At 72.3% G+C, this 56269-nt stretch carries 47 protein-coding genes, 4 tRNA genes and 1 pseudogene (2 of these 52 cut by a window edge); 17 read left to right on the forward strand and 35 right to left on the reverse strand.

Features of this window, described 5'->3' with window-relative positions; genetic code table 11:
• The 3 genes from glxA to ACLHRZ_RS16995 form a co-directional block, all read right to left on the reverse strand.
• Positions 1 to 154 carry the start of a radical copper oxidase GlxA gene (gene glxA / locus ACLHRZ_RS16985; protein WP_490419270.1) on the reverse strand. Its footprint begins 1790 nt before the window's first position, so 154 of the gene's 1944 nt are visible here — the first part of the coding sequence; it begins with the start codon at positions 152 to 154; the stop codon falls past the left edge of the window.
• Positions 151 to 2016 carry a glycosyltransferase family 2 protein gene (locus tag ACLHRZ_RS16990; protein ID WP_490419271.1) on the reverse strand — a complete coding sequence of 622 codons (1866 nt, stop codon included), beginning with the start codon at positions 2014 to 2016 and terminating at the stop codon, positions 151 to 153. The genes glxA and ACLHRZ_RS16990 overlap by 4 nt, the downstream gene beginning before the upstream one ends.
• Before the next feature lie 328 nt (positions 2017 to 2344).
• Positions 2345 to 2418 (reverse strand) — tRNA-Lys (locus tag ACLHRZ_RS16995).
• Positions 2419 to 2613: 195 nt separating this feature from the next.
• On the opposite strand from ACLHRZ_RS16995, the gene ACLHRZ_RS17000 reads away from it, so the two are divergent.
• Positions 2614 to 3114, forward strand: a complete 501-nt coding sequence (locus ACLHRZ_RS17000; protein WP_490419272.1) for a C40 family peptidase — start codon at positions 2614 to 2616, stop codon at positions 3112 to 3114.
• A 109-nt stretch (positions 3115 to 3223) separates the two neighbouring features.
• Positions 3224 to 3814 carry a lytic polysaccharide monooxygenase auxiliary activity family 9 protein gene (locus ACLHRZ_RS17005; protein ID WP_490419273.1) on the forward strand — a complete coding sequence of 197 codons (591 nt, stop codon included), beginning with the start codon at positions 3224 to 3226 and terminating at the stop codon, positions 3812 to 3814.
• A gap of 45 nt (positions 3815 to 3859) precedes the next feature.
• Here ACLHRZ_RS17005 and ACLHRZ_RS17010 read toward each other — a convergent pair whose 3' ends face one another.
• From ACLHRZ_RS17010 to ACLHRZ_RS17030, 5 genes are all read right to left on the reverse strand, one after another.
• The gene (locus tag ACLHRZ_RS17010) at positions 3860 to 4684 is read right to left on the reverse strand and encodes a cytochrome c biogenesis CcdA family protein (protein ID WP_490419274.1); all 825 of its coding nucleotides are present in this window, start codon (positions 4682 to 4684) and stop codon (positions 3860 to 3862) included.
• Positions 4681 to 5508 carry a DsbA family protein gene (locus tag ACLHRZ_RS17015; protein ID WP_490419275.1) on the reverse strand — a complete coding sequence of 276 codons (828 nt, stop codon included), beginning with the start codon at positions 5506 to 5508 and terminating at the stop codon, positions 4681 to 4683. Before ACLHRZ_RS17015 ends, ACLHRZ_RS17010 begins: the two co-directional genes overlap by 4 nt.
• Before the next feature lie 89 nt (positions 5509 to 5597).
• Positions 5598 to 5957 carry a hypothetical protein gene (locus tag ACLHRZ_RS17020; protein ID WP_490419276.1) on the reverse strand — a complete coding sequence of 120 codons (360 nt, stop codon included), beginning with the start codon at positions 5955 to 5957 and terminating at the stop codon, positions 5598 to 5600.
• A gap of 75 nt (positions 5958 to 6032) precedes the next feature.
• Positions 6033 to 6106, reverse strand: a tRNA-Lys gene (locus tag ACLHRZ_RS17025).
• Between the two features lie 76 nt (positions 6107 to 6182).
• On the reverse strand, positions 6183 to 6941 hold the full coding sequence (locus tag ACLHRZ_RS17030) for an IclR family transcriptional regulator (RefSeq protein WP_490419277.1): 759 nt from the start codon (positions 6939 to 6941) through the stop codon (positions 6183 to 6185).
• A gap of 290 nt (positions 6942 to 7231) precedes the next feature.
• On the opposite strand from ACLHRZ_RS17030, the gene ACLHRZ_RS17035 reads away from it, so the two are divergent.
• Entirely contained in the window at positions 7232 to 8362 is a 1131-nt protein-coding gene (locus ACLHRZ_RS17035) for an LLM class flavin-dependent oxidoreductase (protein WP_490419278.1), read from the forward strand.
• Between the two features lie 57 nt (positions 8363 to 8419).
• On the opposite strand, the gene ACLHRZ_RS17040 is transcribed toward ACLHRZ_RS17035, so the two are convergent.
• Complete coding sequence (locus ACLHRZ_RS17040; RefSeq protein WP_490419279.1) at positions 8420 to 10153, reverse strand: putative bifunctional diguanylate cyclase/phosphodiesterase; 1734 nt, start codon at positions 10151 to 10153, stop codon at positions 8420 to 8422.
• 431 nt (positions 10154 to 10584) lie between these two features.
• Between ACLHRZ_RS17040 and ACLHRZ_RS17045 the strand changes: the two genes are divergently transcribed.
• Positions 10585 to 11805 (forward strand): M6 family metalloprotease domain-containing protein, encoded by a 1221-nt coding sequence (locus ACLHRZ_RS17045; protein ID WP_490419353.1) that lies wholly within the window; start codon positions 10585 to 10587, stop codon positions 11803 to 11805.
• A gap of 65 nt (positions 11806 to 11870) precedes the next feature.
• Here ACLHRZ_RS17045 and ACLHRZ_RS17050 read toward each other — a convergent pair.
• The 7 genes from ACLHRZ_RS17050 to ACLHRZ_RS17080 form a co-directional block, all read right to left on the reverse strand.
• Positions 11871 to 11944, reverse strand: a tRNA-Lys gene (locus tag ACLHRZ_RS17050).
• Between the two features lie 55 nt (positions 11945 to 11999).
• A complete protein-coding gene (locus ACLHRZ_RS17055; protein WP_490419280.1) occupies positions 12000 to 12545 on the reverse strand; it encodes a bifunctional DNA primase/polymerase in 546 nt (181 codons plus the stop codon).
• Between the two features lie 159 nt (positions 12546 to 12704).
• Positions 12705 to 13073: a DUF8844 domain-containing protein gene (locus tag ACLHRZ_RS17060; protein WP_490419281.1), complete on the reverse strand. Its 369-nt coding sequence runs from the start codon at positions 13071 to 13073 to the stop codon at positions 12705 to 12707.
• A gap of 423 nt (positions 13074 to 13496) precedes the next feature.
• Complete coding sequence (locus ACLHRZ_RS17065) at positions 13497 to 14846, reverse strand: AAA family ATPase (protein ID WP_490419354.1); 1350 nt, start codon at positions 14844 to 14846, stop codon at positions 13497 to 13499.
• Positions 14847 to 14854: 8 nt separating this feature from the next.
• The gene (locus tag ACLHRZ_RS17070) at positions 14855 to 16360 is read right to left on the reverse strand and encodes a hypothetical protein (protein WP_490419282.1); all 1506 of its coding nucleotides are present in this window, start codon (positions 16358 to 16360) and stop codon (positions 14855 to 14857) included.
• A 112-nt stretch (positions 16361 to 16472) separates the two neighbouring features.
• Positions 16473 to 17606 (reverse strand): hypothetical protein, encoded by a 1134-nt coding sequence (locus ACLHRZ_RS17075; RefSeq protein WP_490419283.1) that lies wholly within the window; start codon positions 17604 to 17606, stop codon positions 16473 to 16475.
• Positions 17527 to 18483, reverse strand: coding sequence for a phosphatase PAP2 family protein (locus tag ACLHRZ_RS17080; protein WP_490419284.1), 957 nt, complete (start codon positions 18481 to 18483; stop codon positions 17527 to 17529). The genes ACLHRZ_RS17075 and ACLHRZ_RS17080 overlap by 80 nt, the downstream gene beginning before the upstream one ends.
• Before the next feature lie 177 nt (positions 18484 to 18660).
• Between ACLHRZ_RS17080 and ACLHRZ_RS17085 the strand changes: the two genes are divergently transcribed.
• On the forward strand, positions 18661 to 19254 hold the full coding sequence (locus ACLHRZ_RS17085) for a histidine phosphatase family protein (RefSeq protein WP_490419285.1): 594 nt from the start codon (positions 18661 to 18663) through the stop codon (positions 19252 to 19254).
• A 59-nt stretch (positions 19255 to 19313) separates the two neighbouring features.
• Here ACLHRZ_RS17085 and ACLHRZ_RS17090 read toward each other — a convergent pair whose 3' ends face one another.
• On the reverse strand, positions 19314 to 20705 hold the full coding sequence (locus tag ACLHRZ_RS17090) for an NsdA family TPR-like regulatory protein (RefSeq protein WP_490419286.1): 1392 nt from the start codon (positions 20703 to 20705) through the stop codon (positions 19314 to 19316).
• 307 nt (positions 20706 to 21012) lie between these two features.
• Here ACLHRZ_RS17090 and ACLHRZ_RS17095 point away from each other — a divergent pair, with 307 nt between their 5' ends.
• Both ACLHRZ_RS17095 and ACLHRZ_RS17100 read left to right on the forward strand, forming a co-directional pair.
• Entirely contained in the window at positions 21013 to 21477 is a 465-nt protein-coding gene (locus ACLHRZ_RS17095) for a hypothetical protein (RefSeq protein WP_490419355.1), read from the forward strand.
• 31 nt (positions 21478 to 21508) lie between these two features.
• The gene (locus tag ACLHRZ_RS17100) at positions 21509 to 22378 is read left to right on the forward strand and encodes a spermidine synthase (RefSeq protein ID WP_490419287.1); all 870 of its coding nucleotides are present in this window, start codon (positions 21509 to 21511) and stop codon (positions 22376 to 22378) included.
• Positions 22379 to 22430: 52 nt separating this feature from the next.
• On the opposite strand, the gene ACLHRZ_RS17105 is transcribed toward ACLHRZ_RS17100, so the two are convergent.
• From ACLHRZ_RS17105 to ACLHRZ_RS17120, 4 genes and pseudogenes are all read right to left on the reverse strand, one after another.
• Positions 22431 to 23828, reverse strand: coding sequence for a GH1 family beta-glucosidase (locus ACLHRZ_RS17105; RefSeq protein ID WP_490419288.1), 1398 nt, complete (start codon positions 23826 to 23828; stop codon positions 22431 to 22433).
• 71 nt (positions 23829 to 23899) lie between these two features.
• Complete coding sequence (locus ACLHRZ_RS17110) at positions 23900 to 24778, reverse strand: carbohydrate ABC transporter permease (protein ID WP_490419356.1); 879 nt, start codon at positions 24776 to 24778, stop codon at positions 23900 to 23902.
• A pseudogene (locus tag ACLHRZ_RS17115) lies at positions 24767 to 25768 on the reverse strand (carbohydrate ABC transporter permease); the annotation flags it as partial. The pseudogene ACLHRZ_RS17115 and the gene ACLHRZ_RS17110, both read right to left, overlap by 12 nt.
• The gene (locus ACLHRZ_RS17120) at positions 25765 to 27066 is read right to left on the reverse strand and encodes an ABC transporter substrate-binding protein (protein WP_490419289.1); all 1302 of its coding nucleotides are present in this window, start codon (positions 27064 to 27066) and stop codon (positions 25765 to 25767) included. The gene ACLHRZ_RS17120 and the pseudogene ACLHRZ_RS17115, both read right to left, overlap by 4 nt.
• 158 nt (positions 27067 to 27224) lie before the next feature.
• Here ACLHRZ_RS17120 and ACLHRZ_RS17125 point away from each other — a divergent pair, with 158 nt between their 5' ends.
• Positions 27225 to 28262: a LacI family DNA-binding transcriptional regulator gene (locus ACLHRZ_RS17125; RefSeq protein WP_490419290.1), complete on the forward strand. Its 1038-nt coding sequence runs from the start codon at positions 27225 to 27227 to the stop codon at positions 28260 to 28262.
• An 85-nt stretch (positions 28263 to 28347) separates the two neighbouring features.
• Positions 28348 to 28908 carry a CAP domain-containing protein gene (locus ACLHRZ_RS17130; RefSeq protein WP_490419291.1) on the forward strand — a complete coding sequence of 187 codons (561 nt, stop codon included), beginning with the start codon at positions 28348 to 28350 and terminating at the stop codon, positions 28906 to 28908.
• Between the two features lie 85 nt (positions 28909 to 28993).
• Here the strand turns inward: ACLHRZ_RS17130 and ACLHRZ_RS17135 are convergent.
• From ACLHRZ_RS17135 to ACLHRZ_RS17150, 4 genes are all read right to left on the reverse strand, one after another.
• Positions 28994 to 29066: transfer RNA gene (locus ACLHRZ_RS17135), tRNA-His, on the reverse strand.
• 119 nt (positions 29067 to 29185) lie between these two features.
• On the reverse strand, positions 29186 to 29791 hold the full coding sequence (gene orn, locus ACLHRZ_RS17140) for an oligoribonuclease (RefSeq protein ID WP_490419292.1): 606 nt from the start codon (positions 29789 to 29791) through the stop codon (positions 29186 to 29188).
• A 5-nt stretch (positions 29792 to 29796) separates the two neighbouring features.
• The gene (locus ACLHRZ_RS17145) at positions 29797 to 31158 is read right to left on the reverse strand and encodes a helix-turn-helix domain-containing protein (protein ID WP_490419293.1); all 1362 of its coding nucleotides are present in this window, start codon (positions 31156 to 31158) and stop codon (positions 29797 to 29799) included.
• A gap of 368 nt (positions 31159 to 31526) precedes the next feature.
• Positions 31527 to 31859 carry a hypothetical protein gene (locus tag ACLHRZ_RS17150; RefSeq protein ID WP_490419294.1) on the reverse strand — a complete coding sequence of 111 codons (333 nt, stop codon included), beginning with the start codon at positions 31857 to 31859 and terminating at the stop codon, positions 31527 to 31529.
• A 408-nt stretch (positions 31860 to 32267) separates the two neighbouring features.
• Here ACLHRZ_RS17150 and ACLHRZ_RS17155 point away from each other — a divergent pair, with 408 nt between their 5' ends.
• Positions 32268 to 32789, forward strand: coding sequence for a universal stress protein (locus ACLHRZ_RS17155; protein ID WP_490419357.1), 522 nt, complete (start codon positions 32268 to 32270; stop codon positions 32787 to 32789).
• 344 nt (positions 32790 to 33133) lie between these two features.
• On the opposite strand, the gene glmS is transcribed toward ACLHRZ_RS17155, so the two are convergent.
• From glmS to ACLHRZ_RS17190, 7 genes are all read right to left on the reverse strand, one after another.
• Complete coding sequence (gene glmS, locus ACLHRZ_RS17160; RefSeq protein ID WP_490419295.1) at positions 33134 to 34954, reverse strand: glutamine--fructose-6-phosphate transaminase (isomerizing); 1821 nt, start codon at positions 34952 to 34954, stop codon at positions 33134 to 33136.
• A 104-nt stretch (positions 34955 to 35058) separates the two neighbouring features.
• Positions 35059 to 35334 carry a hypothetical protein gene (locus tag ACLHRZ_RS17165; protein ID WP_490419296.1) on the reverse strand — a complete coding sequence of 92 codons (276 nt, stop codon included), beginning with the start codon at positions 35332 to 35334 and terminating at the stop codon, positions 35059 to 35061.
• A gap of 97 nt (positions 35335 to 35431) precedes the next feature.
• Positions 35432 to 36334 carry a DUF4429 domain-containing protein gene (locus ACLHRZ_RS17170; RefSeq protein ID WP_490419297.1) on the reverse strand — a complete coding sequence of 301 codons (903 nt, stop codon included), beginning with the start codon at positions 36332 to 36334 and terminating at the stop codon, positions 35432 to 35434.
• Between the two features lie 50 nt (positions 36335 to 36384).
• Positions 36385 to 37545 (reverse strand): acyl-CoA dehydrogenase family protein, encoded by a 1161-nt coding sequence (locus tag ACLHRZ_RS17175; RefSeq protein WP_490419358.1) that lies wholly within the window; start codon positions 37543 to 37545, stop codon positions 36385 to 36387.
• A 9-nt stretch (positions 37546 to 37554) separates the two neighbouring features.
• The gene (locus tag ACLHRZ_RS17180) at positions 37555 to 38493 is read right to left on the reverse strand and encodes a hydroxymethylglutaryl-CoA lyase (protein WP_490419298.1); all 939 of its coding nucleotides are present in this window, start codon (positions 38491 to 38493) and stop codon (positions 37555 to 37557) included.
• 2 nt (positions 38494 to 38495) lie between these two features.
• Complete coding sequence (locus tag ACLHRZ_RS17185) at positions 38496 to 40508, reverse strand: acetyl/propionyl/methylcrotonyl-CoA carboxylase subunit alpha (RefSeq protein WP_490419299.1); 2013 nt, start codon at positions 40506 to 40508, stop codon at positions 38496 to 38498.
• A 17-nt stretch (positions 40509 to 40525) separates the two neighbouring features.
• The gene (locus ACLHRZ_RS17190) at positions 40526 to 42157 is read right to left on the reverse strand and encodes a carboxyl transferase domain-containing protein (RefSeq protein WP_490419300.1); all 1632 of its coding nucleotides are present in this window, start codon (positions 42155 to 42157) and stop codon (positions 40526 to 40528) included.
• Between the two features lie 91 nt (positions 42158 to 42248).
• Here ACLHRZ_RS17190 and ACLHRZ_RS17195 point away from each other — a divergent pair, with 91 nt between their 5' ends.
• The 3 genes from ACLHRZ_RS17195 (at position 42249) to tesB (ending at position 45137) form a co-directional block, all read left to right on the forward strand.
• Positions 42249 to 42863 (forward strand): SACE_7040 family transcriptional regulator, encoded by a 615-nt coding sequence (locus tag ACLHRZ_RS17195; RefSeq protein ID WP_490419301.1) that lies wholly within the window; start codon positions 42249 to 42251, stop codon positions 42861 to 42863.
• 205 nt (positions 42864 to 43068) lie between these two features.
• A complete protein-coding gene (locus tag ACLHRZ_RS17200; RefSeq protein WP_490419302.1) occupies positions 43069 to 44226 on the forward strand; it encodes an acyl-CoA dehydrogenase family protein in 1158 nt (385 codons plus the stop codon).
• A gap of 23 nt (positions 44227 to 44249) precedes the next feature.
• Entirely contained in the window at positions 44250 to 45137 is an 888-nt protein-coding gene (gene tesB, locus ACLHRZ_RS17205) for an acyl-CoA thioesterase II (protein ID WP_490419303.1), read from the forward strand.
• A gap of 22 nt (positions 45138 to 45159) precedes the next feature.
• On the opposite strand, the gene ACLHRZ_RS17210 is transcribed toward tesB, so the two are convergent.
• Positions 45160 to 45939 (reverse strand): phosphatase, encoded by a 780-nt coding sequence (locus ACLHRZ_RS17210; RefSeq protein ID WP_490419359.1) that lies wholly within the window; start codon positions 45937 to 45939, stop codon positions 45160 to 45162.
• A gap of 210 nt (positions 45940 to 46149) precedes the next feature.
• Between ACLHRZ_RS17210 and speB the strand changes: the two genes are divergently transcribed.
• From speB to ACLHRZ_RS17230, 4 genes are all read left to right on the forward strand, one after another.
• Positions 46150 to 47127, forward strand: coding sequence for an agmatinase (speB, locus tag ACLHRZ_RS17215; RefSeq protein ID WP_490419304.1), 978 nt, complete (start codon positions 46150 to 46152; stop codon positions 47125 to 47127).
• A gap of 164 nt (positions 47128 to 47291) precedes the next feature.
• A complete protein-coding gene (kdpB, locus tag ACLHRZ_RS17220; protein ID WP_490419305.1) occupies positions 47292 to 49439 on the forward strand; it encodes a potassium-transporting ATPase subunit KdpB in 2148 nt (715 codons plus the stop codon).
• Positions 49440 to 49580: 141 nt separating this feature from the next.
• Complete coding sequence (locus tag ACLHRZ_RS17225; RefSeq protein ID WP_490419306.1) at positions 49581 to 53375, forward strand: ABC transporter ATP-binding protein; 3795 nt, start codon at positions 49581 to 49583, stop codon at positions 53373 to 53375.
• 96 nt (positions 53376 to 53471) lie between these two features.
• The gene (locus ACLHRZ_RS17230) at positions 53472 to 54932 is read left to right on the forward strand and encodes a S28 family serine protease (protein ID WP_490419307.1); all 1461 of its coding nucleotides are present in this window, start codon (positions 53472 to 53474) and stop codon (positions 54930 to 54932) included.
• A gap of 16 nt (positions 54933 to 54948) precedes the next feature.
• Here ACLHRZ_RS17230 and ACLHRZ_RS17235 read toward each other — a convergent pair whose 3' ends face one another.
• Both ACLHRZ_RS17235 and ACLHRZ_RS17240 read right to left on the reverse strand, forming a co-directional pair.
• Positions 54949 to 55575 carry a hypothetical protein gene (locus ACLHRZ_RS17235; RefSeq protein WP_490419308.1) on the reverse strand — a complete coding sequence of 209 codons (627 nt, stop codon included), beginning with the start codon at positions 55573 to 55575 and terminating at the stop codon, positions 54949 to 54951.
• 293 nt (positions 55576 to 55868) lie between these two features.
• Positions 55869 to 56269, reverse strand: the 3' portion of a protein-coding gene (locus ACLHRZ_RS17240; protein WP_490419309.1) for a TetR/AcrR family transcriptional regulator. The gene runs 226 nt beyond the window's last position; 401 of the gene's 627 nt are visible here — the last part of the coding sequence; its start codon lies beyond the right edge, outside the window; its stop codon occupies positions 55869 to 55871.

Genomic DNA, 56269 nt, shown 5'->3' on the forward strand with positions numbered 1-56269 from the left:
TCTTCGCCTTGTACTCGGGCTTGTTGATTTTGTAGGCGTAGTACTGGTCGGACGCGTATCCCCAGATCGCCGGGCCGTTCATGCCCGCCAGGGCACAGACGACCACCGCGCCGATCGCCGTGCGGCGGGTGCGGCGGCTGAACCGGTATCTCATGACTGCTGCGCCCCCTCGGGCTGCTCGGGCGTGCGGCGCAGGGTCCAGGCCCAGGCGGCGATCGGTGCCACGGTGATCAGTACGGCGAGGGCGGCCCAGGTGCGCATGGCCACATGGGTGTGGCCGAGGAAGAAGGAGGCCACCAGCGAACCGCCGAAGATCGCCAGGAAGAACAGGTGGATGCGGAAGGTGCCGAAGAGGGTGTCGGGGCTGGCCGAGTCGCCCTTCGGGGTGACCACGAACCGGCTCTTGCGGCGCAGCACCGCATCGGTCAGCGAGCGTGCGTAGATCGGGGCGGAGAGCGCGGACATCGCCATCCCGGCCAGCCCGCCGGAGCCCTCGGGCTCGTGCGGGGAGACGTTGTGTCGGCGGTTCCAGATGTAGAGGCCGATCTGCAGGGCGGCCGCATCGCTGTAGAGCATCATCCAGACCTCGGAATCGATCTGGATGCCGGATGCACCGAGCCCGAGGAAGAGGGCGCAACTCAGGGCGCCGAGCATCCAGTTGATCGCGGTCATCGGATAGTAGATAACCATCAGCGTGTAGTTCAGGAACGGGCCGGGGGGCAGCGTGAAGGGCCCCTTCCAGTACTGCTTGAGGATGGTCTCGTAGGTGCCCCGGGACCAGCGCAGCTGCTGGGTGAAGAAATCCGTCCAGGCGTTCGGCCCCTCTCCCACGGCGAGGACGTCGGGGGTGTAGACCGAGCGCCACTTTCTGCCCGTGGCGGGATTGCGGTGGCGGTGCAGCTCGAATCCCGTGGCCATGTCCTCGGTGATCGAGTCGTAGAGCCCGCCGATCCCCTTGAGCGCGCTGATGCGTACGACGTTGTTGGTGCCGACGAACATGGGGGTGCCGTAGCGGTTGCCCGCGCGCTGGATGAGGGCGTGGAAGAGGAACTGCTGGCTTTCCGCGGCCTTGGTGACGGCCGCGTCGTAGTTCCCGTACACCTGCGGTCCAACGACAAAGGCGACATCCGGGTCACGGAAATAACCGAGCATGCGCTCCAGGAAGTTGGGCAGCGGCACGTGGTCGGTGTCCACGGAGGCGAAGAAGTCGTAATGCTCCCCGTGGGCGTCCAGCCAGGCGTTGTAGTTCCCGTGTTTGGTTCTTGCGCGGTGCGGGCCCTTCGGCCGGTTCCACCTCTCCACGCCCTTGCGCGTGAAGTGGTGCACTCCGAGGCGTTTGCAGACGTCCTTCACCTCGGGGTCGTCGCCCTCGTCCAGCAGCCAGACGTCGAGCGGGCCGCGGTGGCGCACCCGGACCGCCGCCTCCAGGGTGCGCGTCACCATCGCGATCGGCTCCTTGCCGGGCACGAACGAGGTGAGGAAGGCGACCTTGGTGCCGGTCTGCGGCACTACGGGTATCGGATCGCGGGCCACCAGGGTGGCGTGCGCGTTGGACGTGACGTTCAGGGTGCGGAACAGCTCGATCAGGCCGATCGACACCAGCATCACCGTGTCCAGCGTCCGCATGAGCGGGGTGGGGTGGTCCCGCTGGGTCCAGTGCGCGGGCTGCATCAGCCACACCAGGAGGGCCAGCGAGACGACCGGGGCGGCGCCCAGCAGCAGCGCTGCCTTGATCCGGTGCGGCTCGTCGGCCAGCAGGCTGCGGTAGCGGACCCGGTACGGGACGCCCTCGGGGGGCTGGGTCAGCGGGCCGGCGAGGCGGCTGTAGTGCTCGTAGTCGTAGCGCGGGCGGGTCCGTCCCGGGTGGCGGCGGGCCGGCGCCGGGACGACCGCTCCGGTGGTGGGCCGCCGGGCGTCGGGCGCGGTGGCCGGAGTGGTCGGAACGGGGACCCGCACGCGCGGGATCGCTTTCGGCGGTGTCTCCTGGTGCCTGGAGTCGGCAGGCGTAGATGTCATGAATCGTCCCCCCGCACGCATGCTGACTGCGTGTGCGCTGCAGTTCACGGGCCCGGCCGGCCCCCCTTGACCGAGCGCGGGCGTGCGTCGGTGCCGGCTCCCTCCGGCACCACCCAACTCACTGGTCAGACAGTGATATTGGGGGTGTTGCTGTGAGGTCAGGATCTCGGACCGTCAGTCATGATCGCAAGGGTGAAACAAGGTGGTTACCGGGCAAAGCGGTACGGTCGAACAGAGAAACGCACGAACATGCAGAAGCGTGGCACGCACAGATGGCCGGAAACGACTCGGGGCTCCTCACCGATGGTGAGGAGCCCCGAGTCTCGCGTGCGCCGCCAGGGACTCGAACCCCGGACCCGCTGATTAAGAGTCAGCTGCTCTAACCAACTGAGCTAGCGGCGCCTGCTGACAGAGAAAACTTTACAGGACGCCGGAGGATGCTTCCGACCACTCCGGCAGGCCGTATTCAGCTATTTGTGTCGTAATAGCTATTGATCTGCGGTTTGTCGCAGGAAAGGCAGCGAGGAGATGCCCGACGGGATACCTGACGACGATCACCCTGCCCACCAGGGGCGATGCGCCCTGCGGGGAGCCCTGGTGGCGGTTGTCGGGGCCGCGGTGATCGTCGGTACGGCCGCTGCGGTCCCGGGGGCCCTGGCGGATCCCCCCGACCCCGCGGCGAACGAGGACGCCGCGGCGGAGTCGGGCGCGGAGGCGGGCGCGGGAGCGCGCGGGCTGGAGCCCGCGGTGGCCTTCGCGATGAGTCATGTGGGCGACGCCTACGCCCTCGGGGGCGACGGCCCGCACCGCTGGGACTGCTCGGGGCTGGTCCAGCAGGCCTACCGCCGGGCGGGCGTCCGGCTGCCGCGGGTCGCGGCCGACCAGTACCGGGCGTCGGCGCGGATCTCGCGCAAGGCGCTGCGCCGCGGCGACCTGGTCTTCTGGTCCTCCGACGGCCGGGCGTCCGGCATCCATCACGTCGGGGTCTACCTGGGCGGGGGCCGCTACATCGAGGCGGCCCGGCCGGGCACGAATGTGCGGATCTCGGCCTTCTCCCGCTACAGCCCGAACCTCTACGGCCGTCCGGTGGCCAGGTGAGCCTGTGCTTGGCCTGGACATGACTATTGGCTGGTACTAGCCTCCGTATTGGTCTGGACCGCTCATCCCACACGACTCACGAACCCCCCACGTTCGAGGAGTGCTCAGCATGCGCAAAAAGATCAGTGCGGTGATCATCGGCTTAGGCATCGCCTGCGTCTCCGCCCTCTCCACCGGCAGCGCCGTCGGCCACGGCTACACCGACGCGCCCACCAGCCGCCAGGCGTTCTGCGCCGACGGCACCGTCCAGAACTGCGGCGCGATCCAGTGGGAGCCGCAGAGCGTCGAGGGCCCCAAGGGCTTCCCGGACGCCGGACCGGCCGACGGCACGATCTGTGCCGGCGGCAACAGCCGCTTCGCCGAGCTCGACGACCCGCGCGGCGGGAACTGGCCGGCCACCCCGGTCACCGCGGGCCAGAGCTTCACCTTCAGGTGGCGGCTCACCGCCCGCCACGCCACCACCGACTTCCGCTACTACCTCACCAACAGCAGCTACGACCCCACCAAACCGCTCACCCGGGACGAGCTCGACCCCGAGCCCTTCCTCACGGTGCCCTACGACGGCCGGGTCCCGGACGCCACCGTCACGCACGACGGCGTCATCCCCGCGGGGAGGACCGGCAAGCAGCTCATCCTCGCCGTCTGGACGATCGCGGACACCGGCAACGCGTTCTACGCGTGTTCGGACGTCCAGTTCTGAACGGGCACCGGGGGCGGGCGGAACGGACCGTCCGCCCCCGGCGCCTCACTCGTCCGGGTCGCGCTTCAGCGCGATCCGCGCCAGGATGCCCGCGACCACCAGCGCGACCACCGCCAGCAGGGCGTAGTCGGGCACGGCGTTGCCCACCTTCGAGGCGAACTCCTCCAGCCCGAACTCCTGATCGGCGTCCAGAATGCCGGGCAGCCCGGTCGTCCCGTCGTATACAAGGAACAGGACGCCGATGCCGATGAAGAACAGCCCCGACACCAGCGACGTCGTGTGCAGCCGCAGCCGTCCCACGCGGAACTCCCGCCCGCGCAGCCACCGTCGGCTGCCGAGCCGGTAGCGGTCCCAGAAGAGGGCCAGGACGAACAGCGGCAGCGCCATGCCCAGGGCGTAGACGGCGAGCATCGACGCCCCGTACACCGGGTTGCCGTGCACGGCCGTCACGGTCAGCACCGCGCCCAGGATCGGCCCGGCGCAGAAGCCGGCCAGTCCGTAGACGCAGCCGAGCAGGAACGTCGACGCCGCCGAGCGCGGCGTGATCCTCCCGGCCGCCTCCTGGGCCTTCTTCGAGGCGAAGCCAAGGCCCAGGATCTGGGCGGCGCCCAGGGCCACGACGATCCAGCCGCCGGCCGTGATCAGCACGTCGCGGTGCCCGTTGAAGAGCCGGCTCGCGGCGGTGGAGGCCGCGCCGAGCGGCACGAGCGTGGTGGCCAGCCCCAGGTAGAAGACGCCGGTACGGGCCAGCAGCCGGCCGGGGGTGGCGAGCGAGTAGGCGAAGAACGCGGGCAGCAGCAGGGCGCTGCACGGGCTCAGCAGGGCGAGGGCGCCGCCGAGGAACGCGGCGAGGTAGCCGATGTCGTTCACTTGCCCGGCTTCCCGTCGCCGGCCTGTGCCTCCTTGGCCGCCTTGGCCTGCGCGATGGCGTCCTCGAAGGCCGACATCGGCTGCGCGCCCGCGAGCGGACGGCCGTTGACCAGGAAGGACGGGGTGCTCTGCACGCCGATGGCGTAGCCCTGCTCCTGGTCCTTCTTGACCGAGGCCTCGGCGGCGGAGCCGTTCATGTCCGTGCGGAACTTGTCGAGGTCGGCGACGCCGGCCGTGCGGGCCATGTCGACGAGCTTGTCCTCGGCGAGCGCATCGCCCTTGCGGAGCTTGGCGAAGACCTCGTCGTGGAAGGCGTGGAACTTCCCCTGCTGCCCGGCGGCCCAGGAGGCGCGGGCGGCGCGCATGGAGGGGTCACCGAAGATCGGGAAGTTGCGGAACTCGATGCGCAGGACGCCGCTGTCCACATACTTCTTGATCAGCTCGGGCTGGGTCTCCCGGGTGAAGCGGCCGCAGAAGGAGCACTGGTAGTCGGCGTACTCGACGAGCACGACCGGGGCGTCCGCCTTGCCGAGCGCGAGCGGGTCGCCGTCCTGGCGGCGGGCCGTGGCCTTGTCGTACTGGTCGTAGGCCTTCTGCTGCGGGTCGTTCGCCCCGGCGGAGGCGGCGGAGGGCTCGCGGGTGCCGGAGCCGCCCGTGCTCTTGCCGATCGCGATGCCGGCGGCGGCGACCGCGACGACCAGGGCGACGATCGCGCCGATGGCGGCGATGCGACGGGAGGGCTTGGCAGGCTTGCCGGGCTTGGTGTTTCTGGCGTTTTTGGTGTTCTTCGTGTTCTGGGTGTTCTTGGGCGGGCGTGCGGACATGAGCGGGGCTCCCTGGGACGTATGGAATCTGGGCATGCCGGAGCACGGCCGGGCGCTCGCGCGGGGGAGCGGGCCGTGGCGGGGCGGACCTAGATCCGTAGGACGGGGAGCAGCTCGGAGCAGCCTGCGACCGGCGCGGGCGGGGCGCGGGGCGCGGTGGCCTTGGGCGCACGCGCCTGGGGGAGGGGCGTGCGCGCGGTGCCGGAGGCGGTGAGCGGGTCGGCCGAGGCGTGGGCGACGGCGACCTCGGCGCCCTTGACCGGCATGTGCTGCTGACGGCAGCTGCCGTTGCCGGAGCCGGCCGTCGTGGCGGACGCCACCTGTGCGCCGGTCCTCGTCTCCGTGGACGGGACGGGCGCGCCCGTCGCTCCGCAGAGGGCCGGACCGAAGACGACGGCGAGGAGGAGGACGAGCACGGAGACCGCCGACGTGCGGTACCGGTGCGGCATCTGCCTCCTCCTCTCGTGTCGTTCCGCCTGAACGAAGAAGGCCCCTCGCCGGAACGAGGGGCCTTCTTCAGTCTGTGCGCCGCCAGGGACTCGAACCCCGGACCCGCTGATTAAGAGTCAGCTGCTCTAACCAACTGAGCTAGCGGCGCCTGCTGACGAGATAAATACTACCCGGTCCGAACGGGTGCTCTGAACCACCCGTTCCGCAGCCCCTCCGGACCCCGCTCAGAGGGCCATCGACAGCAGCATCGGCGCCGCGTGCCGGTTGAGCGCCTCGGCCGCCTGGCGCAGCCGGTGCGCATGCTCCAGCGGGAGCGAGAGCGCCAGGGACCCCACCGCGCGCCCTGCCGTTATCGGCACGGCGGCGCAGACGGTGCCGAGCGCGTACTCCTGGAGGTCGAGCACGGGGACGCTGGCGGGCTGGGCGTCGAGCCTGCGGAAGAGCAGCTTCTCGCTGGTGATCGTCCGGGAGGTGAGCCGGGCGGTGCGGTGCCGCGCGAGGTGGTCGCGCCGGTCGTCGTGGTCGAGCTGGGTGAGCAGGCACTTTCCGGCCGCCATGGCGTGGGCGGCGGAGCGGAAGTCGACCCACTCGTTGACCTTGGGGGTGCGCGGGCCGTCCGCGTACTGGGTGATCTTGATTTCACCGTCGACGTAGCTGCTCAGGTAGACGGCGGCGCCGAGCGTGTCGCGGAGCACGGTCAGCGACCGCTGGAGTCTGGCCTCCAGGGCCTTGGTGCGGTCGCGGCCGGCGGTGAGCAGGGGCACCGCGTCGCCCGTGACGTAGCCGCCGTCGGCCGTGCGCTCCACGTACTCCTCGTGGCGCAGCATCTGCAGGAGATGCGCGAGGTGTCCGCGGGGCAGCCCGGTCTCGCGGGAGATCTGTGCCTCGCTCACGCCTCCGGTGTATTTGGCGACGGTCTCCAGCACGCGCAGCGCGTACTGCACCGAGTGGAACGGTGCGGTCGGGTCGGGCCTGAGCGCCACGGTCTCCCCCTTGCGGTTTTTCCTGTGGGTGTCCCCGGTTGTCGCCCTCCCCACGATAAGGGCGAAAGGGCCTGCACGGAGAGGGTGTTGAGCAGAATCCCGGCTTGGTCCGTACCCCTGTCCCGGGCCGTCGGACCTTGGCATATGCCGCAGTCGTAGGCGGCCGCGCGGGAATAACCGGAGAACGGCTCCGGTTGGTTGCGGCGACGGCGCACATGCGCGCGGAGACGACCGCAGGGAGGCGGGCCACCGTGGCCGAGGCACAGGAGAACGTTCAGGGTGTTACGGGCGTGACGGACGAAACCATCCGGGCGCGGCCCCGCGGCAGCGCTCCCGTCCCCCTGTCCGTACTGGACCTGGCGACCGTCGGCAGCGGCCGCACCGCCCGGCAGGCGCTCGGCACCACGGTCGAACTGGCCCGCCTCGCCGAGCGCCGCGGCTACCACCGCTTCTGGGTCGCGGAGCACCACTCCATGCCGGGGGTGGCCAGCTCCTCGCCGGCCGTCATCCTGGCCCACCTCGCCGCCCACACCGACCGCATCCGCCTCGGCTCCGGCGGGGTGATGCTGCCCAACCACGCGCCGCTGGTGATCGCCGAACAGTTCGGCACCCTCCAGGCCCTCGCCCCCGGCCGCATCGACCTCGGTCTCGGCCGCGCCCCCGGCACGGACGGCGCGACCGCGGCCGCCCTGCGCCGCACGGTCCCCCGTAGCCTGGACGGCACGGGAGGTGCCCCCACGTTGCACGAGGGCGCCGACGACTTTCCCCAGCAGCTCTCCGAGCTCACCCGTTTCCTGGACGACGACTTCCCCGACGGCCACCGCTACGCCCGCATCCACGCCGTGCCGGGCCCGGTCCAGGGCCGGGTGCCCGGCGGGGTGCAGCGCGCCGACCGCCCGTCCGTCTGGCTGCTGGGCTCCTCGGGCTTCAGCGCCCGCCTGGCCGGACTGCTCGGCCTGCCGTTCTCCTTCGCACACCACTTCTCCGCCGCGAACACGGTTCCGGCGCTGGAGCTGTACCGCGAGTCCTTCCGCCCGTCCGAGGTCCTGGACCGCCCGTACGCCAAGATCGGCGTCCAGGCCTTCGCCGCGGACGACGCCCGCGAGGCGCACCGCCAGGTCATGACCGGCGCTCTGGCCATGCTCCGCCTGCGCAGGGGCCGCCCCGGCCTGGTCCCCACGCCGGAGGAGGCGGAGACGTACGCCTACGCCCCGGCGGAGAAGGAGTTCGTGTCGGACTGGCTGCGAAATGTGGTGTACGGAACGGCGGATGAGGTCAAGGAGGGCCTGAACGCACTGGTACGGAGGACGGGCGCGGACGAGTTGATGCTCACGTCGAACGTGCACAGCGCGGAGGCGCGGGTGCAGAGCCTCGAACTGATCGCGAATACGTACGGAATGCCGGGTTTCCCCGCCCCGTAAGGGGCGCGGGGAACTGCGCGAGCAGCCACGGACGGCCCGCAGTCGCGCATCGACCGCTCAGGCCCCGAGCAACGCAGAGATCCTCTCGGCCGGCACCGGCCGGGAGTAGAACCACCCCTGCCCGGTGTCACACCCCATCCTCCCCAGGCGTTCGGCCTGCTCGGCACTCTCCACACACTCCGCCGTCACCGTCAGCCCCAACCGGTGCGCCAGCTGCACCAACGCCTCCACGATCGCCTCGTCCGCGGGATTGCGGCCGTGCACGAACGTGCCGTCCAGCTTGAGCGCGGACACCGGCAGCCGGCTGAGGTAGGCGAGGTTGGAGTACCCCGTCCCGAAGTCGTCGATGGCGATGGCGACGCCCATGTCGCTCAGCTCCCGCAGCTGTTGCAGCGGCCGCCCGGTCGTGCCCATCACGGCCGATTCGGTGAGCTCCAGCTGCAGCAGGTGCGGCGGCAGCCCGGTCTCGGCGAGGGCCGCGGCCACGTCCGCGACCAGGTCGGAGTCCCACACCTGACGCACCGCCACGTTGACGCTGACGACCAGCGGCGGTCCGTCCGGCCGTTCCAGCTGCCAGCGCCGGGCCTGCCGGCAGGCGGTGGCCAGCACCCAGCGGCCCAGGGGGACGATGGCGCCGGTCTCCTCCGCGAGCGCGATGAACCGGTTCGGTCCGAGCGTGCCGAACTGCGGGTGGCACCAGCGCACCAGGGCCTCCACCCCCCGTACGGCGCCGTCGGCCAGCCCCACCAGCGGCTGGTACTGCAGCGCGAACTCGCCTCGCTCGACCGCGGGGCGCAGCGTGCGGGAGAGCGCCTGCCGGTTCATCCGGTGGGCGTTGCGCTCGGGGTCGAAGAGGGTCCAGCGGGCCTTGCCGTCCGCCTTGGCCCAGTACAGCGTGGTGTCGGCGGCCTGCATCAGCTCGGTGGCGTGCGTCCCGTCGGCCGGCCGCTCGACCACACCGATGCTCGCCGACACCGACAGCTGCTGTCCGGCCGCCTCGAACGGCCGCTGCAGCGCGGTCTGTACGGTCACGGCGAGGTCGATCAGCTGCTGGGTGCCCGCGGACTGCTCGACCAGGAGGGCGAATTCGTCGCCGCCGAGGCGGGCCACGAGGTGCCCGCCGGGTGCCGCGCAGGCTGCGAGCCGTCCGGCCACGGCGGTCAGCAGCCGGTCGCCGGCGTCGTGGCCGAGGGTGTCGTTGACGGCCTTGAAGCCGTCCAGGTCGAGGTAGCACAGCCCGATCCGGCCCGTCCCGCCCGGCAGGGTCGCGGCGGTGGCCAGCGCACCGGCCAGCCGCTCGAAGAACAGGCTCCGGTTGGGCAGACCGGTCACCGGGTCGTGCATCCGGACGTGCCGCAGCCGGGCCCGCAGGTCGCGCCGGTCGCTCACGTCCGCGACCGACAGCAGCGCGTCGTGGCTCTCGGGCAGCGGGGTGACGGTCACCTCGGCCCACAGCCCCCGTCCGCCGGACTGTCTCAACCGCCGGGTGCAGTGCAGGCGGTCGCGGCGGCCGAGCAGCACCTCGCGGTACTTCAGCCAGGTCCGGGTGTCGTCGCGGAGGCCGGTGAACTCGGCGGCGGGGGAGTCCTGGAGCCGGGCGGGGTCGGTGCCCAGCAGGACGCCGAGCGCGTCGTTGGCGGTGCGTACGAGGCCGTCGCGGCCGACGACGGCCATGCCGAGGTGCGCGGCCCGGAAGGCAGCCCGGAACTCCTGTGGGGTCAGATTACGTTGCGTGACGACTGGCGGCATGGTGCCGGAGGTGCCGCCCTGGCCGTCGAGGGGTCCGCTCACCGCTCGCTCCCGCGTGGCATCGGGGTCCGCACTGCTGGAGTGCAGGGGTCTTCGGATCGTGTGCGTGGGTCGTACGAGTGGTCGAAATAGGGCTGAATGGCCGTCTGTAGGGGGGTTTCCGTGCTGGAAATGTGGCGATCATAGGGCCCGCGCAGGGCCCGTTCCAGCGGTCCGTCCGCGAGGGGCGGAGCCGCCGGCCGCGAGGTGACCGATTCCGTTCGTCCATGCCCGTCCATGCGCACTCATGTCTGCGGCTGTGCGACAGCGGCCTCCCGATTGACTGACCGTGACTGAGTGTGATGTACCCAGAAGTCGGCTTAGTCACTCGACTGGGGTAGTGAAACGGGGCATAACACCGCAAATAACAAGAGGGTGGTGGAGGTCTCCCGAATCCGTCCCCGGAGGTCGACGTGGTGCGTCCGCAGACACCCATGGGAGTGGACCGGCCCCGGCTGCGTCGCGCCGGGGCCGTGATCACTTCCCTGTGTGCGATCGCCACGACGATCGCGACCGGGCCCGCGCACGCCGTGGGGCCCGGCGGCCCGTGCGCGCTGCCGCGCAGCGAGGCCCATCACTCCGAGGGGCTCGACACCTGGAACCCGGCCTTCCCTCGCCCGGTCGGCCGGCTCGACGCCGTGATGGTCTTCCTGTCCTTCCCGGACTCCCGCCCCTACGTCACCCCGGAGCGGCTCGCGGCGGACCACTTCCCCGGCACCTCACGCTTCTTCGAGCGGGCCTCCTACGGGCAGTTCTCGCTGCGCGTCCACCCGCTGAAGAAGTGGATCCGCATGCCCCGGCCCTCCGTCGACTACCGCATACAGCGCGACTGGGACGGCGACCTGCGCTCCGCCTACCTCAAGGACGCCATCGCCGCGGCCGACGGCGAGGTGGACTTCAGCCGCTACGGGCTGGTCTATCTGGTGGCCGATCCGGACGCCCCCGGCGTGGACTCCGATGCCACCAAGGTGGTCAATCTTGACCAGCCGATCCATGTCGACAACACCGACCTGCGCCGCGTCGTCACCGTCTTCGAGCACCACCCGCCCGACCGCAACGTCCTCGCCCACGAGACCGGCCATGCCCTGGATCTCCCCGACCTCTACCACCGGCCGGAGGACGGCAAGGGCGACTGGGACACCCACGTCGGCGACTGGGACCTCATGGGCAGCCAGTTCGGGCTCGCCTCCGACCCCTTCGGCTGGCACAAGTGGAAGCTCGGCTGGCTCGGCACCCGGCAGGTCGACTGCGTCCTCGGCCGGGGCAGCACGCTGCACACCCTCCAGCCGGTCGAGGCCCCGATGGTGCCGGGCACGGACCCCCGCACCCGGCTGGTGGTGGTGCGTACGGGCCTGAACAGCGCGATCGTCGTCGAGGCGCGGAGCGCCTCCGGCAACGACTCCTCCACCTGCACCGAGGGCGTGCTGGTCTACCGGGTGCGCAGTGACGTTCCTTCGGGCAGCGGTCCGATCCAGGTGCTGGACGGCCACCCGGGGCGGCAGGCCTGCTGGGGCGAGTCCGTCAATCCGCAGTTGGCGGATGCGCCGCTCGGCGTGGGCGAGACGCTGGCGGCCGAGCGCGCGGACGGCGTGGAGGTGAGCGTCCGGGCGCGTACGGCGGGCGGGGCCTGGACCGTGCGGGTGCGGCGGGAGTGACGCGGGGGGCCGGAGGGAAAGGAAGAAGGCCCCCGCACCGGAGTGCGAGGGCCTTCTTCTGTCTGTGCGCCGCCAGGGACTCGAACCCCGGACCCGCTGATTAAGAGTCAGCTGCTCTAACCAACTGAGCTAGCGGCGCCTGCTGACGTGGAAGACTTTAGCACCCTGATCCGGTGGAAAGAAAATCCGGATGTTTAAACGGCTGCGCGAGCGGCTCGGACGCAGGCCCAGAGCAGCACGTCGGGCCCCGGGAGCCAGGGGGCCCGGGTCTCCGGGGCGACCAGCCAGCGGGAGGCGGCGGGCACGGGCTCGGTCTCGTCCGCCGGGAACAGCGGCGGGACGGCCACCGTGTCGCCCGTGCCGTGGCACAGCAGCGGGGGCACCCGGCGGTCGCGGCCTCCCCACTCCTCCCAGTTCAGCAGTGCGGGCAGCCGCTGGGCGGTGCCGGGGGCGACGAAGAGCAGCAGCCGGCTGCGCTGGGCGGCGACCGGCCCGGAGCCCGGCCCCGCCGCCCACAGCCGGTCCAGCACCCGGCGCCCGAAGAGCGCGGGGACGCCGATCACGTCGAACGCGGTGCCGCAGGGGAGCACGACCGAGGCCCCCGGGCTGTCGGCCCACAGGGCGTGGACGCTGCGCGGGAACTTGCTGGCGGAGGCGAGCCAGTCGGCACCGGCCAGGGTGACCCGGGCGGCGACCTGTGCGGCGTACGGGGGGCGCGGCGAGTGCTCTCGGGAGGTCATGGGCCCCATGATCTGCGTCACAGGACCGGGCCCCCGGGGGCTTGCCCGAATCCGGGACAGGGCTGCGGGCGGTGCGCTACCTTGTGCGCCGCATATGCCAGCGGCCCATGGTCGCCGGACCGCGGGCCGCACCCGTTCCGCCGGGCTGCGGCTCGGCCGCTACTCGACCACGCTGCCGTCGCGCAGCAGGCCGCGGCCGAATTCCACCATCTTCCTGGTGTAGTCCTCGCTCCATTCGGCCCGCTCCGCGATCACGGCTGTCGGCAGCCGGTCGAAGCGCCGGGGGTCGGCGAGCTGTGCGGCCGCCAACGCCTGGTACTCGGTCGCGCGGTCGGCCGCCGCGCGGAAGGCCAGCGCCAGCTCGGTGGAGCGGGCCAGCAGTTCGCGCGGGTCCTCGATCGATTCGAGGTCGAAGAAGTGTTCGGGATCGGCGACGGACTCGGGCGGCTCGAAGAGCAGCTGGGCGGGCTTCAGGCGACGCGGTCCACTGTCGTCACGCGCGCCGGGAGCCTGCTTCGGCTCGCACATGTACATACCTCCAGGATCGTCTGCACCGCCATCCATTCTCCTGCGCACCGCAAGGGGGCCGCCGACCGGAGGGGACCGGCGCGCCTTTCACGGCGCCCACCGCACCCGGTGTTCGCCGAGGTGCGCCGGCACCGCGTGGTCGGCCTCCCAGCCGTCGGGGCTGCATCCCCTGGCCGCCTCCGGCGGCGTGCCGGGCTCCGCCCGGCGTCACCGGGGTGCTGCCCGCCGCGAGGGAAGCTCCCGACGGGGCCGGTCTCAAGGGCGCCATTGCACGCGGTGCTCGGACCAGTGCTGCCACGTGGAGAACATGGCCTCCCAGCCGTCGGGGCTGCATCCCCTGGCCGCCTCCGGCGGCGTGCCGGGCTCCGCCCGGCGTCACCGGGCTGCTGCCCGCCGCGAGGGAAGCTCCCGACGGGGCCGGTCTCAAGGGCGCCATTGCACGCGGTGCTCGGACCAGTGCTGCCACGTGGAGAACATGGCCTCCCATCCGTCGGGGAACTTCACGGTGACGCCCAGCTGCACCGGCTCCGTCGACGGGTGGTCGTCCAGCAGACGGTCGACGCCCGACCGGCACACCACCACGCACGCGTGCCGGTGCCGCGAGGCCAGGACGCACAGGCGGCCCGTCTCCAGGTGGAAGGCCGTGGTGTCCGGGCGGCCCGACAGCGGGTGCAGCACGACCGTCACGTCGAACTCCCGGCCCTGGAGCCGGTTGGCGGTGTCCACGGTGACGCCGTGGACCCCGAGCTCCGCCAGTGCCGCGCGCACGGCCGCCGCCTGGTCGCGGTGGGCCGTGCCCACTGCGATCCGCTCCGCCGTCAGCGGCACCGGGTCCGGCGAGCGCTCGCTGGTCGTCGCCCCGCCCCGGTCCAGCAGCCGCCGGACCACCAGCGCCACTGCGCCCACCGCCTCCGGATCCGTCCGCGGCGTGTGGCGCGCGGGCAGCTCCAGGAGGCCCCAGCCCGACTCCGCCGCCTCGTCCAGCACCCGGTCCGGGCCCGAGCCGTCGGACGGCACCCCGAACGCCAGCCGCCGGTCCCCGTGGTCCGTGCCGCTGCGGAAGGGCGTGTACGGGTAGAAGGCGTCCGACACCAGCGGCGCGGCCGAGGCGGGCAGCCGCCAGGACACCGGCAGCCGGTGCTGCGGCAGGCCCGGGTTGTGGGCCAGCAGCGTCGTCACCGCGCTCGCCGACGGGTCGTACGACAGCCCCGCCCACTGGGCCGAGCCCTCGGGCCCGACCACGCTGAACGGGTCCAGCTGGCCCGGGTCGCCGACGAACAGCGCCCGCTCGAAGAGGCCCGCCACGGCCAGCAGCGCGTCCGAGCGCATCTGGTACGCCTCGTCGACGATCGCGTGGCCCCAGGGCTCCGCGGTCTTGGTGTGCGCCCACTTCGCGGCCGTGGAGACCACGACGTCCAGCCCGGCCAGGTCGGCGGCCTTCGCGGACGTCACCACCGAGTCCAGACCGGCGATCGCCGGGTCGTACGGACGGCGCTCGTTGCTGTGCAGCCGGCCGACCGGCAGCCCGGGCTCCGCCTCGGCCAGGCGCAGCACCAGGTCGTCGACCTGGGCGTTGGTCTGCGCAATGATCATCAACGGGCGTCCGGCCGCGGCCAGTTCGCGGGCCGCCCGGACGACGAGCGTGGACTTGCCCGCGCCGGGCGGGGAGTCCACGACGACGCCGCGGTGCGGACTGTGCAGGGTGTCGTGCAGGATCGCCCCGGTGGCCTCGGCCGCCGCCTTGGCCGGGTCGAAGGCGCGTCCGCGCGCCATGCGTACGCTCACAGCCGGTCCTCCGCGGTCACGGGGTCGGGGGCGCCGGGCGGCGCCGCCGGGTCCGGCGGGCCGCCGTGGGTCCAGGGCGTGCGCTCGGGATCGGGCAGCTCGGGGCCGCCCCGGGGCGCGTGCTCGAAGAGGGTCCAGCAGACCCGGTCGCCCTTCTCCGGCACCGAACCCGGCTCGGGGACCTTGCCCCGGCCCATCCCGCCGGTCAGCCGCACGGTCGGCGCGCCGTCCGGCCCGTACGACACGAACTCCCCTGTCTGGGCACGGCCGTCGGGCAGCGCCCGGTACACCTTCACGCCCTCGGCGAGGTGCGGGGCGTCCTCCGTGCGCACCGTGACCAGGGGGCGCGGGCGCGGGACCTTCGCCTCCGAGTACGCCATCACCACCTCCGTGACCTCTCCCGCGAAGGCCTCGCCGGCCAGCCGCCGCCCGGCCATCACCAGCGGATCGTCCAGCGCCTCCTGGGCGTCCAGCAGCGCCAGCGCGCTCTCTCGCGCGGCGAGCTTGCGGGCCGCCGTCACCGCGTCGTCCCGCCGGGGCTGCGGGGGTTCGCCCGCGCGGATGCGGTCGCGGTGCGCGGTGTACGACCAGCGGTCCCGCTTCCAGCGGTCGGCGACGCGGGCGCCCTCCGGCAGGGCGCGCAGGAGGTCGACGCCGCGCCACATGGCGTCCCACGTGGGGCGCAGCTGGGAGGCGAGGAGCGCGCGGATCTCCTCCTCGGCGGCAGACCGCTGCGCCGCGGTGCGTGCGAGGTCGTGGCGCGAAGTGGCGGGAGCCAGGCGCTTGTTGTCGAAGACCGGATCCGTGGCGGGGCCGGCCGGAGGGTGGCGGAGGAGCCCGTCGGGGCCGCGCTCCGTCTCCGCGCGCAGGGCCGCCGTGACGCCCGTCGACCCGGGCGGGGGGTCGATCCAGGCGAGCAGCGCGCCGAGGTGCTGGTCCTCCAGGCGGCTCTGGCCCGTCGCCCAGTGCCGGCCCAGCAGGTGCGTCATCGGCAGCAGCAGGGACGCCCCCGGCACCCGGGCCCGTTCCCCGACGTGCGTGAGCCACCGGCCCAGCAGCGGGACGCGCGGGGGCGCGGGATACGGGGCCTCCGGGTCCTGCTCGGCGGTGCGGCGGAAGCGCATGGAACGGCCGAGCAGGCGGACGAACTCCACGCCGGGCGCGTTGGGCACGAGGATCTGCGGCGCGTCGGAGCTGGGCTCGGTGTCGTCCTCCTCTTCCTCGCCGTACTGCTCGATGTACGGCAGCATCACGTCGGCCAGTTCGGCGAGGAACGCGAACCGCAGGTCCCTGTCACGCGGTTGGGGCACGGCCAGCAGCCGCGGGGCGTCCCGCTCGGTCCCGACCAGCGCGCCGAGCGGCGCACCCGCCTCACCGGCGGTGGTGAGCAGCACGAGCACGAGCGGCTGCGAGGAAAGATGCCGATGCCGCACGGTGGCGAGGGGCTGGGCCTTGCCGGCCTGAACGGCTTCGATGCGGGCGAGGGTGGTGAGGAGGCTCATACCGTCACCTGCAGAAGGTTGTGGGCAGGCGTTCCGCAGGACTGGGGGTACCCCCGGCGGTAGCCGGGGGAAGGTGGGCACAACCGGACCACCGGACAGCAACCGCCCCGCCTCACCGCGCACCCCCAGCCAAGGCCTCGGCCCTGAGCCCGGCGGCCCGCCGAAGCGCAGCAACGACCGGATCCCCCGCATCCCCCACCCCGCCCAGCGCAGCGCACCGCACCGCCTCGACGCTCGTCAGATCCCCCAACTCCGCCCGCAGCCCCCGCCCGAGCACCGCCACGGCCCCCTCCTCCCGCGCCCGCTCCCGGCAGTGGAAGGCGAGCTCGCAGGCCGCCAGGCACTCCGGTGCGTACGCCGCCTCGACCGTGCCCAGCGCGTCGGTCAGCTCGGCGGCAGGCCGGTCCGTCGCGAACGAGAGGCCGGGCGGCAGTGCGGCGGCGATGTCCGCCACCTGTTCCAGCCGGGTCAGCTGGCGCCGGGTGGCGGCCAGTTGACGGCGTACGTCGACGAGCGCCGCGGCCGGCAGGTTGGAGAAGTCCTTGGGGCAGATCAGCAGCACGTCCGGGCGGACGCGCCCGCCGAGGGCCTCCAGCGCGAGCGCGTACACCGCCGCCTGCCGTGCCGCCGCGCCCACCTTGGCGGAGTCCGCCGCCCCGTCGACCATGGCGAAGGATTTGATCTCCACGACCGTCCGGTCCCCGTCGGGATGGACGATCACCGCATCCGGCTCCAGGAAGGCGGGCGTCCCGGCGACGGTCAGGCTCAGCATCGGGTGGTCCAGCAGCGCCCAGCGCCCCGCCTCCGTGGCCTCGCGGAGGGCCAGGGCCGTCCGCGCCGTGCGGCCCTCGGGGCCGGCGGCCGACAGGTCGGGCACGTCCACGGCGTCCGCCTCCGGCGGCTCTGCCCCGGGCAGCTGCCCGCACAGCAGCCGCACCAGCTCCGCACCGCCGTCCCCCTTCACCCGGGCTTCGAAGGCGTGGCCGCGCACGAACGCGAACTGCGACTGCCCGAACGTGACCTGCGCGCCCAGAGCCCGGGCCAGTGCCGCCTTGTCCACCCCGGCACCGTCGAGCAGGGCCCGGCGGCGGCAGCCGGGATTTGCGGCCAGGGCCGCCAGTGCGCGGGCGTCCAGGGGATGCGGCGCGGCCTCCGGGCCGCGCAGCTCAGCGAGCTGCTGTCGCAGCGCCGTCGGTGCGGCTGTCCCCGGCCCCGTCCCGGGCCGGCTGTCGAGGGATCTGGTCACTGGCGTCCGCCTCGCGAAGTCGGTGCGCTGTATCCGCCGTACGCGCCGCAGTCTCGCATCCGCCACTGACAACTGCGGGCACCCCACGGGTTTCCGCGCCTTCCGGGCCGGTGAAGCGGGCCCGGAGGCGGTCGGCGAGGCGCAGCGCGGGCCGGGACAGGAGGTAGCCGACGCCCATGACGGCCGCGCCGGCGAGCGCGTCCAGGAGGTAGTGGTTGGCGGTGCCCATCACCACGAGGGCGATGCCGAGCGGGTAGACCGCACCCGCGGCCTTCGCCCAGACGCTGCGCGCGTGCCGCCAGAGCACGGCCCCGCACCACAGGGCCCAGCCGACGTGCAGGCTCGGCATGGCCGCGTACTGGTTGGTGAACCCGCCGAGCCCGCGCGGGGCGCTCGCGTCGCCGCCCCACCAGCCGTACGAGCCGTACTGGGCCATGGTGTCGACGAACCCGTAGCCCGCCTCCAGCAGCCGGGGCGGGCAGGTGGGCAGCAGGGTGAAACCGATGAGGCCGATGAGGGTGGAGATCATCAGCCAGGTCCGCAGCCGGCGGTAGTGCTCCGTCCTGCGCCTGAACAGCCAGATCAGGATGGCGGGGGTGAGCAGGTAGTGCAGGGACGCGTAGGCGAAGTCGGCGGGTATGCCGAGCGCGGGGTGATCGGTGAACAGCTTGTTGAGCGGGGGCTCGATGTTTATTCGGAACGTTTTTTCAAGATCGAGTATCGACAGGCCGTGGTCGACCGCCGTCTGCACGTCCCCCCGCACCAGCAGTCGGCCGGCCGAATAGAGGCCGTAGACGACGGCTATCAAGGGCAGCTCGGTCCACCAGCGCGGCCGCTTCCCGAGTGGTGCGGTGCGGTACATCCGGACGCTCTCCATGTGTTCAGGCGGCCAACAACAAGCGGACATGCAACCGTACGGTGTACGCCACATTGGCTGCACACCGCCCCTTTGCGCGGGAAAGGAGACGTCCCAAGCGCCCCAAGGGTTGCCTGGTACGGGAGTGAGTGATGATGGAGAGGAACGTCACCGCACACTTGTGAAGGGGCTCACTCCATGGCACCGCGCATCCTGCTGGCCCGGCACGGACAGACGGAATGGTCGCTCTCCGGCAAGCACACCGGCCGCACGGACATCCCGCTCCTCGACGAGGGGCGGCGCGGTGCCAAGCTGCTCGGCGAGCGCCTGCACCGCGCCCCGTGGGACGGCCTGCCGGACGTCGAGATCCGCACCAGCCCGCTCGTGCGCGCCAAGGAGACCTGCGAGCTGGCCGGCTTCGGGGACCGGGCGGCCGACTGGGACGTGCTGATGGAGTGGGACTACGGCGCGTACGAGGGCATGACCCCGGCCGAGATCAAGTCCGGCCGCCCGGACTGGTTCATCTGGCGCGACGGCGTGCCGGAGGGCGAGGCGCTGGCCGAGGTGTCGGCGCGTGCGGACGAGGTCGTCCGGTGGGCGAAGTCGGCGGACCGCGACGTCATGATCTTCGCGCACGGCCACATCCTCCGCGTGATCGGTTCCCGCTGGCTGGGCCTGGACGCGTCGTTCGCCGCACGCATCCGCCTGGACCCGACATCGCTGTCGATCCTTGGCTGGGCGTACGACGAACCGGCCATCGAGCGCTGGAACGACACGGGGCACCTGGGCTGACGGCGGGGGATACCGACGTCCGGAGCCTCACACGTTTCGCGTCCGGAGCCTCAGACGCTTCACACGGCCTGTGCGTCGTGCCGCGTCAGGAACGCGCCGACCGCAGGCACCCCCGTGTGGGAGCGCAGCACCCGCGCCGTGGAGGCCAGCATCCCCCGGATCCGCGCCGACTGGACCTGTGCCTGCAGGTCCAGGACCCGCTCCCCGGCCACCGCCGCCTCCGCCACCGCGCCCCCGTGCGCCAGGTCTCCGGCCAGCTGCGCCGTGTAGAGCGCGATGTTCCGCGCGAAGTGCGGATCGGCCAGCTCCACGGCCCGCCCGCCGTGTTCCGCCGCCCTGCGCCAGTCGCCGAGGGCGGACCAGCACTGCGCCTCCAGCAGTTCCAGCTCGGCCTCGCCGAAGAACGTCATCCACTCCGGATCGTCCTCGCTCCGCCCGCGCTCGAAGAGCGTCCGCGCGCGCAACAGCGTCTCCTCACAGGCCGCCCGGTCGCCCAGCTGGGCCCAGCCGCCGGCCTCCCGCAGGGTCAGCAGGGACATCAGCCGTGCCGAGGCCAGCTGCCGGCCGGCCTGCTGTGCGGCCTGCGCGGCGCGGACGGCCTCCCGCGGCCGTCCGGCGTCGCGTGCGAGGAAGGCGGTGTTGCAGAAGGCGTGCGCCTCCAGCGCCGCGTCCCCGGTGACCCGTGCGGTCGCGAGGGCCTCCGCGTAGTGGGAGCGGGCGTCGCCGAAGCGCCCGGAGTCGTGGGCCAGCCAGCCGACGGAGATGGCGAGTTCGCCCGCGCCCGCGTGCAGCCGGTCCGCCACCGACTGCCGTCGGGTCTCCGCGTCGAGCAGTTCGTACGCCGCCCGCAGCGGCTGTGCGGCGCGCCGGTAGAGGTGGTCGGCGCCGTGCCGGTCGTCGAGCAGCCGGATCTGCCGGACCGCCTGCTCGAGGGCACAGGCCTCGGCCTCCCCCGCACGCCGGGGCGTGCGGGCGCCCGGCACTCCGCCCAGGGAGACGGTGGCCACGGCGGCCGGGCCGGAGGTGATGAACGCGCGACGCAACACGTCGCTCTCCTTGCTGCTGTCGAAGCGGTCGAGGGGACCGCCCCCGGAACCCGGGATGCGGCCGCCCGAGGGGCTCTCGGTGGAAGCGGACGGCGCACCGCCCTTGTCGCGCGCCCCCCGTCCACGCACTGCCTCTCGTGGCGCGAACCCCATGTCCGCCGGTTCGCAGCCGGGGAACATATGGCGGAACACCCGCTCGTAGGCGTAGTTGGGACAGCGGATCTCGCCGGACTCGACGCGCCCGATGTAGCGCGCGTCGCAGGAGACGTGTTCGCCGATCTCACGCGCCGCCCGCCGCACTTCCGCCGCGAACTCCCCTGGTGAGCGCGGCCCCCGGAGCCGGCGGAAGGCTGTGTTCGGGCGGCGCGGCGAGGACGCGGAGGAAGACGTGCGAGACGACGCCATGGCCGGACCCTCTCCCTGGCGAGCCGCCCCGCGAGGTGCCTGCGGAACGGGTGGCTGTGCTGCCGTATGGCGTGATGACCGTACCGGCTGCCGCGGGCCCACTACGCCTGGTTTCTCTACAAAACGGATATCCCACCTGCCATCCGCCATGAACTGCCATCCTTTGCGGCGGCGCGGCGCCGTAGCCGTTGACACCGCACGGGCGTTGAACCGGGTGAACGGACTGGAGCAGGCTCGTTGACCGGGGCCCGCGGACGGTCCGTTCACTGCGGAGCGGACTTGTGCGGCGGAGGAGGGGTTTCCCGTGGTGGAGGCCGGAGTGGACATCGGCAGCTCGCGAACGACGGCACTGCACCAGCCGCGTCAGGACCGCAGCGCTTCCCCGTACCCGCCGCCGGTGACGGCCGCGGAGAGCGGTCCGTGCGATCTTGTCACCGTCCCCGCCCGGCAGGGCCTGGAGGCGGTCGACATCCTGCGGCTGCGCGACGGCGTGGGGCCCGTGCTGCACGACGGCGGCTGCGACACCCTCGGCTTCCTCGTCCCGCCCGGCACCGCCGCGGCCTGGGACCTGCCGGGCAGCGCCTGCACCCAGACCTACGGGCGCGGCCTGCGCACGGGCGCGCCCGGCGGCGTCGCCGAGCCGCCGGTCACGGGCACCGGCTGGCTCGTCGCCCCGGACGTGGCCTTCACCTCCGCCACGGACCCCGCCGTGCTGCGCGCGGCGCTCGGCGAGGCGGCCCGCACGATCGAGGCCGTCGACCGCTGCAGATAGCGGCCGGAGCGGCCCGCGGGATACTTGCCGTGTGGCAAAAGGCAAGCAGAAGCAGGGCCGCGGGCGCGCGGCGGAACCGATATCGGCGCAGGTGGCGGGTGGTCTCGCGGAGCTCGTGCCCGATCGCGACCGCCCCCGCGGCCGGACCCTGCTGATCGACAGGGCGCCGCAGTCCCATGTGGACCTCGACGACCCCGCGTACCTCGAATTCGCCTACCAGCGCCGGATCGGGCACATCGCCGACCTCGTGGCGCCGCCCGGCAAACCCGTCCAGGCGCTCCACCTCGGCGGCGGCGCCTTCACGCTCGCGCGCTACATAGCCGCGACGCGGCCCCGGTCGACGCAGCAGATAGTCGAGATCGACGCCCCGCTCGTGCAGTTCGTCCGCACCGAACTGCCGCTGGACAGCGGGTGGCGGATCCGGGTCCGCGGCGGCGACGCCCGCGAGGGGCTCGCCAAGGTGCCGGACGGCTGGGCGGACCTGATCATCGCCGACGTCTTCGGCGGCGCCCGCACCCCGGCACACCTGACCAGCACCGAGTTCGCGGCCGAGGTGCGCCGCGCACTGCGACCCGGCGGCTTCTACGTCGCCAACCTCGCCGACGGCCCGCCGCTCGCCCACCTCAAGGCGCAGATCGCGACGGTACGGACGGTCTTCCCCGAACTGTGCCTGACCGCCGACCCGGCGGTGCTGCGCGGCAAGCGCTTCGGCAACGCCGTACTGCTGGCCTCGGACCGGGAACTGCCGGTCGCGGAACTCACCCGGCGCGCCGCGACGGATCCGCACCAGGGACGCGTGGAACACGGCAGGGGGCTGGCCGACTTCACCGGCGGCGCGGCTCCGGTGACGGACGCGACGGCCCGCCCGTCCCCGGAACCGCCGCCGTCGGTGTTCGAGTAGGGGGCGCCCCGAAGGGGGCACGACCGGCCGACCACGACCCGCAGGGACAAGATCACCCGAGCTGCCCCGAACGCACGACATCCGCATACCACCGCGCACTCGACTTGGGCGTACGCACCTGCGTCGCGTAATCCACGTACACCACCCCGAACCGCTTGCTGTACCCGTACGCCCACTCGAAGTTGTCGAGCAACGACCACACGAAGTACCCGCGCACGTCCGCGCCGTCGGCGCGGGCACGCAGCACCGCGTCCAGGTGCGCCCGCAGATACGCAATGCGCTCCGGGTCGTGCACCGCACCCCCCGCGTCCGGCTCGTCGTCGTAGGCCGCCCCGTTCTCGGTGACGAGCAGAGGCAGGCCGGGCAGTTCGCGGGTGAAACGCATCAGCAGCTCGTGGAGGCCGGTCGCGTCCACGCTCCAGTCCATCGCGGTGCGCCTGCCGGGCGGTTGGTGGAAGGTGACGTGACGGTCGGCGCCGGGCCAGGCGGAGTGCTCGCCTCCGCCGTGGCCGTCGGCGCGCGAGGGGCCGTTGTCAGTGCCCGCTGATACCACTGTGGGTGCGTAGTAGTTGATGCCGAGCGCGTCCAGGGGGTGCTTGACGATGTCCGGGTCGCCGTCGCGGACGAACGACCAGTCCGTGATCCGTGCCGTGTCCGCCAACAGGTCGGCGGGGTATGCGCCGTTGAGCATGGGCTCGGTGAAGATACGGGTGGACAGGGCGTCGATGCGCCGCTGAGCGTCCAGGTCCTGGGGGGAGGGCGTGAGGGCCCTGACGGCGGCGGTGTTGAGGGCCACCGTCAGCAGCGCCTCGCCGGGGAGCACGGAGCGCAGCGCCTGCGCCCCGAGGCCGTGCGCCAGGTTGAGGTGGTGGGCCGCGCGCAGGGCGTCCGCCGGGTCCGTGCGGCCGGGGGCGTGCACGCCGGAGCCGTAGCCGAGGAAGGCGCTGCACCAGGGCTCGTTGAGGGTGCACCACATCCCGACGCGGTCGCCCAGGGCCTTGCCGACGAGGTACGCGTAATCGGCGAAGCGGTGTGCCGTCTCCCGGGCCGGCCAGCCGCCCGCCTCCTCCAGCTCCTGGGGAAGGTCCCAGTGGTAGAGGGTCAGCAGCGGCCGGACGCCGTGGGCGAGCAGGTCGTCCACGAGCTCCCGGTAGAAGTCGAGGCCCCGCTGCGAGGCGGGGCCGCGGCCCGTGGGCTGGACGCGGGGCCAGGAGACGGAGAAGCGGTAGGCGTCCAGGCCCAGTTCGGCCATCAGCGCCACGTCGGCGGCGCGGCGGTGGTAGTGGTCGGCGGCGATGTCACCGGTGTCGCCGCCGAGCACCCGGCCGGGGGTGCGGGAGAAGACGTCCCAGATCGAGTCGGTGCGGCCGCCCTCCTGTGCCGCTCCTTCGACCTGGTACGCGGCCGTCGCCGCGCCCCAGAGGAAACCGGGCGGGAAGTTCACGCTCATGCAAGTGCTCCGATGCAAGTGCTCCGGCAAATGTGGGGGGGGGGAATGGGCACATGGGGGTTCACGGGGCGTCAGCCCTTGACCGCGCCGCGCATGATGCCGCCGACGATCTGGCGGCCGAAGACGGCGAAGACGAGCAGCAGCGGCAGCGTGCCCAGCAGCGCGCCGGCCATCACCACGGCCTGGTCCGGCACGTAGCCGCGGCCGAGCCCGGTCAGGGCCACCTGCACGGTGGGGTTCTCCTGGGTCAGCGCGATCACGGGCCAGAAGAAGTCGTTCCACGCCTGGACGAAGGAGAGCATCCCCAGCACGGCCATCGCCGGCCGGGCCACGGGGAGGACGACGTGCCGCACGATGCGCAGGCTGCTCGCGCCGTCGACGCGGGCGGCCTCGATCAGCTCGGTGGGCAGCGCCTCGACCAGGTACTGCCGCATGAAGAACACTCCGAAGGCGCTGACCAGGGTCGGCATCACCACCGCCGGCAGCCGGTCGGTCCACCCCAGGCGGGCGACGATCAGGAAGAGGGGGACCACCCCGAGCTGGGGCGGCACCATCATCGTGCCGATCACCAGCGCCAGCAGCGGCCCGCGGAAGCGGAACCGCAGCTTGGCGAAGGCGAAGCCGGCGACGGTGCAGAAGAGCACCGTGCCCAGCGCGATGCTGCCGGCCACCAGCAGCGTGTTGCCCAGGGCCAGGCCCAGTCCGGCATCGGTCCAGGCGGTGCGCAGGTTCCGGCCGAGGTTGCCGCCGAACCAGAAGGGCGGCGGCGTCCTGGCCAGGCGGGTGTTGTCGTGCGAGGCGGCGACGGCCGTCCAGAGCAGGGGGAAGAGGGAGCCGGCGGCGAAGAGGGCGAGCACGGCGTAGGCGAACGGCCCGCCGTGCAGCTGCCGTCCGGCACGGTTCCCGGGTGTCCGGGTGCGGGGCGGCACGGCTCGCCTGCCCCTGCGCAGCCGCCGGGCGGCCGCCTGCTGTCCCGCTGCGATCAGCAGCAGGATCAGGAACATCGTCCAGGCGACGGCCGAGGCGCGTCCGAGGTGGAAGTCGAACCAGCCCTGTTCGTAGAGGTAGAGCCCCAGCGTCTGGAACTGGTGCGAGGCCCCGCCCTTCTGCCCGGCCGCCCCGCCGAACAGCAGCGGTTCGCCGAAGAGCTGGGTGGCCCCGATCGCGGAGACGGCCACGGTGAACAGGATGGTCGGCCGCAGCATCGGCACGGTGATGTGCAGGAACTGCTGCCATCGCGAGGCCCCGTCCAGTGCGGCGGACTCGTAGAGCTCGTCCGGGACGGCCTGCATGGCCGCCAGGTAGATCAGCGCGTTGTAGCCCGTCCACCGCCAGACGACGATCGAGGAGACCGCGATCTGCGAACTCCAGGTGCCGCTCTGCCAGTCGACGGGACCGATACCCGCCGTGCCCAGCGCCCAGTTGACCATCCCGTAGTCCCGTCCGTAGAGCAGCACGAAGACGAGCGTGGCCGCGGCGACGGAGGTGGCGTACGGGGTCAGCAGCGCGACCCGCCAGAAGGTGGCGGCACGCAGCCGGTAGTGCAGCAGCTGGGCGAGGCCGAGGGCCATCAGCAGCTGGGGCACGGTCGCCAGGAGCCCGATGGTGAGGGTGTTGCGCAGGGCGTTCCAGAAGAACGGGCTGACCACCAGCCGCGCGTAGTGGTGCAGCCCGACCCAGGTCGCGCGGTCCGGCGCCGTGAGCTCCACGCGGTGCAGGGAGGCCCAGCCCGTGTAGAGGAGGGGGAAGAGTCCGAATGCGGCGAAGAACAGGAAGAACGGCGCCACGAAGGCGTACGGGCTGTAGCGCACGTCCCAGCGGTGCAGCCGGCTGCGCCAAGTGCTGTGCGGGCGGGGGATGTTGCCCGGAGCGCGGTCGTCGTCGTGCGGCCCGGGCGGCCGCGCCTCCGGGTCGTCGACCGCTGCGGTCGTGGCCGTCATTCGTCCACCGCGTTCTCGATCTCCTTCTGCGCTGCCTTCCAGGCTTCCGCGGGCGGCTTGCCCTGCTGTTCGGCCTGCGGGATGCCGACATCGGTGAAGGCCGTCCCGATCTGCTGCTCCATGGGGCCGAAGACGAGGGTCGGGATGCCCCGGGCCGCGTCGGCGAAGATCTCGCCGACGGGTGCATCGCCGAAGTAGGGGTTGCGGGCGTTCCTGACCTCCGGCATGGCATAGGCGGCCGGGGTGGAGGGGACGCCGGCCTGCCGTGCGAAGAGCCTGGCCTGCTGGGCCGGGGCGGTCAGCCAGACGGCGAGGGCGGTCGCGGCGGCCTTGTGCCGCGCGGCCTTCGGCACGGTGATGAACGAGCCGCCCCAGTTCGCGGGCCGGGGCGCGGCGGCCACGTCCCACGCGCCCCGGCCCGCGTCGCCGGACTTCTCCTTGATGTAGCCGAGCATCCACGGCGGACAGGCGACGGCGGCGAAGCGGCCGTTGGCGAACGCCTGGTCCCAGGGCTTCTCGAACTGCCGCAGCCGGGCGGTCAGTCCGTTGCGCGCCGCCTGCATGGCCAGTCCCCAGGAGGCGGTGACCGCCGGGCTGTTGCGGTAGACGGGCCTGCCGTGCCGGTCGTAGTAGCGCTCGGCATAACCGTGGACGGACGCGTTGTAGACCCCGGCGGCCGAGTCGGTGAAGACGGTGCCCGCGGGGGCGTGGCGCATGTACGCCTTGCCGGTGTCGATGAACTTCTGCCAGTCGCCGGCCCACAGCCTGCCGACGGCCGCCCGGTCCGTGGGCAGTCCGGCCTGCCGGAAGAGGTCCTTGCGATAGCAGACGGCGATGGGGCCGATGTCCGTGCCGAGGCCGATCGTCCGGCCGTCGGGGGTGGTGGCCTGCGCCCACTTCCAGTCCAGCCAGTCGCCCCTGCGGACGCCCGGTGCGCGGGACAGGTCCTCGAAGCGGTGGCCCTGTCCGGTGGCCACGTCGTGGATGTTGCCCACTTCGACGGCCTGGATGTCCGCCAGTCCGCTGCCGGCGACGAGGTGCGTGAGGAGCTGCGGATAGTAGGTGTCGTTCCGCTCGACCACGCTCTCCTTGATGACGATGCCGGGGTGCAGCTGCTCGTACTCCCGGTAGAGACCGGCCTGTTTGTAGCCGAAGACACCGAAGGTTCCGATGGTGACCGTGGTCCGCCCGGCCTCGTCGCCGTGTTGTGCGCAGCCGGCGAGCAGGACCACTCCGAGCGCCACGGCTGCCGCCACGGCGCGGCGGGTGCGGCGGACGGTGCGGGTGCTGCGGGGCATCGCGTCCTCCCGGTCAACTGCCGTGCCGGAGTGAGGTCTTAAGGGGTCGCAGGGTCCGCAGTACGGTGGGAGCGCTCCCAGAACGACAAGTCGAAGCGTTGCCGCAACCTGGCGGAGTGTCAAGGACGCGGCGCGCGACGTGCCATGGAGGCGCCCGCATGTCCTGGACCGGAGAGACCGCAGAGACAGTCCGTCGTACCCGCCCGACCCTGGAGGAGGTGGCGGCCCGCGCCGGTGTGGGCCGGGGCACGGCGTCCCGGGTGATCAACGGCTCGCCGCGGGTCAGCGACCGTACCCGCGCGGCCGTCGAACAGGCCGTCGCCGAGCTCGGCTACATACCCAACCGCGCTGCCCGTGCCCTCGCGGCGGGCAGCGCGGACGCCGTCGCCCTCGTCCTCCCCGAGCCCGGCGCGGGTCTGCCAGCCGACCCGTACTTCACCGACCTCGTGCGCGGCGTCGGCTCCGGGCTCGCCGACAGCGGCCTGCAGCTGCAGCTCACCCTCCTGCGCGGTCCGGAGGAGGGCCGCCGGTGCGCGGACCAGCTCGCCGCGCGGCGCGTGGACGGCGTGCTGTTGGTCTCCGTCCGCGACGACGACCCCCTGCCGGGCCTCGTCGCGGAGCTCGGCGTGCCCGCCGTCCTCACCGGCCGCCGGCCCGCCGGTCTGCCCCTGACGTGCGTGGACTCCGACGACACGGGCGGCGCCCGGACCGCGCTCGGCCACCTGCTGGCCCGCGGCCGCCGTACCGTCGCCGTCATCGCCGGCCCGCCCGGCACGGCCGCGGCCCGGCGCCTCCTCGACGGCTGCCGGCAGGCGCTCGGCTCCGCCCCGGACGCCGCCCTGGTCGAGTCCGCTCCGCTCACCGAGTCCGGCGGCCGCCGCGCCGTGCGGGCCCTGCTCGACCGGCGCCCCGGCCTGGACGCCGTCCTCGCCGCCTCGGACGCGGTGGCCGCCGGCGCCCTCCAGGCGCTCCGCGCCCGCGGCCGCCGCGTCCCCGCCGACGTGGCCGTGGCGGGCTTCGGCGACTCCGCCGTCGCCCGCCACACGGACCCGCCGCTCACCAGCGTCCGCCGCCCGACCGAGGCCGTGGGCCGCACGATGGCCGCGGTCCTGCTCTCCCGGATCCAGGACCCCACGGCGCCGACGGGCCCCCGGATCGTCCTGCCCACCGAACTGATCGTGCGGGCATCGTCCTGACGCATCGTCGGCCGGGCGGTCAATCCGGGTGAACACCCCGCCGGGCAGCCGGAGAAGAGCCGTCCGGGCGGGCAGGGTCGGGGGCATGTGGAAGAAACTGCTGATGCCCGCCGCCGCCCTCGCGCTCACCGTGCCCGCCGCCCCGGCCACGGCCCGCCCGCCGCTGCCGGACACCACGGACGGGGGGTTCCTCAAGGAGGCCGTGACCGCGGCCAATCGCCACCGCGCACAGCACGGGGCGCGGCCCCTGGCGCTCGACCCCGCCCTCACCGCCTACGCCAGGAAGCGCGCCCAGGAGCTCTCCCGGGGCATCCCCGGACAGCTGAGCACCGAGGGTGCGGACCCGCGGCTGGGGGAGGACCTCTTCTGGTCGTCCGCCGGGGGCGAGCGCGCCGCGGCTGCGGGCGCGGCGCAGGCCGTCGAGGCCTGGTACGCCGAAGCGCGCTCGTACGACTGGCGGAAGCCGGGCTTCAGCGCGGCCACCGGCGACTTCACCCAGCTGGTGTGGAAGGCCTCGGACCGGATCGGCGCCGCCCGGGTCAGCGGCAGGGCGGGCGGCCGCACCGAGACCTACGTGGTCTTCGCGTTCGCCCCGCCGGGCAATGTGGACGGGGCCTTCCGGGAGAACGTCCTCCCGAGGCGGTGAGAGCCGGGGCCGGTCCGACGGCCCGTCAGGTACGTACAACGCCGAAGGCCCGGTCTGCGTCTGCAGACCGGGCCTTCGGCATCAGGGTGAGTAACGGGACTCGAACCCGCGACATCCTGGACCACAACCAGGTGCTCTACCTGCTGAGCTATACCCACCATGTCCGGCGTTTGTTTCCGTGTTTCCCACCGGCCGAGAAAAAGTGTACAGGGTCCGGAGGGGTGCTCGCTCCCGGCTTTCGCCCTGGCCGGGAGCGAGCTGCGTCACTCTGCCGGGGCTAGGCCCCGTCGGGCAGGACGTGCTTGGCCGCGATGGCCTTCGCGGTGTCCGAGTCCGGTCCGGGCTGGGGCACGAAGATCGCCTCGCGGTAGTAGCGGAGCTCGGCGATCGACTCGCGGATGTCGGAGAGCGCCCGGTGGTTGCCGTTCTTCTTGGGACTGCTGAAGTACGCGCGCGGGAACCAGCGCCGGGCCAGCTCCTTCACCGAGGAGACGTCCACGATCCGGTAGTGTAGGTGGCTCTCCAGCGCGGGCATGTCCCGCAGCAGGAAACCGCGGTCGGTGCCGACCGAGTTTCCGCACAGCGGGGCCTTGCCCGGCTCCGGGACGTGCTCGCGGATGTACGCCAGGACCCGCTGCTCGGCTTCCTCGAGCGTGGTCCCGCCGTCCAGTTCCGCCAGCAGCCCGGAGGCCGTGTGCATCTGGCGCACCACCTCGGGCATGGTGGCGAGGGCCTCGGCGGGCGGGCGGATCACGATGTCCACGCCGTCGCCGAGGATGTTCAGCTCGGAGTCGGTGACCAGGGCGGCCACCTCGATGAGTGCGTCGTCCGACAGCGAGAGCCCGGTCATCTCGCAGTCGATCCACACCATGCGATCGTTCATGCATCTCACCCTACGGGGCGCTCCCGCTGACCGGGCAGGCGCGGAGTGTAGAGGTCGGTATCGGGCTTCCCCGGATCCGGCCCGCCGGCGAGATGACCCCCGGCAGGGCCGGGATCATGAACGATATGTCCTGTATGTCTGCTGTGGCCTCCATGGGGCGGCGGAGCTCCCAGCGGCGCACCGGTGACGGCGTGCGCCGTGGTGGCCATGGCCGCCCGCCGCATCGCCACCAGCGAGGGCTCCCCCGGCCGGGGTTCGACCGGCTCCGGCCGGTCGAACCGCTCGCCGCGGTCGCCCCGCTCCGGACGCTCCGGCCGCTCACTCCGCTCCGGCCTGCCGTCCGCACCGCTCTGCGGGCGGCGCGCCCGGTAGGCGGCCCGGTAGGCGGCGGGGGAGGATCCCAGCTGCCGGCGGAAGTGGCCGCGCAGGGCCACGGGCGAGCGGAAGCCGCAGCGCCCGGCGACCTCGTCCACGGAGTAGTCCGAGGTCTCCAGGAGCCGCTGCGCCTGGAGCACCCGCTGAGTGATCAGCCACTGCAGGGGAGCGCTCCCGGTGAGCGAACGGAACCGCCGGTCGAAGGTGCGACGGCTCATGTAGGCACGGGCGGCCAGGGTCTCCACGTCGAACTGCTCGTGGAGGTGCTCCAGCGCCCAGGCGACGACCTCGGCGAGCGGGTCGGCACCGATCTCCTCCGGTAAAGACCTGTCGAGGTAGCGCTCCTGTCCTCCGCTGCGGCGCGGCGGCACGACGAGACGCCGGGCCAGGGCCCCCGCCGCGTCGGCTCCGTGGTCGGTGCGGACGATGTGCAGGCACAGGTCGATGCCTGCCGCGGTGCCCGCGGACGTCAGTACGTCGCCGTCGTCCACGAAGAGCTCCCGCGGGTCCACGTGGACCGACGGGTAGCGCTTCGCGAGCGTGGGCGCGTACATCCAGTGGGTGGTGGCGGGCCTGCCGTCGAGCAGCCCCGCCGCGGCGAGTACGAAGGCACCGGTGCACAGCCCCACGATGCGGGCGCCCTCCTCGTGGGCGCGGCGCAGTGCGTCGAGTGCGGCGGCGGGCGGCGGTTGGGTGATCGACCGCCAGGCCGGTACGACGACGGTGCCGGCCCTGGAGAGTGCCTCCAGGCCGTACGGTGCGGTCAATTCCAAGCCGCCGGTCGTTCGCAATGGCACATCTTCGCCCGCGCACACCAGCAATCGGTAGCGGGGAACTCCCGCGTCCTGTCGGTCGATTCCGAAGACGGAGAGCGGAATGGAGCTTTCGAAGATGGGGCCGCCGCTGAAAAGCAACACGGCGACGATCTCCCGGCGGCGGCGTCCGGAGAGCTTGCGCGCGGCCTCCGGTACGGTCGTGGAGTCCTGGCTCATGGCGCTAAGCCCCCCTCGGCGGTCGAGTCCTCTCGGTCCTGCACGTTTCCCCTCGGTCCTGAACGGTTCCCCCGCCGGTCATGGCCAAGATCGAATCTACTGCGTCGCATGGAGACGCGGTGACCAGTTCACCACCCGGCTCTATGTCGACATGACAACTTGGCGCGAAGCGTTCGATCACGAAGCGTTGCACTTGCAGGGCTCGGTGAAAAGTACGCCTCCCGCCCCTGCCCACACAGCGTAGGCGGCAACCGCCTTCAGCGGTCCTTTCCTTGCTGGTCGACCGGCTGTTGGGAGCGGCTGCGGCCAAGGTGGGGAGTTCGGCCTGAAGTTGGCTGAAAACCTACGGGTGCAGGCGTACGAGAGCGTCAGTCGACGGGCTGTCCGGTGCCCTGATGCCGTCCGCCCCGGTGTGTGCCGGCGCCCGTTCTGCCGTGCCGTCCGCGGTGCGGCGCGGACCGGTCGGCGGCGACTCGCGCGGCGGTGCGCTCGGACTGGCGCAGCAGGGCGTGGCAGACGCAGGTGAGGGCCACCAGTCCGGCCGCGCTGCCGACCGCACCGCCGAAGGACTGACCGCACATCAGCAGAACGACCGGGACCAGGGCGCAGCTGAACGCCGCCCAGCGCACGACGTCGCTCACCGGATCGGGGGATTCCCCCTCGGCGTCGTCGTCGTGGGTGTGGTCACGGGTTCCGGGCACGGAGCGGCTCCCTGCTGGCGGCTGCTGGCGGTACTACAACGCCGCTCCCGCCGCCCGGGTCACTGGGGACACGGGCATCTCCGGGAGACCCGGCCCATTGCGCTGCGCGCCGCCCTCGTGCATGCTCCGGGGAAGCCCGAGCGCCTTGGCCAAGGGCGCCGGGTGCCGCGGTTCCGTCCGCCGGGACCGGGTGCCGAACGGCCGGTTCCGGAGGGCGTGCATCATCCGCAGGCATCTGGGCAGGCGGGGAGTGGCGCCGTACCCTGGGGGTAAGCACTTGAAAAGATGAATCCCGGACGGATTTTGCCGTCCATGATCCATCTGCGGGCAGCGCCTCCCAGCTCCGTCGACAACTTCAACCAGCCCACTGCCGATCCCCGTCCGAGGACTTCCTTCGCCGAGACACCGATGGCCGGTCACGAATTCTCCGAACCCGCGGACCGCAAGCGGATCGCCGATCAGATGGCGAATCCCGAAGCGGCGGAAGAAACACGTCATTCCTGCGATCCGGCATTCCAGCACGGCGTCGTGGTGGGCTTCGACGGCTCCATGTCGAGCGAGCGAGCGCTTGCGTATGCAATCGGGATGGCCCGGCGCTCCGGCTCGGGGCTGATCATCGTCCATGTGGCCAACCGGCTGCCGACGACCGTCTGGGCGGGCTGCGAGCCGCCGGTCTTCGTGGACGTCCCCGACCACCGCACCGAGGTCCTCGGCCTCGAACTGGCCTGTGCGGAGCACCTGTCCGAGGTGCCGTGGATCCTGGTGGAGCGTGGCGGGGACATCTGCCACGAACTGGAGGAAGTCGGGCGGGAGTACGCGGCGGACGCGATCGTCGTCGGCTCCACGCACGGCCTGGTGGGCCGGATCTTCGGCTCGGTGGCGGGGCGGCTGGCGCGGCGCGCGCAGCGCCCGGTGGTGGTCATCCCCTGAGCGGTGCCCCGCTTGTCGTTCTCTGCAGGAACGTCAAGTCCCCCATGCCGTCGGCGACATGAGGGAGCGCCACGCCGGAATCTACTCGCGCGTAGAGGTGGCGGGCGCCGTTCCGGCGGGTAGGCATCGGGCGACAGGACGCTTGCGTGCTGCCGGACGGGAGGTGACGGTTCCCGGGTCCCGGCGGCATCACCGCCGGCGCGAGGGCGACGCCGGCACAGGGGAGGCGGTCCTCCCCGCGCGCGTGGTGGCACGTGCAGGGAGGACCGTCCTTCTCGGACCTGTCGCGGACAGGTGCGGACAGGTACGAGAGTCCGTGGCCCCGTGCGGGGCCGGTCCGGCGGCTACTCGACGGTGACGGACTTCGCCAGGTTGCGCGGCTTGTCGATGTCGCGGCCCATGGCCTTCGCCGTGTAGTAGGCGAGCAGCTGGAGCGGGATGCCCATGAGGATCGGGTCCAGCTCGTCCTCGTTCTTCGGCACCACGATGGTGTGGTCGGCCTTCTCCTGCTCCTGGTGCGCGACGGCGAGGATGCGGCCGCTGCGGGCCTTGATCTCCTCCAGCGCGGCGCGGTTCTTCTCCAGCAGGTCGTCGTCCGGAACGATCGCGACCGTCGGCATCGCGGGCTCGATCAGGGCCAGCGGGCCGTGCTTGAGCTCGGAGGCCGGGTAGGCCTCGGCGTGGATGTACGAGACCTCCTTGAGCTTCAGCGAGGCCTCGCGGGCGACGGGGTAGCCGCGGACCCGGCCGATGAACATCATCGACTTGGCGTCGGCGTACTCCTCGGCCAGCTTCTTGATCTGCTCCTCGTTGTCCAGGATCTCGGAGATCTGGGCGGGGAGCTTGCGCAGGCCCTCGATGATCCGCTTGCCGTCGGCGACGGACAGGTCGCGGATGCGGCCCAGGTGCAGGGCGAGCAGCCCGAAGGAGACCACCATGTTGGTGAAGCACTTGGTGGAGACGACGCAGACCTCGGGGCCGGCGTGCACGTAGATGCCGCCGTCGGTCTCCCGGGCGATGGCCGAGCCGACCACGTTCACCAGGCCCAGGACGCGGGCGCCCTTGCGCTTGAGCTCCTGGACGGCCGCGAGGACGTCGTAGGTCTCGCCGGACTGGGACACCGCGATGTACAGCGTGTCGGGGTCCACGACCGGGTTGCGGTAGCGGAACTCGGAGGCGGGCTCGGCGTCGGAGGGGATCCGGGCCAGCTCCTCGATCATCTGGGCGCCGATCTGGCCGGCGTGGTACGAGGTGCCGCAGCCGAGGATCTTGACCCGGCGCACGGCGCGGGCGTCGCGGGCGTCGAGGTTGAGGCCGCCGAGGTGCACGGTGGAGAAGCGGTCGTCGATACGGCCGCGCAGTGCGCGGTCCACGGCGTCGGCCTGCTCGTGGATCTCCTTGTGCATGTACGTGTCGTGGCCGCCCATGTCGTACGACTCGGCCTCCCACTCCACGGTGGTCGGCTGGGCCGAGGTGGCGGAGCCCTCGGTGGTGTACGTGCGGTACTCGTCGGCCTTGAGGGTGGCCATCTCGCCGTCGTCCAGGGTGACGACCTGGCGGGTGTGGCTGACCAGGGCGGCGACGTCGGAGGAGACGAACATCTCCTTCTCGCCGATGCCCAGCACCACGGGGGAGCCGTTGCGGGCGACGACGATGCGGTCCGGGAAGTCGGCGTGCAGCACGGCGATGCCGTAGGTGCCCTCGATGTGCCGCAGGGCCTCGCGGACCTTCTCCTCCAGGGTGCCGGCCTGGGAGCGGCCGATGAGGTGGGCGAGCACCTCGGTGTCGGTGTCGGAGACGAAGACGAAGCCCTCGGCGGTCAGCCGGGTGCGCAGGTCGGAGGCGTTGTCGATGATGCCGTTGTGGACGACCGCGACCTTCTCCCCGGCGTCCAGGTGGGGGTGCGCGTTGACGTCGTTCGGGGCGCCGTGGGTGGCCCAGCGGGTGTGGGCGATGCCGGTGGTGCCGTTGAAGCGCTTGGGCAGGCGGGACTCGAGCTCGCGGACGCGGCCCTTGGCCTTGGCCGCCTTCAGGCCGCCGGTCTTGCCGCTCGCGTGCAGGGCTATGCCGGCGGAGTCGTAGCCGCGGTACTCCAGGCGCTGGAGGCCTTCGAGGAGCAGCGGTGCGACGTCACGCTTCCCGATGTATCCGACGATTCCGCACATAAGTGACCCTCCCAGGTAAGCGATCAGTGGTGCCCGGCGACGGTGATGACGATGGGCGACGGCAGTGGCCGTGGCGGCGGTGCGGCGTGCGGGCCGCTGTGCGCTCAGCCGTAGACGATGCGGCGCAGCTGCCGCAGCGAGAGTTCGGGCGGCGCCACCGCCCGGTGCGGCAGCTCCGCCGCGATCCGTTCGAAGATGCCGACGTTCGTCATGCCGCCGGACTGCAGCTCGCGGTGGCGGCGGCGGACGAACTCCTCGGTCGTCTCGTCGAAGTACGCCAGCACGTCCAGCACCACCCGGGCGGCCTCACCGCGCTGCAGCGGTGTGCTGCGCACCAGGTGGTCGACCAGGTCGTCGTGGGTCATGCGGCGTTCGAGCACCCGTCGATACTGAGGGGTGCCGAAGCCTTTCGCAAGAATCCTGCCCGAAATCGGGCAGGAGTGCGGTCGAAGTGCGACGGAAGTGGTGGGAAATCGGTCAGAAGCGGCGAAGTACGGCCTGCTTCGCCGCGGCGAACTCCTCGTCGGTGAGGACGCCCGCGTGATGCAGCTCACCGAGCTCGCGCAGGCGGCGCAGCAGGGTGTCGTGATCGGCACCGGCCACGGCGGTCTCGGGTGCCGTGCCTTCGAGCTGCGGCACGGGGGAGGACGCCGGAAGAGGGGCAGCCGGTTCCGCTGCTCCCGACGGATGCGGCAGCCGGACGGTGACCGCCGCGGCGACCAGTGCCATCAGCGGGTCCTTTTTGAAGCCGTACAGCTCCACGGCGTGCGGATCCCGCTTGGCCGGCAGCCTGCTCGGGCCGCCGGCGGTGGTGAACCGGAGGCAGCCGTTCTCCAGGCCGGCCGAGGGCCGCCATTCCACGCCGTGGATCTCCGCCAGCGGGAGCACGGTCGGGCCGGCCGCCCGCTTGTCCTCGTCCGTCTTCCAGTTCCACTCCAGCCGGACGTGCTCGCCGTCGAAGTGGACGGTGCCGTCGCCCGCGGACACCGACAGCGGCACGGCCGGGCCCGGCAGCAGGTAGCGGTCCACCGGGCCGGAGGGCACCTGGTCCAGCAGCAGCGCCTGACGCACCTCGTCCACCAGGTAGCCGGCGACGTCCGCCCCCGAGGCGTCGACCGCCAGCCGATAGGGATCGGCGGCGTCCGGAAGCCGGCCGCCCGTCGCCCGGGACAGCGGATCGGCTCCGTGGCGCAGCTGCAGGCGCAGCCGGCCGGCCTTGCGGCCCGGCTCGAAGGAGATGCCCGCAACGGCAGTCAGCGGCACGGTCAGCTCGCCGAGCGTCTGCCGCGCGGCGTGCACCCCCTTGTCCCAGCCCGGGACGATGCGTATCGCATCACCCTCGAACTCCCAAGTGCCGTCCTTCTGAAGGATCTCAACCATGCGGGCAATTCTCCCAGCAGGTCCGGCCCGGGACGAACCGCCGGGAACCGTCAGTCCGTGAGCCCCAGTTCCCGGGCGATCAGCATCCGCTGGACCTCGCTCGTGCCCTCGCCGATCTCCAGGATCTTGGAGTCCCGCCACATCCGGGCCACCGGGTACTCGTTCATGAAGCCGTAGCCGCCGTGGATCTGCGTGGCCTCGCGGGCGTTGGTGACCGCGATCTCCGAGGAGTACAGCTTGGCCAGCGCCGCCTCCTTCTTGAACGGCTCGCCGTGGACCAGCCGGGAGGCCGCGTCCCGCCAGGCGAGCCGGGCCGTGTGCGCCCGCATCTCCATGTCCGCGATCTTGAACTGGATGGCCTGGTTGGCCCCGATCGGCCTGCCGAACGCCTCGCGCGTCCTCGCGTACGACACCGACTCGTCGACGCAGCCCTGGGCCAGGCCTGTCGCCAGGGCCGAGATGGCGATCCGCCCCTCGTCCAGTATCTGCAGGAACTGGGCGTAGCCGCGCCCCTCCGCGCCCAGCAGGTTGGCCGCCGGGACCCGGACGTCGGAGAAGGACAGCTCCCGGGTGTCGGAGGCGTTCCAGCCGACCTTGGAGTAGGGGGCCGCGACCGTGAAGCCCGGGGCGCCGGACGGGACGATGATCGCGGAGATCTCCGGACGGCCGTCCGGCTTGCGGCCGGTGACGGCGGTGACCGTGACCATGCCGGTGATGTCCGTGCCGGAGTTGGTGATGAAGCACTTGGTGCCGTTGATCACCCATTCGTTCGTGGCCTCGTCCAGCCGGGCCGTGGTGCGGGTGGCGCCCGCGTCCGAGCCGCCGCCGGGCTCGGTGAGGCCGAAGGCGCCCAGCATCTCGCCGGTGCAGAGCTTCGGCAGCCAGGCGCGCTTCTGCTCCTCCGTGCCGAAGCGGTACACGGGCATGGCGCCGAGCGAGACGCCCGCCTCCAGGGTGATCGCGACCGAGGAGTCCACCCGGGCGAGCTCCTCCAGGGCGAGGCCGAGGGCGAGGTAGTCGCCGCCCATGCCGCCGTACTCCTCGGGGAAGGGCAGCCCGAACAGGCCCATGCGGCCCATCTCCCGCACGATCTCGTACGGGAACTCGTGGCGCTCGTAGAAGTCCCCGATCTTGGGGGCGACCACGTCGTGTGCGAACTCCTCGACGGTGCGGCGGAGTTCCTCGTGCTCGGGAGTGAGGCGATGGTCCAGCGGCATGGCTCAGTGCTCCTGGTGCGAGAGGGCGCGGACGGTGCGGGAGGGGCTGGGCCGGCCCAGATGTGCGGCCATCCACACGCTGGTGGCGGTGAGCAGGCCGAGGTCGACCCCGGTGGAGATGCCGAGGCCCTCCAGCATCCAGACGAGGTCCTCGGTGGCGAGATTGCCGGTGGCGCTCTTGGCGTAGGGGCAGCCGCCGAGGCCGCCCGCGGAGGCGTCGACGGTGGTCACCCCGTGGCGCAGGGCGGTGAGGGTGTTGGAGAGGGCCTGGCCGTAGGTGTCGTGGAAGTGCACGGCGAGCCGCCCGGCGGGCACCCCGGCCTCCCCGAGCGCGGTCAGCAGGGCCGCGACATGGCCCGGGGTGGCGACGCCGATGGTGTCCCCGAGGCTCAGCTCGTCGCAGCCGAGGTCCAGCAGGCGGCGGCTCACGCGGACCACCTGGTCGACGGGGACGGCGCCCTCCCAGGGGTCGCCGAAGCACATCGACAGGTAGCCGCGCACGCGCCCGCCGGCCTCCCGGGCCCGCGCGACGACCGGCGCGAACATCTCCAGCGACTCGTCCACGGTGCGGTTGAGGTTGGCCTTGGCGAAGGACTCCGTGGCGCTGGCGAAGACCGCGACCTCGCGGACGCCGAGCGCGAGGGCGCGGTCGAGGCCGCGCTCGTTGGGCACGAGGACCGGCAGCCGGGCCGGTACGTCCGCCAGCATGGGCATCAGCTGTTCGGCGTCGGCCAGCTGCGGCACCCACTTCGGGTGCACGAAGCTGGTCGCCTCGATGACGGACAGGCCGCTGGCGGCGAGGCGGCGGATGAACTCCGCCTTGATCTCCGCCGGGACGACGGCCTTCTCGTTCTGCAGGCCGTCGCGCGGCCCCACTTCGTGGATCCGGATACGGCCCGGGAGGGCGGGGTCCGGAACGGTCATCGGCAGTCCGCTGATCATGGCTATTCCCCTTGCTCCGGTTGCTCCGGGGCGACGACCGCCAGCACCTGGTCCATGGCGACGGTGCTGCCCGCTGTGACGTCCAGCTCGGTGACGGTGCCGTCGTGCGGGGCGGAGATGAGGTGCTCCATCTTCATCGCCTCGACGACGAGGAGGCCCTGCCCGGCGGCGACCTTGTCCCCCACGGCCGCCTTGACCACGGTGACGGTGCCGGGCATCGGGGCGGTGAGGGTGCCGGCGTGGGCCGCCGCCGCGCCGCCGGTGGCGTCGACGGGGTCGTGCGGGGCGAGGTGCCAGGTGTCGCCCTCGCGGGCGAGCCAGACGCCCTCCGGGCCGGGGGAGTGGGTGAACACGTGGGTGACGCCGTCGAGTTCGAGGCTCAGCCCGCCGGGCCGCGGGGAGGGCAGCAGCCGGGCGCCGTCGAGCAGTGCGTCGTTCAGGAGGACGTCCGTACCGCGTACACGGACCGTCACCGGCGCGTGGCCCGGGACGCGGAAGTGGTGTGCCGTCCAGGCGGGTTCACCGCCCAGGCGCCAGCCGGACGGGACCGAGAAGGGGTCCGCCCAGTGACCACCGGCCGTGGGGGACATCCGTGCCTGTGCCAGCAGTGCACCCGCCACGTACACCTCGGCCGGCACCGTCGTGGACACCAGCGCCGCGGCCTCCCGGTCCACCAGCCCCGTGTCCAGTGCGCCGGACACCACGTCCGGATGCTCCAACAATCTACGGAGGAACCCCGCATTGGTGTCCACACCGAGCACGGCCGTCCCCGCCAGCGCCCCGCGCAGTCTCCGCAGCGCCGTCTCCCGGTCCGGGCCGTGCGCGACGACCTTCGCGAGCATCGGGTCGTAGGACGTGCCCACGGCGCTGCCGGCCGCCAGCCCGGAGTCCACCCGGACGCCTTCGCCCGCCGGCTCGTTCAGCGCGAGCACCGTGCCGGCGGACGGCAGGAAGTCGACGCGCTCGCCGCTCACGCGCGCCGTCTCCGCGCAGATCCGCGCCTCCACCGCATGCCCGGTGAGCGTCACGTCCTCCTGGCTGAAGCCGAGCGGCTCGCCCGAGGCGACCCGGATCTGCCACTCCACCAGGTCCAGCCCGGTGACGAGTTCGGTGACGGGGTGCTCGACCTGGAGGCGGGTGTTCATCTCCATGAAGTAGTAGGAGGACGGATCGCCGCCCGGCACGATGAACTCCACCGTGCCCGCGCCCGTGTAGCCGCAGGACCGCGCGGCCTGGACCGCGGCCTCGCCCATGGCGGCCCGCGTCGCCCTGTCCAGCAGCGGGGAGGGCGCCTCCTCGACGATCTTCTGGTGCCGGCGCTGCAGGGAGCACTCGCGCTCGCCGAGGTGGACGACGGTGCCGTGGCCGTCCGCCAGCACCTGGATCTCGATGTGCCGCGGGCGGTCCACCCAGCGCTCGACGAGCAGGGTGTCGTCCCCGAACGACCCGCGCGCCTCGCGCCGGGCGGCGGCGATCTCCTCGCCCAGCAGCGCCTCGTCGCGGACGAGCCGCATGCCCTTTCCGCCGCCGCCCGCCGAGGGCTTGAGGAGCACGGGCATGGCGATCTCCCGTGCCGCCGCGATCAGTTCGGCGTCGCCGAGCCCGCTGCCGGAGGAGCCCGGCACCACGGGAACGCCTGCTGCCTGCACCGTCTCCTTGGCGCGGATCTTGTCGCCCATCAGCTCGATGGCCGGGGCGGGCGGGCCGATGAAGACCAGCCCCGCATCGGCGCAGGCGCGGGCGAAGGCGGCGTTCTCGGCGAGGAAGCCGTAGCCGGGGTGGACGGCCTGGGCGCCCGTGCGCTCGGCTGCCGCCAGCAGGCGCTCCATGGACAGATAGCTCTGGGAGGCCGGGGCGGGGCCGATCCGCACGGCCGTGTCGGCCTCCCGGACGTGGCGGGCGTCCGCATCCGCGTCACTGAAGACCGCGACGGAACGGATGCCCAGCTCGCGCAGCGTACGGATGACGCGCACGGCGATCTCGCCCCGGTTGGCGACCAGTACGGTGTCGAACATGGTGGGTCCGTGTCCTCTCACATCCGGAAGACGCCGTAGCCGGGCGCGGCCGGATCTCTCTGGGGGAGCGGCGCGTTGGCGCACGCGGTGAGCGCCAGGCTCAGCACCTGCCGGGTCTCCAGCGGGTCGATGACGCCGTCGTCCCACAGCCGCGCGGTGGCGTAGTAGGCGTTGCCCTGGGTCTCGTACTGCTCGCGGACCGGGGACTTGAACGCCTCCTCCTCGTCCGCGCTCCATTCCTCGCCGCGCGCTTCCAACTGGTCGCGCTTCACGGTGGCGAGGACGGAGGCCGCCTGTTCGCCGCCCATCACCGAGATCTTCGCGTTGGGCCACATCCACAGGAAGCGCGGCGAATAGGCGCGCCCGCACATGGAGTAGTTGCCCGCGCCGTACGAGCCGCCGATGACGACGGTCAGCTTCGGGACCCGGGTGCAGGCGACGGCGGTGACCATCTTCGCCCCGTGCTTGGCGATGCCGCCCGCCTCGTACTGCCGGCCGACCATGAAGCCCGAGATGTTCTGCAGGAAGACCAGCGGGATGCCGCGCTGGTCGCACAGCTCGATGAAGTGGGCGCCCTTCTGGGCGGATTCGGAGAAGAGGATGCCGTTGTTGGCGACGATGCCGACCGGGTGGCCGTGGATCCGGGCGAAGCCCGTCACCAGGGTCTGCCCGAACTCGGCCTTGAACTCGGCGAACCGGGAGCCGTCCACCACGCGCGCGATGACCTCGCGCACGTCGTACGGCGTCCGTGAGTCCACCGGCACGGCCCCGTAGAGCCCGGCGGGATCGGCCTTGGGCCCCTCCACCGGCTCCACCGACCAGGGCAGCGGGCCGCGGTCGCCCAGCGTCGAGACGACGGTCCGCACGATGCGCAGGGCGTGCGCATCGTCCTCCGCGAGGTGGTCGGTGACGCCCGAGACCCGGGAGTGGACCTCCCCGCCGCCGAGCTCCTCCGCCGTGACGACCTCGCCCGTCGCGGCCTTCACCAGCGGCGGGCCGCCGAGGAAGATCGTGCCCTGGCCGCGCACGATCACCGCCTCGTCGCTCATCGCCGGGACGTAGGCCCCGCCGGCCGTGCAGGAGCCCAGCACCGCCGCGATCTGCGGGATCCCGGCTCCCGACATCCGGGCCTGGTTGTAGAAGATGCGGCCGAAGTGCTCGCGGTCGGGGAAGACCTCATCCTGCATCGGCAGGAAGGCGCCGCCCGAGTCCACCAGGTACAGGCAGGGGAGCCTGTTCTCCAGGGCGATCTCCTGGGCGCGCAGGTGCTTCTTGACCGTCATCGGGTAGTACGTGCCGCCCTTGACCGTGGCGTCGTTGGCGACGATCACCACCTCGCGGCCCGAGACCCGCCCGATGCCCGCGATCACGCCCGCGGCCGGGGCCGCCCCCTCGTACATGCCGTCCGCCGCGAGCGGGGCGAGCTCGAGGAAGGGCGAGCCGGGGTCCAGCAAGGTGTCCACCCGGTCGCGCGGCAGCAGCTTGCCGCGCGCGGTGTGCCGCGCGCGGGCCCTCTCGCCGCCGCCCAGCCGGGCCGCGGCGAGCTTCCGCCGCAGCTGCTCCGCCAGCTCGCGGTGCGCGGCCTCGTTGGCCCGCCAGGCGTCGGACGCCGGATCTGCGGCGCTCCCGAGCACCGGTGCCTGCTGCATCGTCCTCGAGCCCCCTTGCTCGTGTTAATGAGCGTTAACATCTCTGTTCCCCACGTTAACGCGCGCTAACCCGGCTGTCTAGAATTGCCTTGTGAAAGACGCAGCACCCCGCCCCCAGTCCGCCGCCCCGGCCCCGACCCGCCGTGAGCGGATCCTCCAGGAGGCCGCCCGGCTCTTCGCCGAGCGCGGGTTCCACGGCGTCGGCGTGGACGAGATAGGGGCGGCGGTCGGCATCAGCGGCCCCGGGCTGTACCGGCACTTCGCGGGCAAGGACGCGATGCTCGCCGAGCTGCTGGTAGGGATCAGCGGGCGGCTCTTCGCGGGCGGCCGGCAGCGCGTCGCCGAGGCGGCGGAGGCGGGCGCGGACCCGGCGGCCGTGCTCGACTCGCTGATCGACGGGCACATCGACTTCGCCCTCGACGACCGGGCGCTGATCATCCTCCACGACCGCGAGCTGGGCCAGCTCCGCGACAGCGACCGCAAGCTGGTGCGCTCGCTCCAGCGCCAGTACGTCGAGCTCTGGGTCGGGGTCGTGCGCGAACTGCACCCGGATGCCGCGGAGACCGAGGCGCGCGCGGCCGTGCACGCCGTGTTCGGACTCCTCAACTCCACTCCGCACCTCGGCCGCCCCGGCGCCCTGCCCGGCCGCGCGGCCACCGCCGCCCTGCTGCGCCGTCTCGCGCTGGGGGCGCTGGAGGCCCTCTAGGGCTGCCTGGACTGCCTGGGCTGCCTGGTTCGACCGGCCGGACCGGCAGAGTTGACCAGGGGGTATCGGGGTGCATCAGGGCGTATCGGGCCGGGGGTGTCGATCGGGCCACGGAGCAACCGGATCTGGACAGTTCCGGTGACCCCCGAGTAGCTTCTGGCTGAGCAAGCGCTTATACAGCTGTGCAGCAGCCGGGGAGGCGATGATGCGTCGCACGGTGTTCAACGAGGACCACGAGGCGTTCCGCGAGACCATCCGCGATTTCATCGCCGCCGAGGTCGTCCCGTCCTACGACCAGTGGCGCGAAGCCGGCGCCGTGCCGCGCGAGTTCTACAAGAAGCTCGGCGCACTCGGCGTGTTCGGCATCCAGGTGCCCGAGGAGTACGGCGGCGCGGGCGAGACGAGCTTCAAGTACCAGGCCGTCGTCACCGAGGAGTGTGCCCGCGCGGGCGTCAGCTTCGGCGGCAGCAGCGTGCACACCGCGCTCTGCCTGCCGTACCTCCTCGCCTACGGCACCGAGGAGCAGAAGCGGCGCTGGCTGCCCTCGTTCGTCTCCGGCGACATGATGACCGCCATCGCCATGACCGAACCCGGCACCGGCTCCGACCTGGCCGGCATGCGGACCACGGCGAAGCTCTCCGCCGACGGCACGCACTACGTGCTCAACGGCGCCAAGACCTTCATCACCGGAGGCGTCCAGGCCGACCGGGTCCTCGTCTGCGCCCGCACCGCCCCCGCCACGCCCGAGGACCGGCGCGGCGGCATCTCCATCCTCGTCGTCGACACCTCCTCCGAGGGCTATGCGGTCGGCCGCAAGCTCGAGAAGCTCGGCCTGCACTCCTCCGACACGGCCGAACTCTCCTTCAGCGACGTCGTGGTGCCCGTCGGGGACCGCCTCGGCGAGGAGGGCAGGGCGTTCGAGTACCTCACGCACAACCTGCCGCAGGAGCGCCTCGGTATCGCCGTGGGCGCGTACGCGCAGTCCGCAGCGGCCGTGCGGTTCGCCACCGAGTACGTGCGGGAGCGCACGGTGTTCGGCAAGACCGTCTCGTCCTTCCAGAACACCAAGTTCGTGCTCGCCGACTGCAAGTCCGAGGTCGACGCGATGCAAGCGGTCGTCGACCGCGCCCTGGACGCGCACGACGAGGGCGGGCTGACCGCCGCCGACGCGGCCTCCGCGAAGCTCTTCACCACCGAGCGCGCTGCCGTCGTCATCGACAAGTGCCTCCAGCTGCACGGCGGATACGGCTACATGATGGAGTACCCGATCGCCCGTCTGTACGCGGACACCCGCGTCAGCAGGATCTACGGCGGCACGAGCGAGGTCATGCGCTCCATCGTCGCCAAGTCAATGGGCCTGTAAGGCCTGTAAGGACCACCGGCCCAATGAACGAGCCCCTTACCCCGCTGGACGAGCTCCTCGGTCTCCTCGACCTGGAGCAGATCGAGGAGAACATATTCCGCGGGACCACCAGCCATCCCACCCTCGTCCCGCGGGTGTTCGGCGGACAGGTCGCCGCACAGGCTCTGGTGGCTGCAGGGCGGACGGTGCCGGACGACCGGCCCGCGCATTCCCTGCACTCCTACTTCCTGCGGCCCGGTGATCCGGCCGTGCCGATCGTCTACACCGTCGACCGCATCCGGGACGGACGGTCCTTCACCACGCGGCGCGTGGTCGCCGTGCAGCACGGGCAGCCGATCTTCCATCTGTCGGCCTCCTTCCAGACGCACGAGGAGGGCCTGGAGCACCAGGAGCCCATGCCCGCGGCGCCCGACCCGCTGACCCTCCCCACGGCCGCCGAGATGCTGCCCGCCTACACCGATCTGCTCGGAGGCCCGGAGGTCGTGCAGCGGATCCTGGACGCGCGTGGCGCGGTGGACCTGCGCTACGTGGACGAACCGCCGTTCGCCAGCGTCGGGGAGGTGCGGGAGCCCAAGTCGCAGGTGTGGTTCCGGACGAACGGCAAACTGGCCGACGACTGGCTGCTGCACGTCTGCCTGGCGACGTACGTCTCCGACATGACGCTGCTGGACTCCGTGCTGTTCGCGCACGGGCGGGGCGGCTGGGCGGTCGGCGACGTCGTCGGCGCGAGCCTGGACCACGCGATGTGGTTCCACCGGCCGTTCAGAGCGGACGAGTGGCTGCTGTACGACCAGGAGAGCCCGACGGCCCAGGGCGGCCGGGGCCTGGCCAAGGGCCGGATCTTCACGGCGGACGGCCGGCTGGCGGTCTCGGTGATCCAGGAGGGCGTGGTGCGGGTGCCCCGCGGGTGACGCGCCGCGGGGCACCGCGCGGTCACACCAGCCCGGCCGCCCCCAGCAGGTACGCGGTCACCGGCTCGTAGAACCGCGGGTCGGCCACGTGGTCGTCCAGCGGCACCGCCACCTGCAGCGTCCCCTCCGCCTCCGCCAGGAACAGCGCGGGGTCGTTGCTGTCCGCGTACCCCACTGCGTCGACGCCGCGCTGCGCGGCGCACCCGGCCCAGCCGTGGTCGGCGACCACCAGGTCCGGCAGCGGGCGGCCCTCGGCCGCGAGGCCGTCCAGGATCGCCGCCATCGGGTGCGGCGAGTGCGTGTGCCACAGCGACGCACCGCGCTCGTACACCGCCACGTCCGCGACCTGGTGCACGTTCCCGTCGTCCGCCCGCAGCCCGAACGGGACGGCGACGATCTCGCAGCCGGCCGCCCGCAGCGCGGCGGCCGTCGTGCGGTGGACGTCCAGCAGGCCGCCCGGGTGGCCGGTGGCCAGCAGCACGCTCAGGCGGCTCTCGGCCGCCTTGCGCAGCACTATGGCCATGCGCTCCAGGGCCGCGACCGTGAGCTCCGGGTCGATCGTGTCCTGCCCGGAGCGGTGCTCCAGGTCGTCGCTGACGCCGCAGCGCTCGGCCATGACGGCCAGGACGTCCTGCTCGTCCGCCCAGCGGTCGCCGAGCTCCAGGCCGAACCAGAAATTGCGGTCGCCCTGCGCGAGCCTGCGGTAGTGGTCGAGGTTGTTCTCGCGCGGGGTGGCGACGGCGCCCGCGATGCGGGTGCGGACGAGGTGGTCGATCAGTTCGCTGCGGTTTGGTATCGGCATGGTCGGAGTGCTCGGCATGTGGTGATTCTCCCCCGGCGTGCGATGGACGTCGTGTCCATATGGACCTTCCGGACCCTGCAATCCGTACATGTGCGGAACCCGGCTCCCTGCCTACCCTCGGGTACGGCCACCGCGGCCGCCCCGACGTTGATGCGAACGTGACCACATCGACGCGACCGTGACCCGTCCGTGATCCCGAGAGGCCCCAGCATGAGCACCCCCGCCCCCCGTGAACCGCGCGGCCCTGTCGACTCCTCCCGCATCCCCCGCTACGCGGGCCCCGCGACGTTCGCCCGGCTGCCCCGCCTCGACGAGGTCGGCACCGCGGACGTGGCCGTCGTCGGCGTGCCCTTCGACACGGGTGTCTCGTACCGCCCGGGCGCCCGCTTCGGCGGCAACGCCATCCGCGAGGCCTCCCGCCTCCTGCGCCCGTACAACCCGGCGCAGGACGCCTCCCCGTTCGCCCTGGCGCAGGTCGCGGACGCGGGCGACATCGCCGCGAACCCGTTCAACATCGACGAGGCCGTCGAGACGATCGAGGCCGCGGCCGACGACCTCCTCGGCACCGGCGCGCGCATGATGACGCTCGGCGGCGACCACACCATCGCCCTGCCGCTGCTGCGCTCGGTCGCCAAGAAGCACGGCCCGGTGGCCCTGCTGCACTTCGACGCGCACCTGGACACCTGGGACACCTACTTCGGCGCCGAGTACACCCACGGCACCCCCTTCCGCCGGGCCGTCGAGGAGGGCATCCTCGACACCTCCGCGCTCTCCCACGTCGGCACCCGCGGCCCGCTGTACGGCAAGAAGGACCTGGACGACGACGCCAAGATGGGCTTCGGCATCGTCACGTCCGCCGACGTCATGCGCCGCGGCGTGGACGAGGTGGCCGACCAGCTGCGCCAGCGCATCGGCGACCGCCCGCTCTACATCTCGATCGACATCGACGTCCTGGACCCGGCCCACGCCCCGGGCACCGGCACCCCGGAGGCCGGCGGCCTGACCTCCCGCGAGCTGCTGGAGATCGTCCGCGGTCTCGCCGACTGCCACCTGGTCTCCGCCGACCTGGTCGAGGTGGCCCCGGCGTACGACCACGCGGAGATCACCTCCGTGGCCGCGTCGCACACCGCCTACGAGCTGACCACGATCATGTCGCGGCAAGTCGCTGCCGCCGGGCAGCGCCGATAAGCACAGCGCCGCAGCTCGGGGCTGAGGTTCCTGCTCCGGCGCTAAAACGGCGTCAGTCCTGACGGGCCCTGCGACAAAGGCCCGTCAGGGGAACCCGGCGGATGTGCCGGAGACGATTGGCTGAGCCGGTCATTTCACGCCATCCGACCGCTAAGGCCACCCCGATGCTGCACCTGCTGCCGGACCAGGACGTACAGGCGACCCCGACCCCGCCGTCCCCGCCCAGATCCGGGCGGCGCAGCCACCGGCGGGTGGGCGGCGGGCTCGTCGACCCCAAACAGCTGGTCGCGTCCCTCCCGGAGGCCGTCCGGAAGCTGCACCCGCGGGTGATGGTCAAGCACCCCGTGCTCTTCGTCGTCGAGGTCGGCTCCGTCCTGACGACCCTCTCCGCCGTGCTCGAACCCTCGGCCTTCGCCTGGGTGATCAGCGTCTGGCTCTGGCTGACCGTCATCTTCGCCAACCTCGCCGAGGCGGTCGCCGAGGGCCGCGGCAAGGCGCAGGCCGAAGCGCTGCGCCGCACCCGCAGCACCACCGTCGCCCGGCGGCTGCGCAGTTGGCGGGTCGGCATCCAGAGCTACGACTGGGAGGAGGAGCAGGTACCGGCGACCGACCTGCGGCCGCAGGACTTCGTGGTCGTGGCGGCCGGCGAGACGGTTCCCGGCGACGGTGAGGTCGTCGAGGGCGTCGCCTCGGTCGACGAGTCGGCCATCACCGGCGAGTCCGCCCCCGTCATCCGCGAGTCGGGCGGCGACCGTTCCAGCGTCACCGGCGGCACCAAGGTGCTCTCCGACCGGATCGTCGTCCGGATCACCTCACGCCCCGGTCACACCTTCCTGGACCGCATGATCGCCCTGGTCGAGGGGACCAGCCGGCAGAAGACGCCCAACGAGCTGGCGCTCAACATCCTGCTGGCCTCGCTCACCGTCATCTTCATCCTGGCCGTCGTCTCGCTGCAGCCCATGGCCGACTGGGCGGGTGCGCCGCAGACCATCACCGTGCTGGTCGCCCTGCTGGTCACCCTCATCCCGACGACCATCGGCGCCCTGCTCTCCGCGATCGGCATCGCGGGCATGGACCGGCTCGTGCAGCGCAACGTCGTCGCCCTGTCCGGCCGGGCCGTGGAGGCCGCCGGGGACGTCAGCACGCTCCTGCTGGACAAGACGGGCACCATCACCCTCGGCAACCGCCGGGCGGCCGCCTTCATGCCCGTCAAGGGCATCTCCCACGAACTCCTCGCCGACGCCGCACAGTTGTCGTCCCTCTCCGACGAGACGCCCGAGGGCCGCTCCATCGTCGAACTGGCCAAGCAGTACGGAATCCACCACAACGACGGGGACTTCTCGCACGGCCGCTTCGTCCCCTTCTCCGCCCAGACGCGCATGAGCGGCGTCGACTTCGCCTTCCAGGGCGACTTCTGCCGCATCCGCAAGGGCGCCGGCAACGCGGTCGTCCAGTGGGTCGCCCGGCGCGGCGGCCAGGTGCCCGAGGAGGCCGCCTGGATCGTCGAGTCCGTCGCTGCGGCCGGCGGCACGCCGCTGCTCGTCGCCATCGAGGACCCCGACGGCGCTCGCGTGCTCGGAGCCGTCCACCTCAAGGACGTCGTCAAGCCCGGCATCGCCGAGCGCTTCGCCGAACTGCGCGCCATGGGCATCAAGACCGTCATGGTCACCGGTGACAACCCGCTCACCGCCAGGGCAATCGCCGCCGAGGCGGGCGTCGACGACTTCATCGCCGAGGCCACTCCCGAGCACAAGCTCGCGCGCATCCGCGAGGAGCAGGCCGGGGGCAACCTCGTCGCCATGACCGGCGACGGCACCAACGACGCCCCGGCCCTCGCCCAGGCCGACGTGGGTGTGGCCATGAACACCGGTACGCCGGCCGCCAAGGAGGCCGGGAACATGGTCGACCTGGACTCCAACCCCACCAAGCTCATCGACATCGTCGAGGTCGGCAAGCAGCTGCTCATCACCCGCGGCGCCCTGACGACCTTCTCCATCTGCAACGACGTCGCCAAGTACTTCGCGATCGTCCCCGCCATGTTCGGCGGCGTCGCCGGCTACGAGGGCCTGGAGAAGCTCAACGTCATGGGCCTGCACAGCCCGACCTCCGCCATCGCCTCCGCGATCATCTTCAACGCCCTGATCATCGTGGCCCTCATCCCGCTCGCCCTGCGCGGCGTGCGCTACGCGCCGTCCTCGGCGCACGCGCTGCTGCGCCGCAACCTGAGCCTCTACGGGGTCGGCGGGCTCGTCGCCCCGTTCGTCGGGATCAAACTGATCGACCTGCTGATCCAGTACATCCCCGGGATCTGATCCGCCCCGCGGCACGGATGCGGCACAGGTGACCGGATGCGTTCGTTCCGGCCGCCTGTGTTGCAGCGGGATGAAATCGGCAGCCCGGAGCGTTGGGGCCTTCCGTCGGCAGTGCGGGAGAAGACCAGCAGGAGGTCTGGGGTGGCGGTGAAGGACGCAACCGGTCGGGGGTGGGCCAGGAGGCTCGCCGGTTACTGTTGGCGGTATCGCAGCACGGTATGGCTGGCCCTGGGATCGTCGCTCGGCGGCATGGCCGTCACGGCGCTCGTGCCCCTCATACCCCGCTTGATCATCGACGACGTCATAGGCTCCCACCAGCGCCCCCTGGCCCCCTGGGCCACGCTGCTGGTCGTCGCGGCGGTCGTCGTCTACGCGCTCACCTACGTCCGCCGCTACTACGGCGGACGGCTCGCGCTCGACGTTCAGCACGACCTGCGGACCGACATGTACGCCGCCATCGCCCGGCTCGACGGCAGGCGGCAGGACGAGCTCTCCACCGGCCAGGTGGTCGGCCGGGCCACCAGCGACCTCCAGCTCATCCAGAGCCTGCTCTTCATGCTGCCGATGATGATCGGCAACATCCTGCTGTTCGTGATCTCGCTCGTGGTGATGGCGGTCCTCTCGCCGCTGCTCACCGTGGTCGCCCTCGCGGTCGCCCCCGCGCTGTGGTTCCTCGCCCGGCGCAGCCGCACCCGGCTCTTCCCCGCCACCTGGTACGCGCAGGGGCAGGCCGCGGCGGTCGCAGGCGTCGTGGACGGCGCCGTGACGGGCGTCCGCGTCGTCAAGGGCTTCGGCCAGGAGGCCCAGGAGACCGGGAAGCTCCGGGAGGTCGGCCGCAGGCTCTTCGCCGGACGGCTGCGCACCGTGCGTCTCAACTCCCGCTACACGCCCGCCCTGCAGGCCGTGCCGGCCCTCGGGCAGGTCGCCATGCTCGCGCTCGGCGGCTGGATGGCCACCCGCGGACAGGTCACCCTCGGCACGTTCGTCGCCTTCTCCACGTATCTCGCGCAGCTCGTCGGGCCCGTGCGGATGCTCACCATGGTGCTCACGGTCGGGCAGCAGGCCCGGGCCGGTGTGGAGCGGGTCCTCGAACTCATCGACACCGAACCGGTGGTGAAGGAGCACGAGAGCGCGCGCGAGCTGCCCGCGGACGCCCCCGCCACTGTCGAGTTCGAGGACGTCACCTTCGGGTACGACCCCGAGCGACCTGTGCTCGACGGTCTCTCCCTGCGCATCGAGCCGGGCGAGACCCTGGCCGTCGTCGGCGCCTCCGGCAGCGGCAAGTCGACCCTCGCACTGCTGTTGCCGCGCTTCTACGACGCCACCTCCGGCACCGTCCGGGTGGGCGGCGTGGACGTCCGCGACCTCACCCACGCGTCACTGCGCGCGGCCATCGGGCTGGTCCCCGAGGACAGCTTCCTGTTCTCCGACAGCATCCGCGCCAACATCGCCTACGGCGTGCCGGGCGCCACGGACGAACAGATCCGCGCGGCCGCGCAGGCCGCCCAGGCGGACGGCTTCATCTCCGAACTGCCGGACGGCTACGACACCACGGTCGGCGAGCAGGGCCTGACCCTCTCCGGCGGCCAGCGCCAGCGCATCGCCCTGGCCCGCGCGATCCTGACCGACCCGCGTCTGCTGCTCCTGGACGATGCGACGTCGGCCGTGGACGCGCGCGTGGAGCACGAGATCCACGAGGCGCTGCGCGGCGTCATGGCGGGGCGCACGACCCTCCTCATCGCCCACCGGGCGTCCACGCTCGCTCTGGCCGACCGCATCGCCGTCCTGGACGGCGGCCGGCTGGCCGCGGTCGGCACGGCCGAGGAGCTGGAGGCCGGCTGCGAGCTGTACCGGCGCCTGCTGACGGACCCGGAGGAGCTCGCGGGCGTGCGCAAGGACCCCGCGGGCCTGACCGCCGAGGAGGGCCGCAGGGTCGCCCTCGCGGGCGTCTTCGGCGGCGAGGCGGCGGCCGCCGGCCTGGCCGAGCCGCCGGCCGTCGCGCCCGTCAGGGGCAAGCGGAAGGTCGTCGACGGGGTCACCCCGCACCTGTGGGTGCGCAAGGACACCTCCGACACCCCGGAGGCGCACGGCGCGCTCACCGGGATGCCCGCCACCCCCGAACTGCTCGCCAAGGTGGCCGCGCTGCCGCCCGCCACCGACACGCCGGACATCGACGAGGAACAGGCCGCACGCCCCGAGAAGTCCTACGGCCTGCGCCAGTTGCTGCGCGGCTTCGGCGCGCCCCTGGTCGTCAGCCTGCTGCTCGTGGCCGTCGACGCGGTCGCCGGTCTGCTGCTGCCCGTGCTGATCCGGCACGGCATCGACCAGGGCGTGCAGCGCATGGCCCTGAACGCGGTGTGGGCGGCCTCCGCCCTCGCCCTGCTCGTCGTCCTGGGCCAGTGGGCCGCACAGGTCGCCGAGAACCGGCTGACCGGACGGACGGGCGAACGCGTGCTGTACGCGCTGCGCGTGAAGATCTTCGCGCAGCTCCAGCGGCTCGGCCTGGACTACTACGAGCGCGAGCTCACCGGCAAGATCATGACCCGGATGACGACGGACGTGGACGCCCTGTCGTCGTTCCTGCAGACCGGTCTGGTCACCGCGCTCGTCTCCGTGCTCACCTTCTTCGGCATCCTGGTCGCCCTGCTGGTCATCGATGTCCAGCTGGCCCTCGTCGTCTTCGCGACCCTGCCGCTGCTCGTCATCGGCACCGTCTACTTCCGCCGCCGGAGCGTCAAGGCGTACGAACTCGCGCGGGAACGCGTCGGAGTGGTCAACGCCGACCTCCAGGAGAGCGTTGCCGGCCTGCGCATCGTGCAGGCGTTCCGCCGCGAGACCTCGGGCGGGCGTCGGTTCGCCGAGCGCAGCCTGTCCTACCGGGACGCCCGGGTGCGCGGTCAGTTCCTGATCTCCGTGTACTTCCCGTTCGTTCAGCTGCTGTCGTCCGTCGCGGCGGCCGCCGTGCTGATCGTGGGTGCGGGACGGGTGAGCGACGGGACGCTCACAGCGGGTGCGCTGGTGGCGTATCTGCTGTACATAGACCTGTTCTTCGCACCCGTGCAGCAGCTCTCCCAGGTCTTCGACGGATACCAGCAGGCGACCGTCTCCCTGGGCCGCGTCCAGGCCCTGCTGCGCGAGCCGACGACCACGCCGGTGGCCGAACAGCCGCTCGCCGTCGACGAACTGAGCGGCCGGATCGAATTCGACGGCGTGTGCTTCCAGTACGGTTCCGCAGATGCCGGAGAGGCCGCCCTCTCGGACATCCGGCTGACCGTACCGGCGGGTCAGACGGTCGCCTTCGTCGGTGAGACGGGCGCGGGCAAGTCGACTCTGGTGAAGCTGGTGGCGCGGTTCTACGACCCGACCGGTGGTGCGGTGCGCGTGGACGGGCACGACCTGCGGGACCTCGACCCGTTCGCCTACCGGCACCGGCTCGGCGTCGTGCCGCAGGAGCCGTACCTCTTCCCCGGCACCGTGCGCGACGCGATCGCCTACGGGCGTCCGGACGCCACCGACGCGGAGGTCGAGGCGGCGGCGCGGGCGGTGGGTGCGCACGCGATGATCGCCACGCTCGACGGCGGCTACCTGCACACCGTGACGGAGCGCGGCCGCAACCTCTCCGCCGGCCAGCGGCAGTTGATCGCACTGGCCCGCGCGGAGCTGGTCGACCCGGACATCCTGCTGCTCGACGAGGCCACGGCCGCGCTCGACCTGGCGACGGAGGCGCTCGTCAACGAGGCGACGGACCGGCTGGCCGGCCGCCGCACGACGCTGGTCGTGGCCCACCGCCTGACCACGGCCGCCCGGGCCGACCGCGTGGTGGTCCTCGACCACGGCCGCGTGGTGGAGGACGGTACCCACGCCGAACTGCTCGCGCAGGACGGCCGGTACGCGCAGTTGTGGCGCACGTTCACGGGAGAGGCCGTCCCGGCGTAGGCCACGTGCGTCCCTCCTCTCACGGGTGAACTCTGGCGTGCCGCCTGCCCTCTTGGGTAGGTTCGCGGCGACCTTTGCGAACCCAGGGGAGGGAACATGCGCACGGCACGCAGATGGCTGCCGGCGCTGGTGATGTGCATAGGCACACTCGCCGGCGCCGGCGCCGCACCGGCCCTGGCGGCCACGGCCGCCACCGGGACGAACGCCCGGGAGACGCAGGACACCGCGGACATCAAGGACCGCATCCTGCAGATCCCGGGCATGCACTTCGTCGAGGAGAAGCCCTACGAGGGCTACCGCTACCTCGTGCTCACCTACACCCAGCCGGTCGACCACCGCCACCCCGACCGCGGGACGTTCGAGCAGCGCTTCACCCTGCTGCACAAGTCCACGGACCGGCCGACCGTCTTCTACACATCCGGGTACAACGTCTCCACCACCCCGTCGCGCAGCGAGCCGACCCGCATCGTCGACGGCAATCAGGTGTCGATGGAGTACCGCTTCTTCACTCCGTCCCGGCCGCAGCCGGCCGACTGGTCCAACCTCGACATCCGGCAGGCGGCCAACGACCAGCACCGCCTCTACCAGGCCCTGAAGACCGTCTACGGCAAGAACTGGCTGGCGACCGGCGGCAGCAAGGGTGGCATGACCGCCACCTATTACCGCCGCTTCTTCCCTCACGACATGAACGGCACCGTCGCCTACGTCGCGCCCAACGACGTGCACAACGGCGACGACCGCCCCTACGACCGCTTCTTCGCCACCGTCGGCGACAAGGCCTGCCGCACGCAGCTCGATTCGGTGCAGCGCGAGGCCCTCCTCCGCCGTGACGAGATCGTCGCCCGCTACCAGAAGTGGGCCGACGAGAACGGCAAGACGTTCAAGGTCGTCGGGAGCGCCGACAAGGCGTACGAGAACGTCGTCCTGGACCTGGTGTGGTCGTTCTGGCAGTACCACCTGCAGAGCGACTGCGCGTCCGTCCCCGCGACCAAGGCCTCGACGGACGAGCTCTACAAGTTCATCGACACCGTCTCGGGCTTCGACGGCTACACGGACCAGGGCCTGGAGCGCTTCACGCCGTACTACTACCAGGCGGGCACCGAGCTAGGCTCCCCGACCTTCAAGTCCCCTCATCTGAAGGGCCTGTTGCGCTACCCCGGGATCTACGCCCCGCGCAACTACGTGTCGCGTGACATACCGATGAAGTGGAAGCCGGGTGTCATGGCCGACGTCGACCGCTGGGTGCGCAACGACAGTACGCAGATGCTCTTCGTCTACGGCCAGAACGACCCCTGGGGTGCCGAACCGTTCCGCCTCGGCCGCAACGCCGCGGCCCGGCACGACTACCGCTTCGTCGCCCCGGGCGGCAACCACGGTTCGAACATCGCCCAGTTGGTGGCCGACGAGCGGGCCATGGCCACGGCCGAGGTCCTGAAGTGGGCGGGCGTCGCCCCCGCGGCCGTCCAGAAGGACGCGCGGCACGCGAAGCCGCTGGCACCGTACGACGCCAAGCTGGACAACCGTCCCGTGGAGCGGGAGGCCGCGCTGCGGCCGTGAAGCCGTTTTCGGCGCGTCAGGACAGGCGGCGGGCGCACCCCACGGGGGCCCTGCCGCCCACGTCCACATAGAGGTCCGTCTGCTCCGGGCAGTCGCTCCGCGCGGGCACCGTCTCCTCGACGCGGAACTCCGGCGTGTGGCCCATCGAGCCGTCGCACGCCGTCTCCTTCACCACCCCTTCGCGCTCCGTGTAGACGCAGTCCCCCGCCACGGTGAGCGGCCCGCCGCCCATGCCGGGGTCGCCGGGGTGCGGGGGCCGCAGGTTGCGCATGCACGCATAGCCCTCGGGCCGGCTCTCCCGCTCCGATGTGCCGGTGTCGACGGCTGCGATGTGCAGGACGAAGTCGGTGTCGTCCGGGCAGCGCGGCCCGCTCGCCTGCGGGCCGTTGTAGCGGGCCAGCACGCTGGCGGTGGCCTCGTCGCCCGCGCAGTCGACCTCCGTGAAGGCCGCCCCGCCCCGGCCGCGTCCGGCGCACGTGCCCCGCGCCAGGAACTGTGCGGGGGGTCCCTGCCGCGCCTGCAGGGCCTGGCTGCCGGTCGCGGCGGCGTTCTGCACCGGTTGTTCCTGGCAGCCGCTCAGCGTGAACATCCCCGACAGCGTGGCCGACGCGAGCAGCGCTGCGGACAGCAAGTGATGACGCATGATCCCCCAACCCCTGGCACCGGCCCACAGTTACCCGACGCGACCGGCACACGCCAGGCGTGCGCCGGGCTTTGCGCAGGGTGACCGGCCGTCCGTTCGTGCGCCCGCGGGGCTGCCCACCGCCGACGCTGTCGGAAGGGGGTACGCCGACGGCGGGGTGCGGCCGGCCGCAGGCGGCGGAGAGGGTGGTCAGCAACGCGGCGGTCAGCGACGCCGACACCGCTCTGCGGAGGCTCCCCGGCTGCACGTCGCTTCGACGTACGGTGCACCGGAGCGGTTCCGTGCCATGCGGCCTACTGTGCTGCGCGGTGCTGTGCCCTGCGGAGGCGCACGGGACGGCGCAGGGTGAGCAGCCTTGCGCGCGGGGCGAGCCGCCGGACCATCGTGAAGACCGACTCGGTGCGCGAGCGGTCGGCGTCCAGCACGGTGAAGAGGTTGACCCCGAGGTAGAACGTGCAGGCGGCGTTGGCCAGATCGCGCGGGGGAGTGAGCCTGGCCAGCGCGGTGCCGCCGATGACCCGCTCCAGGGTCTCCTCCATGAACCCCATCCACGGCTCGACCCGCACCTTGATCTCCTCGCGCAGCTCGGGCTTGGCCACGGCGGCGGCCACGAGCTCGGAGAGCAGAGCGATGTGGCCGCCCTCCAGGTCGTCGCGGTAGATGCGGGTGGCGGCCGCCGCGAGCTCCTCCAGGG

It is taken from the genome of Streptomyces sp. AM25, from assembly GCF_058146165.1.

Bases quoted from the DNA above. Each gene is read 5' to 3' on its own strand.
- ACLHRZ_RS17200 (WP_490419302.1), top strand. From the start codon at position 43,069: ATGCGTCGCACGGTGTTCAACGAGGACCACGAGGCGTTCCGCGAGACC.
- ACLHRZ_RS17170 (WP_490419297.1), bottom strand. From the start codon at position 36,334: ATGGTTGAGATCCTTCAGAAGGACGGCACTTGGGAGTTCGAGGGTGAT.
- ACLHRZ_RS17045 (WP_490419353.1), top strand. From the start codon at position 10,585: ATGGGAGTGGACCGGCCCCGGCTGCGTCGCGCCGGGGCCGTGATCACT.
- orn (WP_490419292.1), bottom strand. From the start codon at position 29,791: ATGAACGATCGCATGGTGTGGATCGACTGCGAGATGACCGGGCTCTCG.
- ACLHRZ_RS17145 (WP_490419293.1), bottom strand. From the start codon at position 31,158: ATGAGCCAGGACTCCACGACCGTACCGGAGGCCGCGCGCAAGCTCTCC.
- ACLHRZ_RS17055 (WP_490419280.1), bottom strand. From the start codon at position 12,545: ATGACCTCCCGAGAGCACTCGCCGCGCCCCCCGTACGCCGCACAGGTC.
- ACLHRZ_RS17090 (WP_490419286.1), bottom strand. From the start codon at position 20,705: ATGGCGTCGTCTCGCACGTCTTCCTCCGCGTCCTCGCCGCGCCGCCCG.
- ACLHRZ_RS16990 (WP_490419271.1), bottom strand. From the start codon at position 2,016: ATGACATCTACGCCTGCCGACTCCAGGCACCAGGAGACACCGCCGAAA.
- kdpB (WP_490419305.1), top strand. From the start codon at position 47,292: ATGCTGCACCTGCTGCCGGACCAGGACGTACAGGCGACCCCGACCCCG.
- ACLHRZ_RS17070 (WP_490419282.1), bottom strand. From the start codon at position 16,360: ATGAGCCTCCTCACCACCCTCGCCCGCATCGAAGCCGTTCAGGCCGGC.
- ACLHRZ_RS17235 (WP_490419308.1), bottom strand. From the start codon at position 55,575: ATGCGTCATCACTTGCTGTCCGCAGCGCTGCTCGCGTCGGCCACGCTG.
- ACLHRZ_RS17210 (WP_490419359.1), bottom strand. From the start codon at position 45,939: ATGCCGATACCAAACCGCAGCGAACTGATCGACCACCTCGTCCGCACC.
- ACLHRZ_RS17105 (WP_490419288.1), bottom strand. From the start codon at position 23,828: ATGAGCGTGAACTTCCCGCCCGGTTTCCTCTGGGGCGCGGCGACGGCC.
- ACLHRZ_RS17005 (WP_490419273.1), top strand. From the start codon at position 3,224: ATGCGCAAAAAGATCAGTGCGGTGATCATCGGCTTAGGCATCGCCTGC.
- glmS (WP_490419295.1), bottom strand. From the start codon at position 34,954: ATGTGCGGAATCGTCGGATACATCGGGAAGCGTGACGTCGCACCGCTG.
- ACLHRZ_RS17060 (WP_490419281.1), bottom strand. From the start codon at position 13,073: ATGTGCGAGCCGAAGCAGGCTCCCGGCGCGCGTGACGACAGTGGACCG.
- ACLHRZ_RS17120 (WP_490419289.1), bottom strand. From the start codon at position 27,066: ATGCCCCGCAGCACCCGCACCGTCCGCCGCACCCGCCGCGCCGTGGCG.
- ACLHRZ_RS17155 (WP_490419357.1), top strand. From the start codon at position 32,268: ATGGCCGGTCACGAATTCTCCGAACCCGCGGACCGCAAGCGGATCGCC.
- tesB (WP_490419303.1), top strand. From the start codon at position 44,250: ATGAACGAGCCCCTTACCCCGCTGGACGAGCTCCTCGGTCTCCTCGAC.
- ACLHRZ_RS17065 (WP_490419354.1), bottom strand. From the start codon at position 14,846: ATGGCGCGCGGACGCGCCTTCGACCCGGCCAAGGCGGCGGCCGAGGCC.
- ACLHRZ_RS17130 (WP_490419291.1), top strand. From the start codon at position 28,348: ATGTGGAAGAAACTGCTGATGCCCGCCGCCGCCCTCGCGCTCACCGTG.
- ACLHRZ_RS17230 (WP_490419307.1), top strand. From the start codon at position 53,472: ATGCGCACGGCACGCAGATGGCTGCCGGCGCTGGTGATGTGCATAGGC.
- ACLHRZ_RS17080 (WP_490419284.1), bottom strand. From the start codon at position 18,483: ATGGAGAGCGTCCGGATGTACCGCACCGCACCACTCGGGAAGCGGCCG.
- ACLHRZ_RS17020 (WP_490419276.1), bottom strand. From the start codon at position 5,957: ATGCCGCACCGGTACCGCACGTCGGCGGTCTCCGTGCTCGTCCTCCTC.
- ACLHRZ_RS17085 (WP_490419285.1), top strand. From the start codon at position 18,661: ATGGCACCGCGCATCCTGCTGGCCCGGCACGGACAGACGGAATGGTCG.
- ACLHRZ_RS17125 (WP_490419290.1), top strand. From the start codon at position 27,225: ATGTCCTGGACCGGAGAGACCGCAGAGACAGTCCGTCGTACCCGCCCG.
- ACLHRZ_RS17190 (WP_490419300.1), bottom strand. From the start codon at position 42,157: ATGCAGCAGGCACCGGTGCTCGGGAGCGCCGCAGATCCGGCGTCCGAC.
- ACLHRZ_RS17015 (WP_490419275.1), bottom strand. From the start codon at position 5,508: ATGTCCGCACGCCCGCCCAAGAACACCCAGAACACGAAGAACACCAAA.
- ACLHRZ_RS17185 (WP_490419299.1), bottom strand. From the start codon at position 40,508: ATGTTCGACACCGTACTGGTCGCCAACCGGGGCGAGATCGCCGTGCGC.
- speB (WP_490419304.1), top strand. From the start codon at position 46,150: ATGAGCACCCCCGCCCCCCGTGAACCGCGCGGCCCTGTCGACTCCTCC.
- ACLHRZ_RS17180 (WP_490419298.1), bottom strand. From the start codon at position 38,493: ATGATCAGCGGACTGCCGATGACCGTTCCGGACCCCGCCCTCCCGGGC.